Raw genomic sequence first — 44,599 nt, forward strand, 5'->3', positions numbered from 1 at the left:
CCGAGGTCAAGAAAGGTGAAGTGGTGGTGGTCTGCGGCCCGTCCGGCTCGGGCAAGTCCACCCTGATCAAGTGCGTCAACGCGCTGGAGCCGTTCCAGAAGGGCGACATCGTGGTCGATGGCACCTCGATCGCCGACCCCAAGACCAACCTGCCGAAGCTGCGCTCGCGAGTGGGCATGGTGTTCCAGCATTTCGAGCTGTTCCCGCACCTGACCATCACCGAGAACCTGACCATTGCCCAGCGCAAGGTACTGGGCCGCAGCGAGGCGGAAGCCAGCAAGAAGGGCCTGGCCCTGCTCGATCGTGTCGGCTTGAGCGCCCACGCCAAGAAGCACCCAGGCCAACTCTCCGGCGGCCAGCAGCAGCGCGTGGCGATCGCCCGCGCGCTGGCGATGGACCCGATCGTCATGCTGTTCGACGAACCGACCTCGGCGCTGGACCCGGAAATGGTCAGCGAGGTGCTCGACGTGATGGTGCAACTGGCCCACGAAGGCATGACCATGATGTGCGTGACCCACGAGATGGGCTTTGCCCGCAAGGTTGCCAACCGGGTCATCTTCATGGACAAGGGCAGCATCATCGAAGACTGCACCAAGGAAGAGTTCTTCGGCGACCAGAGCGCCCGCGACCAACGCACCCAGCACTTCCTCAGCAAGATCCTGCAACACTAAGTCGGCCACAGTTTCCGCTGCCCCTGGCTACCAGGGGCAGCGGATGCTGGCCGTGACAAGGCCACTGTGATGAAATGCGACCCCTCGCTTCTTCGCCCTGCCAAGCCCGCCGTGAAATCCCGCCTGATCCGTCAATTGCTGCTGCCGCCCCTGGTCATCCTGCTGATGGTCGGCCTGGGCCTGGCCGGTTTCCTGATCAGCGAAAGCAACGGCATCCGCACCCTCAGCGAAAACGGTGAACGCCAGCTGGAGCTGCACGCGCGCACGGTGGAAAGCGAAATCAGCAAGTACACCTACCTGCCAAGCCTGCTGGAGCTCGAAGACAGCGTCTCGCTGCTGCTCACCGACCCCGACGGCGCCAACCGGCAAACCGTCAACGAATACCTCGAAGGCCTCAACCGCCGCAGCCGCAGCCGGGCGATCTTCGTGCTCGACACCAACGGCCGGGTTCAGGCCAGCAGCAACTGGCGCGATGCCGACTCGTTCCTCGGCGAAGACTTGTCGTTCCGCGCCTACTTCCAGAACGCCGTGCGCGGCGAGCCGGGGCGTTTCTACGGCATCGGCAGCACCACCGGCGAAGCGGGCTACTACCTGGCCCACGGCCTGGAAGAACACGGCAAGATCATCGGCGTGGCGGTGATCAAGGTGCGCCTGGACACCCTGGAAGAGCGCTGGCAGCGGGCGCGCCTGGAAGCCTTCGTCAGCGACGAGAATGGCATCATCATCCTCTCCAGTGACCCCGCCCGGCGGCTCAAGTCGGTGCGCCCGCTGACGCCGCAGATCAAGGAGCGCCTGGCGCGCAGCCTGCAATACTACTGGTGGCCGCTCAACGAGCTGCAACCGCTGGCCCGCGAAACCCTGGCCGATGGCGTAGAAAAACTCACCTTCCCCGCCAACAGCGAAACCGCCCAGGGCAAGCCCCACGAAGTGGCCTACCTGGCACAGACCCGGCGCCTGGTCGACACCCCCTGGCACTTCACCCTGCTCACCCCGCTGCAGGACCTGCGCCGCGAATCGATGGTGCAGGGCATCCTGGTGGCCGTGGCATTCGCCTTGCTGGCGATCCTCGGCATCGCCTGGAACGAGCGGCGCAAGGTGATCGCCACGCGCCTGGCCGCCCGTGAAGCGCTGGAGGAAGCCAACAGCCAGCTGGAGCGGCGCATCGCCGACCGCACCGCCGACCTGCGCGCCAGCAACGAACGGCTCAAGGGCCAGATCCGCGAACGCCGGCATGCCGAACAGACCCTGCGCCACGCCCAGGACGAGCTGGTGCAGGCCGGCAAGCTGGCGGCCATCGGCCAGATGTCCACCAGCATCGCCCACGAACTCAACCAGCCGCTGGCGGCGCTGCGCACCTTGTCCGGCAACACCGTGCGCTTCCTCGAACGCGGCGCGCTGGAAACCGCCAGCACCAACCTGCGCACCATGAACGACCTGATCGACCGCATGGGCCGCATCACCGCCAGCCTGCGCTCCTTCGCCCGGCGCGGCGACGACCGCGGCCAGGCTTCGCTGGCCAAGGCGGTGGAAGCCACGCTGCAGGTGCTGGGCAACCGCATCAGCGCCTGCCACTTGCAGTTGCACAGCCAGTTCGACGACCATCAACTGGCCATCGACCAGACGCGCCTGGAGCAGATCCTGGTCAACCTGATCGGCAACGCCCTCGACGCCATGGCCACGCAGCCGCTGCCTGAGCTGTGGCTCGAAGGCGAGCTGCAAGGCGACAAGTACCGCCTGCGGGTACGCGACAATGGCCACGGCATCGACGCCGAAGCGCGCAAGCACCTGTTCGAACCTTTCTTCACCACCAAACCCGGCGAACACGGCCTGGGCCTGGGCCTGACCTTGTCGGCGAGCCTCGCCGCCGCCGCCAAGGGCAGCCTGAACGTCGAGCACCCCGCCAGTGGCGGTACCGCCTTCGTCCTTGCCCTGCCCCTGGTCACGCCCCCTAGCGAATCGGCAGAGCAACCATGAACCCAGCGCCTCTTACCGTCCTGATTGTCGAAGACGACCCGCATGTGCTGCTCGGCTGCCAGCAAGCCCTGGCCCTGGAAGACATCGCCTGTGAAGGCGTGGGCAGCGCCGAGCAGGCCCTGGAACGCATCGGTGATGACTTCGCCGGCATCGTCGTCAGCGACATCCGCCTGCCAGGCATCGATGGCCTGGAACTGCTCAACCGCCTCAAGGCGCGTGACCGCAGCCTGCCCGTGGTACTGATTACCGGCCACGGCGATATCGACATGGCCGTGGGCGCCATGCGCAACGGCGCCTACGACTTCATGGAAAAACCGTTCTCGCCCGAGCGCCTGGTCGAGGTGGTCAGGCGCGCCCTGGAGCAGCGCGGGCTGTCACGCGAGGTGTTCGCCCTGCGCCGCCAGCTGGCCGAGCAGAACAGCCTGGAAGGGCGCATCATCGGCCACTCGCCGGCCATGCAGCACCTGCGCGAGCTGATCGCCAACGTGGCCGACACCTCCGCCAACGTTCTGATCGAAGGCGAAACCGGCACCGGCAAGGAGCTGGTTGCCCGTTGCCTGCACGACTTCAGCCGGCGCCAGGGCCAACCCTTCGTGGCGCTGAACTGCGGCGGCCTGCCAGAGAACCTGTTCGAGAGCGAAATCTTCGGCCACGAGGCCAACGCCTTCACCGGCGCCGGCAAGCGGCGCATCGGCAAGATCGAGCATGCCAATGGCGGCACGCTGTTTCTCGATGAGGTCGAGAGCATGCCGATCAACCTGCAGATCAAGCTGCTGCGCGTGTTGCAGGAACGTACCTTGGAGCGCCTGGGCTCGAACCAGAGCATCCCGGTGGATTGCCGGGTGATCGCTGCAACCAAGGCCGACCTGGCCACCCTCGGCCAGAGCGGCCAGTTCCGCAGCGACCTGTACTACCGGCTGAACGTGGTCACCCTGGAATTGCCGCCGCTGCGCGAGCGCCGCGAAGACATCCGCCAATTGTTCGAGCACTTCCTCCAGCAGTCGGCGCTGCGTTTCGATCGGGAATTGCCGCCGCTCGACAGCCAGACCCTGTCACGGCTGATGTCCCACGACTGGCCGGGTAACGTGCGCGAGCTGCGCAACGTTGCCGAGCGTTTCGCCCTGGGCTTGCCGGCCTTCAAGAAGGGGCCCAGTGGCGGCGCCAGCCAGGGGCTGGGTTTTGCCGAGGCGGTGGAGGCGTTCGAACGCAACCTGCTCAGCGACGCGCTGCAGCGCACCGGCGGCAACCTCAGCCAGGCCAGCCAGGAGCTGGGCATGGCCAAGACCACGCTGTTCGACAAGGTGAAGAAGTACGGGCTCGGCTGAGATCGGCAAGGAACCTGTGGGAGCCGGCAAGCCGGCTCCCCACATGCACTTTGCTACAGGCCGGCGATATGGGTCACGTCTTGGCGGTGTGACTGCAGGTAGGGCAATACCGCCCCGAGCAACGGCGCCTTGAACGGCTCCTGGAAGCGATGCGCCAGCCCCGGGATCAACTTCAGCTGGCTCCCCTGGATATGCGCCGCCAGGTGCACCCCATGCATCACCGGCAACAGCGGGTCGGCCGTGCCGTGCACCACCAGGGTCGGCACGCGCAGCTTGTTGAGCAGCTCGACCCGGCTGGGCTCGGCCAGGATCGCCATGATCTGGCGCTTGGCGCCGTCGGGGTTGAACGCCCGGTCATAGGCCACCGCCGCCTGCTGCAACAACACCGCCCGATCGTCACGCACCTGCGGGCTGCCCAATGCCGCCAGCAAGTCGGCCTGCTGCTCGATGGCCACCTCGCGATTCGGCGCGCTGCGCCGGGCCAGCAACTGCACCAGGGCAGGGGCCGGCGCCGGCAGGCCTGCCGCGCCCGAGCTGGACATCACCAGCGTCAGGCTGCGCACCCGCTGCGGCGCCATCGCCGCCAGGTGCTGGGCGATCATCCCGCCCATGCTCACACCCAGCACATGAAATTGGCGGATGCCCAGCGAGTCCATCAGGTGCAGGCCATCGCCGGCCATGTCGGTCAGCGTGTAGGGCGCGGCAACCGGCAGGCCCAGCTTGTAGCGCAGCAGCTCGACCGTCAGGTTGGCACTGGGCGGCAGCTGGTTCCAGCGCGACAGGCCGACGTCGCGGTTGTCATAGCGAATGACCCGAAAACCCTGCAGGCACAGCGCCTCGACCACGTCGTCGGGCCAGTGGATGAGCTGCCCACCAAGGCCCATGACCAACAGCAACGCAGGGTCGCGCGGCGCGCCCACGCTCTGGTACACCAGGCTCAGCTCGCCCAGCTCGGCCCGTTGCACCGGCACATGTGGGTCACAGCGCTGCTCGGCGAAGCTCGCCGGCACGCTGACAAGGAAGAAGAAAAACAGCAGAAAAGCCCGCATGAAAGAAACACCAGAATGCAGATCCCCAGTAGAGCGCGAGTCTGATGACTTTCATTCAAGCGCGCCGCCACAGTTCGGTGACAGTTTGATGAACGCTGCCGAGCGGTTGGGCGAAGGTCCAGTCGACAGTCGGGGGCAACATGAGAGAAACTCAACTAATTCCCTGTTTCCTCAAATTTTTCTCTCGGAGTCAGCTGTGCTGGAGATCCGCCACCTGAAAACCCTTCATGCCCTGCGCGAGGCTGACAGCCTGGTGGAGGCCGCCGAACGCCTGCACCTGACGCAATCGGCGCTGTCGCACCAGTTCAAGGAGCTCGAAGAGCGCCTGGGGTTGCCGTTGTTCGTGCGCAAGACCAAGCCCATCCGCTTCACCAGCGCCGGCCTGCGCCTGCTGCAACTGGCCGATGCCACCCTGCCGCTGCTGCGCGGCGCCGAGCGCGACATCGCGCGCCTGGCCGGTGGCACGGCCGGGCGCCTGCACATGGCCATCGAATGCCACAGCTGCTTCCAGTGGCTGATGCCGACCATCGACCAGTTCCGCGACGCCTGGCCGGAAGTGGAGCTGGACCTGGCCTCGGGCTTCGCCTTCGCCCCACTGCCGGCCCTGGCCCGGGGCGACCTCGACCTGGTGGTGACGTCCGATCCGCTCGACCTTGCCGGCATCACCTACGTGCCGCTGTTCACCTACGAAGCCATGCTGGCGGTGGCCAACCAGCACCCGCTGGCGAGCAAACCCTACATGGTGCCCCAGGACCTGATCGACCAGACGCTGATCACCTACCCGGTGGAGCGCGACCGCCTGGACATCTTCACCCGCTTCCTGGAGCCGGCCGACATCGAACCTGCGGCCGTGCGCACCTCGGAGCTGACGGTGATGATGATGCAGCTGGTGGCCAGCGGCCGCGGCGTCTGCGGCATGCCCCACTGGGCCCTGCACGAATACAGCTCGCGCGGTTACGTGAAGGGCAAGCGCCTGGGCGAGAAAGGCCTGTTCGCCACGCTCTATGCGGCCGTGCGCACCGACATGCTCGATGCGCCGTACATGCGCGACTTCCTGCTGACCGCCAAGGACACCTCGTTCGCCACCCTCGATGGGGTCAGCGCGGTACGCTGAGCGCCTGGCGATACAGCGGCAGGATCAGGTCGCGGGTCAGCGGCGCCAGTTGCAGCGCGGGCAGTTGATCAGCGGCCAGCCACACCACTTCTTCGATTTCCGCCGCCGGGACCACCTGCTCGGCGCAATCGACCCTGAACAACTGCGCCTGCACTTCGAAGCCCGGCTCGTTGGCCGCAGGGGCACTGAACTGGCCCAGGGGGATGGCCTGCGCCGGCTCGATGCGCAGGCCCAGCTCTTCGTGCAGTTCGCGCACCAGGGCTTGCACCGGCGTTTCCCCCGCATCGATCTTGCCGCCTGGCTGCATGAAGGCCTGGGTGCCGCGCTTGCGCACCAGCAGGGTGCGGCCCTGGGGGTCGATGAGCAGGGCGGCGGCGATGCGGATGATGTTGGGCATGGGCTAGGCTCCCGGGCAAAGGCACGGAGGATCCCATGGGCCCCTTTGGCTGACAAGGACAGTGCGGCCTGCTCCGGCCCTTTCGCGGGGCGAGCCCGCTCCCACAGAAACATCACATCACTCAAGGCAGAGGCGACTCTGTGGGAGCGGGCTTGCCCCGCGAAAGGGCCAGAACAGACGAACGGCCCCTTGCCAAGCCACCGCGCACCCTCCATAACCAACACATGAACCTGCCCGCCCATCAGCACCCGGTGCTGGAGCTCTTCCACCCCGCCGTCGGCACCTGGTTCCGTCGCCATTTCGCCACGGTCACCGACGCCCAGGCGCGTGCCTGGCCGTTGATCCATGCCGGTCAATCGATGCTGCTGGCCGCCCCCACCGGCTCGGGCAAGACCCTCAGCGCCTTCCTTGCCGTACTCGATGAACTGTTCCGCCAGGGCCTGGAGCACGGCGGCGAGCTGCCAGCGCAAACCCAGGTCATCTACGTATCGCCACTCAAAGCGCTGTCCAACGACATCCGCCTGAACCTGCAGGCCCCGCTCGAAGGCATCAGCCAGGGCCTCGCGGAGCAGGGCCTGAAGGCGCCGCACATCACCACCGCCGTGCGCACCGGCGATACGCCGCAGAAGGAGCGCGCGGCCATGCGCAAACTGGCGCCGCATATCCTGGTGACCACCCCCGAATCGCTGTACGTGCTGATGGGCTCGGCCTCCGGGCGCGCGGGGCTGGCCGGCGTACACACGGTAATCGTCGACGAGATCCACGCCCTGGCCGGCAACAAGCGCGGCGCCCACCTGGCGCTGACGCTGGAACGCCTGCAAGCCCTGTGCGGGCGGCCGCTGCGGCGTATCGGCCTGTCTGCCACCCAGCGCCCGGTAGAACGTGTGGCGCAGTTTCTGGTCGGCCACCAGCGCCCTTGCGCGATCGTCGACATCGGCCACGCCCGCCAGCGCGACCTGGCCATCGAGGTGCCGCCGGTGCCACTGGGCGCGGTGATGGCCACCGATGTCTGGGGCCTGGTCTACGACCGCCTGGCCGCCCTGGCCCGGCAACATCGCACCACGCTGGTGTTCGTCAACACCCGGCGCCTGGCCGAGCGCCTGACCCGCCACCTCAGCGACCGCCTGGGCAAGCAAGCGGTGGCGGCGCACCACGGCAGCCTGGCCAAGGAGCTGCGCCTGGACGCCGAGCAACGCCTGAAGAGCGGGCAATTGCAGGTGCTGGTCGCCACCGCTTCGCTGGAGCTTGGCATCGACATCGGCGATGTCGACCTGGTCTGCCAAATTGCCTCGCCGGGCTCGATCGCCGCCTTCCTCCAGCGTGTCGGGCGCTCCGGGCACCAGGTCGATGGCGTGCCGAAGGGGCGCTTGTTCGCCACTTCGCGCGACGACTTGATCGAATGCGTGGCCCTGCTCGACTGCGTTCGCCAGGGCGAGCTCGATGAACTGCACATCCCCAAGGCGCCGCTGGACGTGCTGGCGCAACAGATCGTCGCCGAAGCCAGCAACCAGCCCTGGCAGGAGCAGGCGCTTTTCGACTGCCTGCGCCAGGCAACGCCCTATGCCGAACTCGACGTGAACCATTACCAGGCGCTGCTGCGCATGCTCGCCGAGGGCTACAACGGCCGCCTCGGCGTGCGCAGCGCCTACCTGCACCGCGACGCGGTTAGCGGCACCTTGCGCGGGCGCCGGGGCAGCCAGCTGACCGCGCTGACCAGCGGCGGCACCATCCCCGAGACCGCCGACTACAGCGTGCTGCTCGAACCCCAGGCATTGAACATCGGCAGCGTCAACGAAGACTTCGCGGTGGAGAGCATTGCCGGCGACATCTTCCAGCTGGGCAATGCCTCCTACCGTATTTTGCGGGTCGAGCCCGGCCGGGTGCGGGTCGAAGATGCCCAGGGCCTGCCGCCGACCATACCGTTCTGGCTCGGCGAGGCGCCGGGGCGCAGTGACGAATTGTCGGCCGCGGTGGCCCGCCTGCAGGCGCGCATCGACGAGCAGCTGGGGCGCTGCAACGGTGATCTCGCTGAGGTATTGCAGTGGCTGCAAAGTACCTTCGCGCTCGACGAAGCCTGTGCCAGCCAGTTGCTCGACTACCTGGGCCGCACCCGGGAAGCCTTGGGCGCCCTGCCCTCGCAGCAAACCCTGGTGATGGAGCGTTTTTTCGACGAGAGCGGCGGCACCCAGCTGATCATCCATTCGCCCTATGGCAGCCGCATCAACCGGGCCTGGGGCCTGGCGTTGCGCAAGCGCTTCTGCCGCACGTTCAATTTCGAGCTGCAGGCGGCGGCCAGCGAAGACGCCATCGTGCTGTCGCTGTCCACCAGCCACAGCTTCGCGCTCGACGAAGTCTGGCGTTACTTGCCCAGCCGCAATGCCGAGCAGGTACTCATCCAGGCGCTGCTCGACGCCCCGCTGTTCGGCGTGCGCTGGCGCTGGAACGCCGCCGTGGCCATGGCCCTGCCGCGTTATGTCGGCGGGCGCAAGGTGGCCCCGCAAATCCAGCGCATGAAGAGCGAAGACCTGATTGGCGCCGTGTTTCCCGACCAGATCGCCTGCCTGGAGAACATCGCCGGCAAACGGCAGATTCCCGACCACCCGCTGGTCGAGCAGACCCTCGACGACTGCCTGCACGAGGCCATGGACAGCGAAGGCTGGCTGGCCCTGCTCAGGCGCATGGAGCGCGGCGAGATACAGCTGCTGTGCCGCGACATGCCCGCGCCCTCGCCGTTGGCCTCGGCCATCCTCAATGCCCGGCCCTATGCCTTCCTCGACGATGCCCCGCTGGAGGAACGCCGCACCCAGGCGGTGCTCAACCGGCGCTGGAACCCGGTACAGAGCAGCGACGACCTGGGCGCGCTGGACGCCGACGCCATCGCTGCGGTCGAGGCCGAGGCATGGCCACAACCGCGCAACGCCGACGAGATGCACGAAACCTTGATGAGCCTGGGCGCCATCAGCCAGCAAGAGGTGCACGCCAACCCCAGCTGGGACTTGCTGCTGCGCCAGCTGGCCAAGGCCGGGCGCGCCTTGCAGATGCCGGCCCAACAACTCTGGCTGGCCCGCGAGCGCCTCAACCTGCTGCAGGCGCTGTACCCGCAAGCAACCCTGACCCCTGCGCTTGGCGTGTTGCCGGGGTTCGACCAGGCCATCGACCCGGACAGCGCCCTCAGCGAGCTGCTGCGCGCCCGCCTGAGCGGCCACGGGCCCTTGACCCTGGCGCAGATCGCCAGCCCGCTGGGCAAGCCGGATGCAGCTGTCGAGCAGGCCCTGGCGCGGCTGGAGGCAGAAGGCTATGTCCTGCGCGGCCACTTCAGCCCCGGCCAGCAGGCGCTGCAGTGGTGCGAACGCCACCTGCTGGCGCGCATCCACCGCTACACGGTCAAGCGCCTGCGCCGGGAGATCGAACCGGTCAGCCTGCAGGACTTCATGCGCTTTCTGTTCGACTGGCAGCACCTGGCGCCGGGCGAGCGCTTGCGTGGCCCGCTGGCCGTGGCCGAGGTGCTGGGCCAGCTGCAGGGCTTCCCCAGCGCTGCCGGGGCATGGGAGGCGGAGCTGCTGCCAGCGCGGATCGAGGACTACAGCCCGCACTGGCTCGACGATGCCTGCCGCAGCGGTCAGTTCGCCTGGAGCCGCCTGGCGGCGACCGCGGCCAGCAGTACCTTGGCCAGCACGCCGCTGGTGCTGCTGCCGCGCGAGCACCTGGGCACCTGGCGCAGCCTGGCCCCGGCGGTTGCCGTGGATGCTCTGGGCCTGCGCGCGCAACGGGTGCACGAGGTGCTGCAAACCCAAGGGGCGTTGTTTTTCGATGAACTGGCCCACGATGCCCACTTGCTGCCCAGCGAGCTGGAGACCGCGCTGCAGGCGCTGGTGGGCGCCGGGCTGGTGGGTGCCGACAGCTTCATCGGCCTGCGCAGCCTGATCACCCCGGCGGCCAAGCGCACCGCACGCCACAGCCGGCGTGGCCACCCGCCGCTATCCAGCAGCATGGCCCATGCAGGGCGCTGGGCCTTGCTGCGCCAGGGCAACGCCGATGACAGCGAACGCCTGGAGCAGATCGCCCGCGCCCTGCTGCGCCGGTATGGGGTGATGTGCTGGCGGCTGCTGGAGCGCGAGAGCGATGTCTTGCCGCCCTGGCGCGAGCTGTTGCGCTGCTATCACCGCCTGGAGGCACGGGGCGAGATCCGTGGCGGGCGTTTCATTGCCGGGCTGGCGGGCGAACAGTTCGCCTTGCCCGAAGCGGTCGGTTTGCTAAGGCAGGTACGCCGGCAGGCGCTGGACGGGGCGCTGGTCGTGGTCAGCGCCAGCGACCCGTTGAACCTGGTGGGCTCGCTGCTGCCTGGGGCGAAAGTGCCGGCCGTGAGCGGCAACCGCCTGCTGTACCGCGATGGCGTGCCAGTGGCGGTGCGCATTGCCGGGCGCTACGGCTACCTGGTCGAAACATCGGTGGCTGAACAGCAAGCCTGGCGGCAGAAACTCTTGCGCGAATGATTTTCGATACCCCAATTTTCATTTCCAGCACCGCGCAACCGGGCTATGGTCGGGGTTTGTTCCAGGCCCTGAGCCTGACCGAGCCATCGTAAGGACCCCGTATGAGCCTGTCACTTCTCAGTCGCTACGCCTTTTTCGCCGCTTGTGTACTGTTCACCCTGGCGAGCCTGCCGTTGCTCCACCACGAATGGCTGTGGCCATTCACCCTGGCCACCGCGCTGCTCAGCCTGATCGGCCTGTTCGACCTGCTGCAGCAACGCCACGCGGTGCGCCGCAACTACCCGATCCTGGGCAACATCCGCTACCTGGTCGAAGCCATCCGCCCGGAAATCCGCCAGTACCTGCTGGAATCCGACAGCGATGCCCTGCCCTTCTCCCGCGCCCAGCGCTCGCTGGTGTATTCCCGGGCCAAGAACGAGGCGTCGGACAAGCCCTTCGGTACCCTGATCGACGTGTACGAATCGGGCTTCGAGTTCATCGGCCACTCCATGCGCCCGGCGCCGCTGGCCGACCCTGCAAGCTTTCGCATCGTCATCGGCGGCCCGCAGTGCAGCCAGCCGTACTCGGCTTCGATCTTCAACATTTCCGCCATGAGCTTCGGCTCGCTCAGCGCCAACGCCATCCGCGCGCTGAACCAGGGCGCCAAACTGGGCAACTTCCACCACGACACCGGCGAAGGCAGCATCAGCCCCTACCACCGTGAACACGGTGGCGACCTGGTCTGGGAGCTGGGTAGCGGCTACTTCGGTTGCCGCACCGCAGACGGGCGCTTCGACCCCGAACGCTTCGCCGCCCAGGCGCGCACCCCGCAGGTGCGGATGATCGAAATCAAGATGAGCCAGGGCGCCAAGCCCGGCCATGGCGGCATCCTGCCCAAGCACAAGGTGACCCAGGAAATTGCCGACACCCGCGGCGTGCTGATGGGCGAGGACTGCATCTCGCCGTCGCGCCACAGCGCCTTCTCCACGCCCATCGAGATGATGCAGTTCATCGCCCAGTTGCGTGAGCTGTCCGGCGGCAAGCCGGTGGGCTTCAAGTTCTGCCTCGGCCACCCGTGGGAGTTCATGGGCATCGCCAAGGCCATGCTGGAAACCGGCATCCTGCCCGACTTCATCGTCGTCGACGGCAAGGAAGGCGGTACCGGCGCCGCGCCGGTGGAATTCACCGACCACATTGGCGTGCCGCTGCGCGAGGGCCTGCTGTTCGTGCACAACACCCTGGTGGGCCTGAACCTGCGCGACAAGATCAAGCTCGGCGCCAGCGGCAAGATCGTCAGCGCCTTCGATATCGCCAGCGTGCTGGCCATCGGCGCCGACTGGGCCAACTCGGCCCGTGGCTTCATGTTCGCCATCGGCTGCATCCAGTCGCAAAGCTGCCACACCAACAAGTGCCCGACCGGCGTCGCCACCCAGGACCCGCTGCGCCAGCGGGCGCTGGTGGTGCCGGACAAGGCCCAGCGGGTGCTGAACTTCCACCACAACACCCTGCGCGCGCTGGCCGAGATGCTGGCCGCGGCGGGCCTGGAACACCCGGCACAACTGGAGGCCAAGCACCTGGTGCGGCGTGTGTCGGCCACCGAGATCAAGCTGTTCTCGCAGATGCATGTGTTCCTCAAACCGGGTGAGTTGCTCACCGGCGAAGTGGATGGGCAGTTCTATTCGCGCATGTGGCAAATGGCCCGGGCGGACAGCTTCGAGCCGCAAGCGGCCTGACGTTCGATCAGGGCTGGCGAGCGGCTTGCTCAGGCACTGTGAACAGCAGCGCCTTGATCGGGCCCTCGGCCAGCTCGCCGGTTTTTATCCAGCCGCCGACGGGCACGATCGGCGTGTACACCGACGAGGGGTCGGTGATCAGCCAGAGCCGCTTGTAGTGTTTGGCAAGATCCTCGGGGTTTGCCACGTACAGCACATCCGACCGCTCATAGAACAAGGTCAAGGTCCCGTAGGTGGTGGGCGACGTGCCGCTGGTATCGGGCCGGATGTAGGTGAAGAGAAAGGCCGGCTGCCCGGTAGCGTTGTAGTACTGGATCGACAGGTAAGTTCTTTTGCGATCGCCCAGCAGTGCATCCCCAGGCCGCCACTGCGCATTGACCTGCGCCATGATCGTGGCCAGGTCGCCGCCTGGCTTGGCCTTGTAATCGTAGAAACCCGCCAGCCCCGCCACTTCCATGAGCAGACAGCCAATCACCGCCAACAGCAGGGTTCGCCTTGGCGATACATCTGCAGCGATGGCGACCACCAGCGGCAACGCCAGAAGCGCAAACAGCAGGTACCGGTTGATGTACATCGGCATGGCATAAGACACCAGCCACACCACCAGCACCGGGATGAAGCAGTAGCCAAGCAGCAGCACGCTGGGCTGGCCTGGCTTGGAAACCCGCAGCAGCACCCGCAGTGACGCCAATAGCAGGAACATCGTGAACAGCACGGCAAGCACGCCTGGGGCGCTGCCGTTGAGGGTGAAGGCCTTCCAGAATGTCGACGGCATGCTCATGGCAGAGGGCGGAAAGCGCTCGATCCAGCCAACCAGTTCGCGATGGTCGAGCTGGCGATACAACACCGGCAACCAGGGCAGATAGGCAATCGCGATGGCCGCATTCCCCAGCCACCAGGGGCGAGAGAGCGCCAGCACCTTGCCTTGCGCATCCCTCGTCAGTAACAGATAGACCCAGTTGGCCAATGCCCCCAGCACGGCAAAGTAGTGGGTGTAGAGGGCCGCGACCATCAACAGGCAGTAGGCGGCCAGATAGGCTTTTTTCTGCCGGCTGACCCACAGCCACAGCATGTACACGGCGGTCAGCAGCAGCAGGCCCAGCAACGCATACATCCGCGCTTCCTGGCTGAAACGTATGCCCATCGGAAAGAACGCCATCAATACCCCCGCCATGACTGCGGCGCGCCAGGATGCCAGTTGGCGTGCCAGCAGCATGCCCACGCCTACGGTTGCGATGCCCGCGCAAACGCTCAGGCTGCGAACAGCCAGGGCGTCACTGCCGAACCCTTGCATCCAGTAATGCAGGGTCAGGTAATAGAGCGGTGGGTGAACGTCCCGGGCGGTATGAAAGAGGATCTGCGCAGGCTCCAAGCGGCTGAGCAACACACTGAATGCTTCATCCAGCCAGATGCCCGGTATCGACACCTGATGCAAGCGCAACGCAGCACTGGCGAGCAGGATGGCCAGTACCACACCGGCCTTGGCCCAGCGCCGCTGCCATCGCCGCGAGCCGCTCACCGTTGCTCCTTGAACACGCCCCGGCCAGGCCGCGCGGCCTTGCGCCCTGCCAGGCCCTTCACGACGTAACGCGGGCGGTGCTTGGACTCCAGGTAAATACGGCCGATGTATTCGCCCAGCACACCGATCCCGATCAGTTGCACCCCACCGAGAAACAACATGGCCGTCATCAGCGAGGGGTACCCCGGCACGGGGTTGCCGAAGATGAACTTGTCTGCAACCAGCACTGCCGCATAGGCAAACGCTGCGAAGGCAATGCTGCCGCCCAGGTAAGTCCACAGCCGCAGCGGCACCGTGCTGAACGAGGTAATGCCATCGAGTGCCAGGTTCCACAGTTTCCAGGCATTGAAGCGGCTGCCACCCTGCGCCCGCGAAGCGCGCTGGTACTCCACCACCGTGGTGCTGAACCCTGCCCAGGACAGCATGCCTTTCATGAACAACTGCTGCTCCGGCATCGACTTGATCACCTCCACGACCTTGCGGTCGAGCAGGCGAAAGTCGCCGACGTTTTTCTCGATGCGTATCTGCGAGATGCGGTTGAGCAGGAAGTAGAACGCGGCGGCGCTCAGGCGCTTCGGGTAACCCTCGCTGGAACGGTCTCGGCGCTTGGCCAGCACCACATCGAAACCGGCGCGCCACTGTTCGATGAGCAAGGGGATGACATCCACCGGGTCCTGCAGGTCGACATCGATCGGAATGACCGCGTCGCCACCCGCCATTTCCAGGCCGGCGAACAGCGCCGCTTCCTTGCCGAAGTTGCGCGACAGATCGACCAGCATGACGTCCGGGTCGCCCGCGATCAGTTGGCGGATCTGCAGTTCGGTGCCGTCCTCGCTGCCATCGTTGACGAAAATCAGCTCGATGCGCGCCGTACTGCCACGCATCGCCCGGCGAACCGCGTCATAGAACGGCCGGATCGCCAGCGCCTCATTGAACACCGGCACGATCAGCGAAATATCCATTTGCGCCGTACCGTGAAGATCCACCGCCAAAGCAAAAAGCCAATCAGCAGACTGATGGCCGAGTACAGCAGGACGGTGGCCGCCGGATGCCACCCCTGCTCATCTGCAAGCGCCCCCAGGGCCACGCTGAAGCTGCCCATGCACACCACCAACGACAGGTAGCGCGGGAGCGACAGGGGCACCCGGAACGTGTACCGGGAGTTGGCCACAAAGGAGAACGACAGCGCCACGAAGAAGGCCGTCAGGTTGCTGGTCGCCTGGTCGGTGCCGGCGATCAGCTGCATTGCAGTGAACGCTGCAACGTGGATGGCGCTATTGAAGACGCCAACGATCAGGTATTTGAGAAACGCGGGTGCACTGCGCTGCATGGTCGGTCACGCCTTCCTTGCCTGCCCTGAACGCCACGTTAGGCGATAGGTGCAAGGTGTTCTACTGACAAAAATGCCAGTAGACGGCTACAGCGACCGAGGATATCTGCCTGCAAAAGGGCCGCCCGAAGGCGGCCCCCAAGCCTGTCAGGCAGCTGGGCTGACCACGCCCTGCGCCTGCTTGGGCGCCAGGCGGAAGGTGTAGTACAACGCCGTCAGCAGCACCAGGAACGCCGGGCCGATGTACAGCGCCACGCGGGTGTCCTCGAAGTAGGCCATCAGGCCCACCACCAGCACCAGGAACGCCAGGGCCAGGTAGGAGCTCAGCGGCCACAGCCACATGCGGTACTTCAGGGCCTTGCGCTCGGCGCTCGACAGCCCGGCGCGGAATTTCAGCTGGGCCAGCAGGATCATCACCCAGGTCCAGATCGCGCCGAAGGTGGCGATCGACGTCACCCAGACGAACACCTTCTCAGGCACCAGGTAATTGGCCAGCACGCCCAGCAGCAAGGCTGCGATCGACAGCAGCAGCGCATTGCGCGGCACGCCGCTTTTCGAGGTGCGGGCGAACGCCGCCGGGGCCTGGCCGTTCTGCGCCAGGCTGTAGAGCATGCGCCCGGTGCTGAAGATGCCGCCGTTGCACGACGACAGCGCCGCGGTGATGACCACGAAGTTGATGATGCCGGCGGCGGTCTTGATGCCCAGGCGCTCGAAGGTCATGACGAACGGGCTGCCCTGGCTGCCGATTTCGTTCCACGGGTAGATCGACAGGATCACGAACAAGGCGCCCACATAGAACAGCAGGATGCGCCAGAACACCGAGCCGATGGCCTGCGGGATGGTTTTTTGCGGGTTGCGTGCTTCGCCGGCGGTCAGGCCGATCATTTCCACGCCCAGGTAGGCGAACATCACCATCTGCAGCGACATCAGCACGCCGGTCACGCCATTGGGCATGAAGCCACCGTTGCTCCACAGGTTGGAAATACCCACTGCCACGCCGTCATTGCCGAAGCCGAAGGCAATGATGCCGATGCCGCCCAGCACCATGGCGATGATGGTGACGATCTTGATCAGGGCGAACCAGAACTCGAACTCACCGAACGCCTTGACCGCGATCAGGTTGACCGCGCCCATGCTGCCCAGCGCCATCAAGGCCCAGATCCAGCGGGGCACGTCAGGGAACCAGATGCCCATGTAGATGGCCACCGCGGTGATTTCCGCAACACAGGTCACCAGCCACAGGAACCAGTAGTTCCAGCCGGTGAGAAAGCCCGCGAGTGGGCCAAGGTAGTCCTGCGCATAGCTGCTGAACGAACCGGCGACCGGGTTGTGCACGGCCATTTCGCCGAGCGCACGCATGATCACCAGGATCGCCAGGCCGCCAATGATGTAGGAAAGCATGATGGCAGGCCCGGCCATTTCAATGGCTTTGGCCGAACCGAGGAAGAGACCGACACCGATACAGGCGCCCAGCGCCATCAGACGGATGTGCCGTTCGCCCAGTTCACGCTTGAGAGGGCCGCCCTGGGCGGTCTCTGCATGGGCAGGGTGGTTGCCGACTGGCATAGCAATACAACCTCATTTTGTTATTGGATTTGACCTTCGTGCAGCCGCAACCTGCCGATAGGCATGGTGTTGGCTCGCCAGGCTGGCCTTGTGGGCCGGCCCGTGTGCCGGAATAGAGCGCCCGGCAGGGCGAAGGGGCCGAGCAGTATAGGAAGCCCGACGTAGGGCTTTTCACTGTAAATATCCAGAAATTTGGCGAGAAGTCGGGGGACCAAGGCATATCCCCCCACGCCGTGCAGCCACCCTAGCAATATCGCCGTCGGAAGAAACCAACACCAAAGCCGCATATCCCACATCAGTTTTCTACTCTTCCTACAATTTTTTCACCGCCTGCTGTCACCGTCTAAGCTTCAGGCAAGTAACGAGAAATTACCTGGCCGGATTGAAGACTATGGGCGCACTGTGGCAATCGGAACCAACCAGAACGGAAGCACCCGAACCACCTCTGGCCGAGACGCCACCGCCGAAGCCCACTCGCAAGCGTCGGCTGTGGTGGCGGCTGATTGTGTTGATCCTGCTGGTGGCGATCGTGGCCATCGGCTTTGCCGCCTATGATGAATTTCGCACCTCCGAGCTGCAGTCGCGCGAATTCAGCAAGCTGGCCACCACCCTCACCTACTCGCTGCAGCCTGGCCCCAGCGACGCCATCGTCTACCCCGGTGACGGGCCGTTCGACAAGCGCCTGGGCTACAGCGCGCTGGGCGAATTCCTGCCACGCCTGCTCAAGCGCGACTACCTGATCAGCGAACAGGTGAAGTTCTCGCCGGCCCTGATGAACTACGTCGACCACGGCCTGTTCGCCCCCTACATCGAGAAAATCCAGGCGGGCCTGGCGATCACCGACTGCCGTGGCGACACCCTCTACCAGTACAACTACCCCCAGCACCTGTACCCCAGTTTCGCGGCCATCCCGCCGGTGATGGTCAACAGCCTGCTGTTCATCGAAAACCGCGACCTGCTCGACCCGCAAGACCCGAAAAACAACCCGGCCGTGGACTGGCCGCGCTTTGCCAAGGCCGCCTACAGCCAGATCGCCAAGTACCTGGCCCTGCCAGGCCAGTCGGCCGGTGGCAGCACCCTGGCGACCCAGCTGGAAAAATACCGCCACTCGCCCGACGGCCTGACCGTGTCTGGCGCAGAGAAGATCCGCCAGATGATTTCCGCCAGCGTGCGCGCCTACCAGGGCGGTACCGACACCACCGAAGCCCGCCAGCGCATCGTGCGTGACTACCTCAACAGCGTGCCGCTGTCAGCGGTACCCGGGCATGGCGAGGTGCATGGCATGGCCGAAGGCCTGCGGGTGTGGTACGGCGCCGATTTCGACCAGGTCAACCAGGCCCTCACCTCCACCGCCACCGACCCCGACAGCATGGCCGCGCGCGGCCTGGCCCTGCGCCAGGTGCTGTCGCTGATGATCGCCCAGCGGCGCCCCTCGCATTACCTGTCCAAAGGCCGGGTGGAGCTGGCCGACCTTACCGATTCGCACATCCGCGTGCTGGCCGCCAGCAGTGTCATCGACCGCCCCCTGGCCGACGCGGCGCTGGCCAGCAAGGCGGTGTACCGCGACTGGGTGGCGCAACCGACCATCGTGCCGATCATCACCAACAAGGGCATCAGCCTGGCGCGCAACCGCCTGGCCGCCATGCTCAACCGCCCGCTGTACGACCTCGACCGCCTCGACGTGTCGGCCACCAGCACCTTGCAGGCCGACCTGCAGATGCAGGCCAGCCAGTACCTGAAAAACCTCTCCGACCCGGTGTTCGCCGCGCAGATGGGCCTGATCGGCGAGCGCCTGCTGACCTCCAAGACCACCGACCAGGTGCGCTACAGCTTCACCCTGTTCGAACGCACCGCCGATGGCTCGCGGGTGCGGGTGCAGACCGACAGCACCGACCAGCCCTTCGACATCAACGAAGGCAGCAAGCTGGAGCTGGGCTCCACCGCCAAGCTGCGGGTGCTCACCACCTACCTGGAAATCATCGCCGAGCTGCACGACAAGTACGCCGGCAAACCCGCCGCCGAGCTCAAGAAGGTGGAAGTCGCCGAGCTTGACCGCATCACCCAGTGGTCGCTGGAGTGGCTGGCGCAGAACAGCAAGAACCAGAGCCTGGACGCCATGCTCGACGCCGCCCTTGAGCGCAAGTATTCGGCCAACACCGGCGAGGCGTTCTTCACCGGCGGCGGCATGCACGTGTTCAACAACTTCCGCAAGGAAGACAACAACCGCAACCCGACCCTCAAGGAAGCCCTGCGCGAGTCGATCAACCTGCCGTTCATTCGCCTGATGCGCGACCTGGTGCGCTACGTGACCTACCAGCAGCCGTTCAACCGGGTGCCGCTGCTCAAGGACGATTCCGACCCACGCCGCCAGGAATACCTGGCGCGTTTCGCCGACAAGGAAGGCACCAACTACCTGATGCGCTTCTGGAAGAAGTACCAGCGCAAGACCTCGCAGCAACGCCTGGACACCTTCATCGACAGCATGCGCGTGACCCCGCAGCGCCTGGCGGCGGTGCACCGCTACCTGTTCCCCGAAGCCGGCCAGGAAACCTTCAACGCCTTCGTCCGCGCCCACAGCAAGGACGACAAGATTGCCCTGGGCAAGCTCACCGACGGCCGCCTGGCGGAGATGTACGAAGCCTACGGCCCCGGCAAGTACGACCTGCCCGACCAGGGCTACATCGCCAAGGTGCACCCGCTGGACCTGTGGCTGCTCGGCTACCTGCTGAAGAACCCGAGCGCGACCTTGACCGAAATGGTCAATGCCAGCCGTTTCGAGCGCCAGGAGGTGTATGGCTGGCTGTTCAAGAGCCGCTACCCGGGCGCCCGTGACAGCCGCATCCGCACCATGGTCGAGATCGAGGCCTTCACCGACATCCACCAGCGCTGGAAGCGCGTGGGCTACCCCTTCGACCACCTGGTGCCGTCGCTGGCGACCGCCATCGGCAGCTCGGGCGACCGCCCGGCGGCCTTGTCGGAACTGGTCGGGATCATCCAGAACGACGGCATCCGCCTGCCGACCCTGCGCATCGACACCCTGCACTTCGCCGCCAACACGCCCTACGAAACCAAGCTGGTCAGCGACCCCGACCGCGGCCAGCGGATCCTGCCGGTGGAAGTGGCCCGCGCGCTCAAGGGCGCGATGTCGCAAGTGGTCGATGCCGGTACCGCGCGGCGCATCTCCGGCAGCTTCAAGCTGCATGACGGCACACCGCTGGTGATGGGCGGCAAGACCGGCACCGGCGACAACCGCATCGAGAGCTTCGGCGCGGGCGGGCGGCTGATCGGCTCGCGCTCGCTGAACCGCACCGCCACCTTCGTGTTCTTCCTCGGCGACAACCACTTCGGCACCCTGACCGCGTTCGTCCCCGGGCGCTCGGCGGAGGCGTTCAAGTTCACCTCGGCGCTGCCCGTGCAAGTGCTCAAGGGCATGGCACCAATCCTCATGCCGTACCTGGAGCCGGGCAACCCCAACGAATGCAAGGCGCCGCAAGTGGCCATGCACGAAAAGGACTCATCGAATATTTAGATGATAATCATCCGCATTTAGAGGCTTGTCTTTAGATATATCTTGAGTAATATCTTGCGATATATCTAAACGACGGAGCCTCACCCTCATGCGCGACCCTTACGCCCATGACCCCTTCGAACGCCGCCCCGGCCGCGGTGAGCGCGGCCCTCGGGTATTCGCCCCCGGCGACCTGAAACTGCTGATGCTGTCGCTGCTGGCCGAACAGCCCGGGCACGGCTACGACCTGATCCGCCAGATCGAAAACCTCTTCGACGGCAGCTACACGCCCAGCCCCGGGGTCATCTACCCCACCCTCAACTTCCTCGAGGAAGCCGAACTGATCAGCGGCCAGGTGCAGGGCAGCAAACGCCTGTACGCCATCACCGACGCCGGCCGCAGCGCCCTCGGTGAACAGGCCGTGGCCCTAGACGGCGTGCGCATGCGCATCGAAGTCAGCAAGCGCGCCCTGCGTGGTCACGACCGCCCGCCACAGATCCACGAAGCGGTCGGCAACCTGCGCCATGCCCTGCACATGCACAGCGGCCACTGGAGCCCCGATGAAATCCAGCGGGTGTGCAACCTACTCAACGAAACCGCCAAGGCCATCGCCGCCGGGCCGGCCGACACCGCTACGGAGATTCCCCATGAGTGACAGCATCCACCGCGTCAACCACGAAATCCGCCAGCGCAGCCTGCAGGTACTGCGGGTCACCGAACTGACCCCGCGCATGCGCCGCATCACCTTGGGTGGCGCGCAGCTGCAAGGCTTCACCAGCCTGGGCAGCGACGACCACATCAAGCTGCTGTTTGCCGAAACGCCCGAGCAGCAGCAGGCCATCGACGCCGGCAACCTGGGGCGCGACGGTGCCGTGCGGCCGACCATGCGCGAATACACGCCGCGGCGCATCGACCTGGCCAACCTCGAACTGGACATCGACTTCGTGCTGCATGGCGATGGCCCGGCCTCGACCTGGGCAGCCCAGGCGGCGCCCGGGCAGACGCTGAACATTGCCGGGCCGCGCGCCTCGATGGTGGTGCCGGATATCTTCGACAGCTACCTGCTGATTGGCGACGAGACGGCCATCCCCGCTATCGGCCGACGCCTGGAGGAACTGCCGGCAGGGCGCCGGGTGCTGGCGGTGGTGCAGATCGAGGATGAGCAGGAGCGCCAGCCGTTGCCGAGCCGGGCGCAGGTAGAAGTGGTCTGGGTGAGGCGCGATGAGGATTTGCTGGCGTTGCTGAAGGGGCTGAGCTTGCCCGAAGGCAAGCTGTACAGCTGGGTAGCCCTGGAGAAGTCGCTGACTCGGCAGGCCAAGGCCTTGTTGCTGGAGAAGGGCGTTGCCGAAGATGCGCTCAAGGCGGCGGCCTACTGGCGAGCGGAAGGTTCTGCTGACGACGAGTGATCGGCTTGGTCTTCACCGGCCCCATCGCCGGCAAGCCGGCTCCCACAGGTACCCCCACAATTTCAATCATGTGGGGAACCCGTGGGAGCCGGCTTGCCGGCGATAGGGCCGCTACAGGCTAAGCAAATGTACGCACCCGCCGCCCTTTCCAGCGATCAAGCCCCAACAGCACCAGCCCGATCCCCCAGAACCCCGCCAGCACCCCCAGCGCATTGAGCATCACCTGCCCAAAACCCAGGCTCGCCACATCGATGAACGGATACGCATACAGCCCGATCTCGCTGCCCCGCCACAGCGCATAGGCAAAATACACCGCCGGGTACAACGCCCACACCGCCAGGTGCCAGAGCCGCAAGTGGCCCTTGGGCACGGCAAACCACCAGTACACCGCATACAGCACCGGCATCACATCGTGCAGCAGCTCGTCCGCCAGCCACTGCCACCCCTGCGGGTGCCACAGATGGCGCAGCAACAGGCTGTAGGCCAGCGCCACCAGGATGATACTGGCGGCCACGGCCGAGCTCACCGCTGGCGACAGGAACAAGCGCTTGGCGCCGCCTTCGCGGCCGAATGCCGCGTAGCTCACCACCGTCGCCACCAAGGTATTGGTCAGCACCGTGAAATAGCCGAACAGGTTGATCAGCCCACCGATGAGGCTGGCCTGCTCCTGCCAGCGGGCCAGCAGCACCAGGTACACCTGCACCGCGAGCCCCAGCCAGCCCAGCACGGCCATCGCGGTCAGCCAGGGATGGCGCGGCATGTCAGGCCTTGCGCTGCAGTTTCACGTAGAGCTGCTCGACCTTCTCCCGCGCCCAGGGCGTCTTGCGCAGGAAGGTCAGGCTCGACTTGATGCTCGGGTTGCTCTTGAAACAGCGCACGTCCACGCGCTCGGCCAGCCCCTCCCATTGGTAGTGCGCCACCAGCTCGGTGAGGATCTGTTCGAGGGTCTTGCCGTGCAGCGCGTTGTGTTGGGCCGTGCTCATGCCAGTGCTCCAGCGGGGAAAAGATGCGCACCTTACACGAGTGTAGTGACGGGTGGGACCTGCAGTGGCCGGTGAAAAAGCGCTGGCCAGGGGTAAATCCTCTGTGCTGAAATAGTGATGTTATATTGTAACAACACAAAAGCATCTGCCAAGGAACGTCACAGCCCCATGCTGCACATCCCGCTCCGCCTCTCCCCCCTCACCCTCGCCCTATGGTTCGCCGCCTCGCCCAGCCAGGCCGTGGAACTCGAACCCCAGGTCATCACCGCCAACCCGCTGGGCAACCACCAACTCGCGGCGCCGAGCACGGTGCTCGCCGGTGACGACCTGCTGCAACAGCAACACGGCAGCCTCGGCGAGACCCTCAACAAACAGCCTGGCGTGGCCTCGACCTGGTTCGGCCCGGGCGCCAGCCGCCCGGTCATCCGTGGCCTGGACGGCGACCGCATCCGCATCCTGCGTAACGGCGTCGGCGCCCTGGACGCCTCGTCGCTGTCCTACGACCACGCCGTGCCACTCGACCCCGTCACCGTCGAGCGCGTGGAAATCGTCCGCGGCCCCGCCGCCCTGCTGTATGGCGGCAACGCCATCGGCGGCGTGGTCAACACCTTCGACAACCGCATCCCGGACGCGCCGATCGAAGGCATCCACGGCGCCGGTGAGCTGCGCTACGGCGGCGCCGACACCACCCGCAGCAGCGCCGGCAAGCTCGAGGCCGGCGACGGCGCCTTCGCTCTGCACCTGGACGCCAACAGCCGCCAGTTCAACGACCTGCGCATCCCCGGCTACGCGCGCAGCTCGAACGTGCGCAGCGCCGACGACACCGGCAGCAAGCACCGCCTGGACAACAGCGACGGCCGCCAGGATGGCGGGGCGATCGGCGGCGCCTACCACTGGGACCACGGCTACACCGGCCTGTCCTACAGCCGCTACGACAGCAACTACGGCTCGGTTGCCGAGCCCGGCGTGCGCCTGGACATGCAGCAGGACCACTACGGTTTCGCCTCCGAGCTGCGCGACCTGGACGGCCCGTTCAGTTCGGTCAAGGTCGATGCCGGCTATACCGACTACCAGCACCGTGAAATCGAAAGCGGCGAGGTGCACACCACCTTCAAGAACAAGGGTTACGAGGCGCGCGTCGAGGCTCGCCACCAACCCCTGGGCCCAATCGAAGGCGTGGTCGGCGCCCAGGTCAGCCGCAACGAGTTCTCGGCACTGGGCGAAGAAGCTTTCGTGCCACACACCGACACCGACAGCCTGGCGCTGTTCATGCTCGAGCAATGGCAAGCCACCGAACGCTTGAACCTGAGCCTGGGCGCGCGCCTGGAACATACCCGCGTGGACCCGGACGCCAAGGGCAACGAAACCTTCGCCGACGCCGACAGCGCCAGCAGCTTCAACGCCTACAGCCTGTCTTCCGGGGCGCTGTACCAGCTCGACCCGGTCTGGTCGTTGGCCGCCAACCTCGGCTACACCGAACGGGCCCCGACGTTCTACGAGCTGTACGCCAACGGCGCCCACGTCGCCACCGGGGCCTACGAGGTCGGCGATGCGAGCCTGAACAAGGAAAAGGCCATTTCCGCCGACCTGGCCCTGCGCTTCGACAACGGCACCCACAAGGGCAGCGTCGGGGTCTTCTATAGCCACTTTCGCAACTACATCGGGCTGATCGGCACCGGCAACCTGCGCGAAGGCCACGACCATGACCATGGCGAGGAGGACCATGACCACGACCACGATCACGACCATGGCGACTTCCCCGAGTACCAGTACCAGGGCGTGCGGGCGCGGTTCTATGGCATCGAGGCCCAGGACCGCTGGCAACTGCTGCAAAACCAATATGGCAACTTTGCCCTGGAGCTGTCGGGCGACTACACCCGGGCGAAGAATCTCGACAGCGGCGAGCCGTTGCCGCGCATTGCACCGCTGCGCCTGAACAGCGGCCTGGTGTGGGAGCTGGAGCGCTGGCAGGCGCGGGTGGATGTGCAACATGCCGCCTCGCAGCACCGCACGCCGGCCAACGAAACCAGCACCGACGGCTATACCACGCTGGGGGCGAGCGTGGGTTACCGCTTCGACATCGGCCAGAGCCAGTGGCTGGCCTTCGTGCGCGGCGAGAACCTGACGGACCAGACCGTGCGCTATGCCAGCTCGATCCTGCGCGATATTGCACCGGCACCTGGGCGTAGCGTGGAGGTGGGTTTGCGCACGACCTTCTGATCGCAAGCGCCATCTGTGGGAGCGGGCTCGCCCCGCGAAGAGGCCGGCTCAGGCAGCAGAGCAGGCTGGCACGGGCTTCGCCCGTGTTCGCGGGGCAAGCCCGCTCCCACAAGGTGATGTCCCTCAACTGTTACCCGATTGGCAACAATCCACTGCGACAATTTGTCTTTTTTTCTTACAAATTCCCCTATATCCTCCCCACCGCAAGCTGAATCGCTTCATCTAACCCCTTTGTCGCCCTATTCGTTGAAGGTCCACACCTTCGATGCGCTTGCGGTTTTCTCAATAATCAGAAGATAGCGCTATCTCATGCTCCAACTGCCCAAACCCTGCTACATCGGCCTGGCCCTCGGCGCCCTGGCCACCCCTGCCAGCGCCAGCGAGCCCTTCGCCAGCGATTCCCCCTGGATGCTCGGTGACTGGGGCGGCACCCGCAGCGAGCTGCTGGAAAAAGGCTACGCATTCACCCTCGGCTACACCGGCGAAATGGGCAGCAACCTGCACGGCGGCTACGACCATGACCGCACCGCGCGCTACAGCGACCAGTTCACCTTTGGCAGCCACCTGGACCTGGAGAAGGTCCTTGGCTGGCAAGCCACCGAACTGCAGCTGACGGTGACCGAACGCCACGGCGACAACATCAGCAACGACCGCATCAACGACCCGCGTGTCGGCGGCTTCACTTCCGCCCAGGAGGTCTGGGGCCGGGGTGAAACCTGGCGGCTGACGCAGATGTGGATCAAGCAGAAGTACTTCGACGGCGCCCTGGACGTGAAATTCGGCCGCTTCGGCCAAGGCGAGGACTTCAACAGCTTCCCCTGCGACTTCCAGAACCTGGCCTTCTGCGGCTCGCAGGTGGGCAACTGGGCCGGCAGCATCTGGTACAACTGGCCGGTCAGCCAGTGGGCCCTGCGCGTGCGCTACAACCTCAGCGACGCCCTCTACGCCCAGGTTGGCGTGTTCGAGCAGAACCCCTCCAACCTCGAGTCGGGCAATGGCTTCAAGCTCAGCGGCAGCGGCACCCAAGGCGCCGTGATGCCGGTCGAACTGGTGTGGAGCCCGGCGGTCAATGGCCTGAAAGGGGAATATCGCGCCGGCTACTACTACAGTAATGCCAAGGCACAGGATGTTCTCAAGGACAGCAACGGCCAGCCGGCCGCCATCAGTGGCGCCGCTTACCGCAGCAGTTCGAGCAAGCACGGCCTGTGGATCGGCGCCCAGCAGCAGATCACTGCGCAGGCTTCCGACCAGTCGCGCGGCCTGAGCCTGTTCGCCAACGCCACGGTGCACGACAAGAAGACCAATGCCATCGACAACTATGTTCAGGCAGGACTGCTATTCAAGGGCCCCTTCGACGCCCGCAGCCAGGACGACATCGGTTTCGCCCTGGCCCGCGTGCACGTCAATCCCGCCTACCGCAAGAACGCCCGCCTGGCCAACCAGGCCGCCGGGCTCGACGACTACGACAATCCCGGCTACCTGCCCGTGCAGGACACCGAGTACAGCGCCGAACTCTACTACGGCATTCACCTGGCCGACTGGCTCACCGTGCGCCCGAACCTGCAGTACATCCGCCATCCGGGCGGGGTGTCGCAGGTCGACGACGCGGTGATCGCCGGCCTGAAGATCCAGAGCACGTTCTGACAACTTTCAACCTAACGGAGAACATACGATGAGCACTGACGGTGCCAAGAATGGAAGCCGCTGGCTACCGCGCCTCGTGGGCGTACTGCTGTTGCTGATGGGCCTGGCCCTGTTGGCCGGCGGGATCAAGCTGAGCCAGCTCGGCGGGTCGCTTTACTACGTGATTGCCGGTATCGGCTTTGCCCTCTCGGGCGCCCTGCTGCTGGCTCGCCGGCGCATCGCCCTGGGCCTGTATGGCCTGGTGCTGCTGGGCAGTACAGTGTGGGCCTTGCTCGAAGTGGGCCTGGACTGGTGGCAGCTGGTGCCGCGCCTTTCCCTGTGGTTCGCCATCGGCGTGGTGCTGCTGCTGCCGTGGGCACGCCGCCCGCTGATCGGCCCGGCGGCCAAGGCCAACACCGCGCTGCTCGGTGTTGCCGTGCTGGCCTCGGGCGCTTGTGCCCTGGGCAGCCAGTTCACCCACCCAGGTGAGGTGTTTGGCGAACTCGGCCGCGACAACAGCGAAATGGGCAGCGCCGCCCCGGCCATGCCCGACGGCGACTGGCAGGCCTATGGCCGCACCGAGCATGGCGACCGTTATTCGCCGCTGCGCCAGATCACCCCGCAGAACGCCTATCGCCTGGAAGAGGCCTGGCGCATCCGCACCGGCGACCTGCCGACCGACAAGGACCCGGTCGAGCTGACCAACGAGAACACCCCGCTCAAGGCCAACGGCATGCTCTATGCCTGCACGCCGCACAGCAAGGTGCTGGCCCTGGACCCGGACACCGGTGCCGAGATCTGGCGCTTCGACCCGCAGATCAAGACCCCGGTCGGCACCTTCAAGGGCTTTGCCCACATGACCTGCCGCGGCGTCTCGTACTATGACGAAAATGCCTACGTCAGCCGTGACGGCAGCCCCGCGCCGAAAGTCTCCGACGCCGGCCAAGCCGTGGCCCAGGCCTGCCCGCGCCGCCTCTACCTGCCCACCGCCGATGCCCGCCTGATCGCCATCAATGCCGACAACGGCAAGGTCTGCGAAGGCTTCGCCAACCAGGGCGCGATCGACCTGACCACCGGCATCGGCCCGTTCACCGCCGGCGGCTACTACTCCACCTCGCCGGTGGCGATCACCCGCAGCCTGGTGATCATCGGCGGCCACGTCACCGACAACGAGTCGACCAACGAGCCGTCCGGCGTCATTCGCGCCTACGACGTGCACGACGGGCGCCTGGTGTGGAACTGGGACAGCAACAACCCCGACGACACCAAGCCCCTGGCCCCCGGCAAGCAGTACAGCCGCAACTCGGCCAACATGTGGTCGCTGGCCAGCGTCGATGAAGAACTGGGCATGGTCTACCTGCCCCTGGGCAACCAGACCCCTGACCAGTGGGGCGCCGACCGCACCCCAGGCGCCGAGAAGTACAGCGCCGGCGTGGTCGCCCTGGACCTGGCCACCGGCAAGGCCCGCTGGAACTACCAGTTCACCCACCACGACCTGTGGGACATGGACGTTGGCAGCCAGCCGACCCTGGTGCACCTGAAGACCAAGGACGACGTGAAGCCGGCGATCATCGTGCCGACCAAGCAGGGCAGCCTGTACGTGCTGGACCGCCGCGACGGCACGCCGATCGTGCCGATCCGCGAGATCCCGGTGCCGCAGGGCGCCGTCAAGGGTGACCACACCGCACCGACCCAGGCCCGCTCCGACCTCAACCTGCTCGGCCCCGAGCTGACCGAACAGGCCATGTGGGGCGCCACGCCGTTCGACCAGATGCTATGCCGCATCCAGTTCCGCGAACTGCGCTACGAAGGCCAGTACACCCCGCCGTCCGAACAGGGCAGCCTGGTGTACCCGGGCAACGTCGGCGTGTTCAACTGGGGCAGCGTGTCGGTCGACCCGGTGCGCCAGCTGCTGTTCACCTCGCCCAACTACATGGCCTTCGTGTCGAAGATGGTGCCGCGTGAACAAGTGGCCGCCGGCAGCAAGCGCGAAAGCGAGACCAGCGGCGTGCAGCCCAACACCGGCGCACCCTATGCTGTGACCATGCACCCGTTCATGTCGCCGCTGGGCGTGCCGTGCCAGGCGCCGGCCTGGGGCTACGTGGCCGCCATCGACCTGTTCACCAACAAGGTGGTGTGGAAGCGCAAGAACGGCACCACCCGTGACAGCACCCCGGTGCCGATCGGCCTGCCGGTGGGCGTGCCGAGCATGGGCGGCTCGATCGTCACTGCAGGTGGCGTGGGCTTCCTCAGCGGTACCCTGGACCAGTACCTGCGCGCCTATGACGTGAACAACGGCAAGGAGCTGTGGAAATCGCGCCTGCCAGCGGGTGGCCAGGCCACGCCGATGACCTACACCGGCAAGGACGGCAAGCAGTACGTGCTGATCGTCGCCGGCGGCCACGGTTCGCTGGGTACCAAGATGGGCGATTACATCATCGCTTACAAATTGGCTGAGTAAGCCACCGCCACATCGCCGGCAAGCCGGCTCCCACAGGGGCTCTGCCTGTGGGAGCCGGCTTGCCGGCGATGTGGCCGGTACGGGCGCGAAGATGAAAGCGCTCCCCTGCTGCCTTCGTCTACCATTGAAACCCTTCCCCCCGCGCCCCATCTAAGCACCATAGTCATTCACGCAGGTGCCCCATGAGCGACCAGCAGGATTTCCCGGAACAACCCGACGAACACCGCGAAGCCGAACACCTCGATACCCAGGCCGAAGCCGGCCACGCCCTCGCCCTGCCCGGCCAGCAACTGCCGGACAAGGTCTACGTGATCCCGATCCACAACCGCCCGTTCTTCCCGGCCCAGGTGCTGCCGGTGATCGTCAACGAAGAACCGTGGGCCGAAACCCTCGACCTGGTGGCCAAGACCCCGCACCACTCCCTGGCGCTGTTCTTCATGGACACCCCGCCTGAAGACCACCGCCACTTCGACACCTCGGCGCTGCCGGAGTACGGCACCCTGGTCAAGGTGCATCACGCCAGCCGCGAGAACGGCAAGCTGCAGTTCGTTGCCCAGGGCCTGACCCGGGTACGCATCCGCACCTGGCTCAAGCACCATCGCCCGCCCTACCTGGTCGAGGTCGAATACCCGCGCCAGCTGGCCGAGCCGACCGACGAGGTCAAGGCCTATGGCATGGCCCTGATCAATGCGATCAAGGAACTGCTGCCGCTCAACCCGCTGTACAGCGAAGAGCTGAAGAACTACCTAAACCGCTTCAGCCCCAACGACCCGTCGCCGCTCACCGACTTCGCCGCGGCGCTGACCTCGGCCACCGGCAACCAGCTGCAGGAAGTGCTCGACTGCGTGCCCATGCTCAAGCGCATGGAAAAGGTCCTGCCGATGCTGCGCAAGGAAGTCGAGGTGGCGCGCCTGCAAAACGAGATTTCCGCCGAGGTCAACCGGCAGATCGGCGAGCACCAGCGCGAGTTCTTCCTCAAGGAGCAGCTCAAGGTCATCCAGCAGGAGCTGGGCCTGACCAAGGACGACCGCAGCGCCGACCTCGAGCAGTTCGAGCAGCGCCTGCAAGGCAAGACCCTGCCCGAGCAGGCCAAGAAGCGTATCGACGAAGAGATGGGCAAGCTGGCCATCCTCGAAACCGGCTCGCCCGAATACGCCGTCACCCGCAACTACCTGGAATGGGCCACCGCCCTGCCCTGGGGCGTGTACGGCAAGGACAAGCTCGACCTCAAGCATGCGCGCAAGGTGCTCGACCAGCACCATGCCGGCCTTGACGACATCAAGGAACGCATCCTCGAATTCCTCGCCGTGGGCGCCTGGAAGGGCGAGATCAGCGGCTCCATCGTGCTCTTGGTCGGCCCGCCTGGGGTGGGCAAGACCAGCATCGGCAAGTCCATCGCCGAATCCCTTGGCCGGCCGTTCTACCGCTTCAGTGTCGGCGGCATGCGCGACGAGGCGGAGATCAAGGGCCACCGCCGCACCTACATCGGCGCCCAGCCGGGCAAGCTGGTGCAGGCGTTGAAGGATGTCGAGGTGATGAACCCGGTGATCATGCTCGACGAAATCGACAAGATGGGCCAGAGCTACCAGGGCGACCCCGCCTCGGCGCTGCTTGAAACCCTCGACCCCGAGCAGAACGTCGATTTCCTCGACCACTACCTGGACCTGCGCCTGGACCTGTCCAAGGTGCTGTTCGTGTGCACCGCCAACACCCTGGACTCGATCCCCGGGCCGCTGCTCGACCGCATGGAAGTCATCCGCCTCTCGGGCTACATCACCGAAGAGAAGCTGGCCATCGCCAAGCGCCACCTGTGGCCCAAGCAACTGGACAAGGCCGGCGTCGCCAAGGCCAGCCTGAGCATCAGCGACAGCGCCCTGCGCATGGTGATCGAGGGCTATGCCCGCGAAGCCGGCGTGCGGCAGCTGGAAAAACAGCTGGGCAAGCTGGTGCGCAAGGCCGTGCTCAAGCTGCTGGAAGACCCGGATGCCAAGCTCAAGATCGGCACCAAGGACCTTGAAGCCGCACTGGGCATGCCGGTGTTTCGCAGCGAACAGGTGCTGGCCGGCAAGGGCGTCATCACGGGCCTGGCCTGGACCAGCATGGGCGGCGCCACGCTGCCGATCGAGGCGACCCGGATCCACACCCTCAACCGTGGCTTCAAGCTCACCGGCAAGCTGGGTGACGTGATGAAGGAGTCCGCTGAAATCGCCTACAGCTACGTCAGCTCCAACCTCAAGCAGTTCGGCGGGGATCCGGCCTTCTTCAATGAGGCCTTCATCCACCTGCACGTCCCCGAGGGCGCCACGCCCAAGGACGGCCCGAGTGCTGGCATCACCATGGCCAGCGCCCTGCTGTCGCTGGCCCGCGACCAGGCGCCGAAAAAAGGCGTGGCGATGACCGGCGAGCTGACGCTCACCGGCCAGGTGCTGCCGATTGGCGGCGTGCGCGAGAAGGTGATTGCGGCGCGGCGGCAGAAGATTTTCGAGCTGATTCTGCCCGAGCCCAACCGTGGCGACTTCGAGGAACTGCCGGAGTACCTGCGTGAAGGGCTGACGGTGCATTTCGCCAAACGCTTTGCCGACGTGGCGAAAGTGCTGTTCTGACCTGCACTGGCCTGATCGCCGGCAAGCCGGCTCCCACGGGATTTCGCCAAACCTGTGGGAGCCGGCTTGCCGGCGATGAGGCCTCAAGCACCAGCACAAATTCTCATCGGCTTCGGTTATCCTCAGGCCATCGCCAGCCTTCGGAGCCACCATGACCGCCCCTCGTCTGCTCGTTCCCCTGAGCCTCGCCCTGCTCACCGCCTGCGCCCAGCAGCCCAAACAAGCTGTGGAACTGGACGCCGAAAGCGAATGCCCCAAGCGCCTGCAAGTTGGCCAGGCGCTGACCCTGACCCTCCCCAGCAACCCCACCACCGGCTACCGCTGGCTGGTGCAGAACCCCGCCTCGAACGTGCTGCGCAGCCTCGGCCCCGAGGTCTACAGCGCCCCCGAGGACGCCGGTATCGTTGGCAGCTCGGGTATTTCCAGCTGGCGCTTCGAAGCCCGCGCAGCCGGTGAGGGGCATCTGGTGCTGGTCTATCAGCAGCCGTGGGCGCCGGAAGTACGCCCTGTGCAGACGTTCGACTGTGCCATCAAGGTGAATTGAACGCCGTTCAGGCCGCTTCGACAGCCGCTTTCGGGCTGCAACGACCTCGGCAAACATTCGCCCTTTCTCCTGCAGGCTCTTCTGTCGCTTCGGTCTGATAAATAGGCAGCCACGGCCGCTTTTGGCTAGAATATTGCCCCCTCATCACCCACGCTTGAGCCTGCCGTGAGCCAATCCCCCGACCGCCTCTTCTCTCAACCTCTGGAACAGGTGCCCGACTTCGCCTTCAACGAAGACGTGGTGCGCGTGTTCCCGGACATGATCAAGCGCTCGGTGCCCGGCTACCCGACCATCGTCGAGAACCTCGGCGTGCTCGCGGCGCGTTTCGCCCAGCCGCACACCAGGCTGTACGACCTCGGCGCCTCGTTGGGTGCCGTCACCCAGTCGCTGCGCCGCCATGTGCGCAGCGAGGGCTGCCAGGTGATCGCCGTGGACAACTCGGCGGCCATGGTCGACCGCTGCCGGCAGTACCTCACCGCGCAAGACTCGATGTTCCAGGAACTGCTGCCGGTGCAGGTGCTGGAGGCCGACATCCTGGCCCTGCCCTTCGAGCCTGCCTCGGTGGTGGCGATGAACTTCACCCTGCAGTTCATCGCCCCCGATCAGCGCCTGGCGCTGCTCGGGCGCATCCGCCAAGCCCTGCTCCCCGGCGGCGCACTGATCCTCTCGGAGAAACTGCGTTTCGCCGACGACGAGGAACAGGCCCTGCTCAATGAACTGCACCTGGACTTCAAACGCGCCAATGGCTACAGCGAGCTGGAAATCGCCCAGAAACGCAGTGCCATCGAGAACGTGATGAAGCCCGACACCCTGCAGGCCCACACCGAGCGCTTGCGTGCGGCAGGCTTCAGCAAGGTGGTGCCGTGGTTCCAATGCCTTAACTTTGCCTCGTTGATAGCCCTGCCATGATCGATCTGTCTCCCCTCGTCCGCCGCCTGGCGGGCACGCCCCTGGCTTCCTGGTCGCAAGGCCTGCAAGCGCAACTGGATGCCAAGCTGGAAAAAGGCCACGGCGACCTCGACCGCTGGCGCGGCGCGCTGGACGCCTTGCCAGCCCTGCAACCGAGCGTGGTCGACCTGGCCGAGGGCCTGCGCCTGGATTGCGACTGCGACGACGCCACCCGCGCCCAAGTGCGCGATGCGCTGATGGGGCTGTCGCCCTGGCGCAAAGGGCCGTTCGACCTGTTCGGCGTGCACGTGGACACCGAATGGCGCTCGGACTGGAAGTGGTCGCGGGTCGGCCCGCACCTGGACCTCAAGGGCAAGCGCGTGCTCGACGTGGGCTGTGGCAATGGCTACTACCAGTGGCGGATGCTCGGCGCCGGTGCCGACATGGTCATCGGCGTCGACCCCAACTGGCTGTTCTTCTGCCAGTTCCAGGCCGTGCAGCAGTACCTGCCCGAGCTGCCCGCCTGGCACCTGCCCTTCGCCCTGGAAGACCTGCCGGCCAACCTCGAAGGGTTCGACACGGTGTTCTCCATGGGCGTGTTCTACCACCGCCGCGCGCCCATCGAGCACTTGCTGGCGCTCAAGGACTGCCTGGTCAAGGGCGGCGAGCTGGTGCTGGAGACGCTGGTGATCGAAGGTGACGAGCAGCAAGTGCTGGTGCCCGAGGACCGCTACGCGCAGATGCGCAACGTCTGGTACCTGCCCTCGGTGCCGGCGCTGGAGCGCTGGCTGCGGCGTGCCGGTTTCAGCGACGTGCGCTGCGTGGATGTGAGCGTGACCAGCGTCGAGGAACAGCGCAGCACCGAGTGGATGCGCTACCAGTCGCTGGGCGACTTCCTCGACCCGAACGACCACAGCAAGACCGTCGAAGGCCTGCCGGCCCCGCGCCGCGCCACGTTGCTGGCGCGCAAATAAAAAAAGCGCCCCTTGGGGGCGCCCAAATCACACCTGTGCCGAGGAGCTGTTTCGGCGCAGGTGCCGTTGCCTCAGTCCTGCGCCACCTTGCGCGCGTTTTCCTGGGCCTTGCGCTCACGCTCGGCGAGCGCCTGCTGCTTGTCGTCGCCGTGCAGGCGCTGCTGGTCCTGGCGGAAGGCTTCCCAGAATTGCCGGGAGCGCTCCGCGCCCCCTTCGGCATAGACGCTGGCGCTGCCCAGGGCGAGGGTCGCCAGCAACAGGTATTTGCTCAGGTTCATCGTGCTTGCCTCGTGATAACCGATCAGACAGGGCCATCCTAGCCACGCGCAGCTAACGCCAAGGTGAGGGGGGGATTACAGTCTTGCAATGTGGCGTCAACGCTGACCCTATCGCCTGCAAGCCGGCTCCCACAGGGGTCTTTGCTAGTTTCATCGATCTTTGTGGGAGCCGGCTTGCCGGCGATTGGGCCCTGGCAGACAGCCAGATAACACCAGGATTACAAATCCGTTATCTGCCCCGTTTTCGCTTTCGCATGCCGTAACATCCTGCCGCTTGACCCTGATGCAGCTACAGGGTCGAGAATCGCCCCCCTTCCATTGCCCCGAGCCCCCCATGCGCCTACTCATCATCGAGGACGAACTGCGAACCGCCGATTACCTGCAGCAGGGCCTGCGCGAGAACGGCTACGTGGTCGATTGCGCCCACACCGGCACCGACGGCCTGCACATGGCCCGCCAGCAGCCTTATGACCTGGTCATCCTCGACGTCAACCTGCCCGAACTCGATGGCTGGACCGTGCTGCAGCGCCTGCGCGCCGAGTCGCCCACGCGCATCATGATGCTCACTGCCCACGGCCGCCTGGCCGACCGGGTCAAGGGCCTGGACCTGGGCGCCGATGACTACTTGCTCAAGCCGTTCGAGTTTCCCGAGCTGCTGGCGCGCATCCGCAGCCTGCTGCGCCGCAACGACCAGCAGATGCAGCCCAGCACCCTGCGCGTCGCCGACCTGGAACTGGACCCCGGCCGCCACCGCGCCTACCGGGGCGGGCAGCGCATCGACCTGACCGCCAAGGAGTTCGCCCTTTTGCACCTGCTGATGCGCCAGAGCGGCGAAGTGCTGTCGCGCACGCAGATCATCTCCTTGGTGTGGGACATGAACTTCGACTGCGACACCAACGTGGTCGAGGTGTCGATCCGCCGCTTGCGGGCCAAGATCGACGACCCGTTCGAAGACAAGCTGATCCACACCCTGCGCGGCGTGGGCTACGTGCTGGAGGCGCGCTGATGCGCCAGGCCAGCCTGTCGCTGCGCCTGGGCCTGGGCGTGACCCTGATGGGCGCTGCGCTGGTGCTGTTGCTGGCCTGCCTGGCGGTGTTCGCCCTCGAGCATGAGCTCGACAGCCGCGCCCGCAAAGACTTGGCGCGCAAGATGCTGCAAGTCGAGCACAACCTGCGGGTCGACCTGCGCAGCGAAGACCTGGGCAGCCGCGCCCACCCGCTGCTCGACCTGGTGATGGGGCACGACAACCTGAGCCTCAGCGTGCTGGCCCTCGATGGCCGCCACCCGCACCTGCTGAGCCTCGGCCCGGCGCTAGAGTCGCGGGTGGGCGAGCTGTACACCGACAACCAGCTGCGCTTTCACCAATGGCGCGACAGCAGCGGCCAGCAGATGCTCACCGCCAGCCGGCAGATGCGCCTGCGCGATGACACGCCGGTGCGGGTGATGATGTCGCTCAACCGCGCTGACGACAACGACCTGCTGCAGGCCTACCTGCACTCGACCTTGCTGGCCCTGCCGCTGCTGTTGCTGCTGATCGGCGCCGGCGCCTGGTGGCTGGTGCAACGCGGCTTGAAACCGCTGCGCCACTTCCGCCGCATCGCCGGCAGGGTATCGGCCCAGGACCTGCAGCACCGGCTGCCCGACCATGGCTTGCCGCCAGAGCTGGCCGAACTGGCCACCAGCATCAATGTCATGCTCGACCGCCTGGACCAGGGCGTGCGCCAGCTGTCGCAGTTTTCCGACGACCTGGCCCATGAGCTGCGCACACCCTTGAGCAACCTGATGGGCAAGGCCCAGGTGACCCTGGCCCGCGAGCGCGACAGCGAGCAGTACCGGGAAGTGCTGGCCGACAGCATCGATGAGCTGACCCGCCTGAGCCGCATCATCAACGACATGCTGTTTCTCGCCCAGGTCAGCCAGCCCCAGATGCAAGTGGCGCTCAAGCCCTTGGCCCTGGCTGACGAGGCGCAGCAGGTGCTGGAACTGTTTGCCTACAGCGCCGAGCACAAGGGGCTGACGCTGCGGTTGCAGGGCTGGGGCACGGCCCTGGGCGACCGGCTGATGTTCCAGCGCGCGCTGTCGAACCTGCTGAGCAATGCGATTCGCCATAGCCCGCAAGGCTGTGAAGTCAGCCTGGGCATCGAACGGCACGGCAACGAGGTGTGGCTGTGGGTGGCGAACGAGGGGCCGGGGATTGCCGATGAACATCTGCCGCGGTTGTTCGAGCGGTTCTACCGGGCGGGGTCGGGGCGTTCGCGGCTGGAGGGTGGCACGGGGCTGGGGCTGGCGATCGTGGAATCGATCATGCAGTTGCATGGGGGGCGGGTCGAGGTACACAGCAGGCTGGAAGGGCCGACGCGCTTTACCCTGGTGTTCCAAGCTGAATGAAAGGCTGGACATACCGGCCTCTTCGCGGGGCAAGCCCGCTCCCACAGGCTAGCCACTGACTTTCAGGAAAGTGGGGTACCTGTGGGAGCGGGCTTGCCCCGCGAAGAGGCCGGTATGGGCACCCTGGATCAGCGCGAAGCCTGAACGATCAGCGCCTTCATCTCCGCCACCGCCGCCTTGAAGCCGACGAACAGCGCATGCGCCACCAGCGCATGGCCGATGTTCAGTTCATTGATGCCCTTGATCGCCGCTACCGCCTCCACGTTGTGGTAGTGCAGCCCATGGCCGGCGTTGACGATCAAGCCTTGGCCAACACCGAACGCGACGCCATCGACGATGCGTTTGAGCTCTTCAGCCACTTCGCTGGGTGTATGCGCATCAGCATAGCGGCCAGTGTGCAGTTCGATGGCCGGCGCGCCGACCCGGCGCGAGGCCTCGATCTGCCGCTCGTCGGCATCGATGAACAGCGACACCTCGGCGCCCGTGCGCGACAGGCGCTCGACCGCAGCCTTGATCCGTGCCTCCTGGCCGGCCACGTCCAGGCCGCCCTCGGTGGTCAGCTCCTGGCGCGTCTCCGGCACCAGGCAGATGTGCGCCGGGCGGATCTTCTCGGCGAACAGCATCATCTCTTCGGTCACGCCCATCTCGAAGTTCATGCGCGTCTGCAGCACGTCCTTGAGCACCAGCACGTCGCGCTCCTGGATGTGCCGGCGGTCTTCGCGCAGGTGCACGGTGATGCCGTCGGCGCCGGCCTCTTCGGCGTCCAGCGCGGCTTTGACCGGGTCCGGGTAGCGGGTGCCGCGGGCCTGGCGCAAGGTCGCCACGTGGTCGATGTTGACGCCCAGAAGCATGCGGTTGCTGTGAGTCACGGAAGGCTCTCCTGAAGATTTAGCCCCACAGCATACGACGTGCTCAGCGCTTGCGAAACAGTTCCCGGCTGACCAGTGGTTTTGCCCCCAGGTGCACCGCCAATGCCTGGCGCATCAAGCGCTTGGCCGCAAGCAAGGCGCCGGGTGCCTGCCAGTCGGCCTGGCCCAGGGCCAGCAGCTCGGTGCCGTGAAAGAGGCCGGGCTGCACCAGGTACACCCGCTCAAGGCCAGCGTCGACCCGCAGACGATAGAGGCCATCGGCCGCGATGGGCTCGTCGTTGATGTCGTGGCTGAGCGAAAAGGCATAGCCCAGGTCATACAGCAGGCGCCATTCGAAGGCGCGCAACAGCGGCTCCAGCGGCCTGCCTGCAGCCAGCGCCTGCAAGGTCAGGGCGTAGTGCTCGAACAGCTCGGGCTGAGGCGCCTCGGCGGGCAGCAGGCGCATCAGCAGCTCATTGAGGTACAGGCCACTGAACAGCGCATCGCCATGCAGCCAGGCGGCGATGCCGACGCTGTCCAGGCGCCCGACATTCTTCAGCTCGCCGCGCCCGCGCAACTCCACTTCCAGCGGCACGAACGGCCGAACCAGGCTGCCGCCCTTGCCGCGCGCGCGGCGCAGCACCGCGCGCATGCGGCCCTGGGGCGTGAAGAAGTCCACCAGCGCGCTGGTTTCCTTGTAGGCACGGCTATGCAGCACGTAGGCCGGCTGGGCGACGGGTTGTTCCATGGAGAATCGCCTGGAAAGGCAGAGGCCCGGAGATATCCGGGCCTCTGGAGGGGTTACAAGTCGCCGTAGCCCAGCGAACGCAAGGCGCGCTCGTCATCGGACCAGCCGCCTTTGACCTTGACCCACAGGTTGAGCATGACCTTGGCGTCGAACAGGGTTTCCATGTCCTTGCGCGCATCGGAGCCGATACGCTTGATGCGCTCGCCCTTGTCGCCAATGATGATCTTCTTCTGGCCGTCTCGCTCGACCAGGATCAGGGCATGGATGTGCAGCACGTGGCCTTGCTGCTTGAACTCTTCGATCTCCACGGTGATCTGGTACGGCAGCTCTGCACCCAGCTGGCGCATGATCTTCTCGCGCACCAGTTCGGCGGCCAGGAAGCGGCTGCTGCGGTCGGTGATCTGGTCTTCCGGGAAGAAGTGCTCGTTTTCCGGCAGGTGCTTGGCGATCAGCGCTTCCAGCGACTCCAGGTTGTGCCCCTGCTGGGCCGAAATCGGCACGATCTCGGCATTGGGCAGTTGCTCCTGCAGCCACTTGAGGTGCGGGATCAGCTCGGCCTTCTCGTCCATGCGGTCGGTCTTGTTCACCGCCAGGATCACCGGGCCGGTCACGTACTGGATGCGCTCGAGCACCAGTTGGTCCTCGTCGGTCCAGCGCGTGCGGTCGACCACGAAGATCACCACATCGACGTCCTTCAGGGCCGCCGAGGCGTTGCGGTTCATGTAGCGGTTCAAGGCCTTGTCGTTGGCCTTGTGCATGCCGGGGGTGTCGACATAGATCGCCTGCACGTCACCCTCGGTCTTGATGCCGAGCATGTTGTGGCGGGTGGTCTGCGGCTTGCGCGAGGTGATCGCCAGCTTCTGCCCGAGGATGTGGTTGAGCAGGGTCGACTTGCCCACGTTGGGGCGGCCAACGATGGCCACATAGCCGCAGCGGGTCGGGTTGTTCTCAGTCATTGCCATTCTCCACGCCCAGGGCGATCAATGCGGCGGCGGCGGCGACTTGCTCGGCAATACGCCGGCTCACGCCCTGGCCACGGCTCTTGTTGTTCAGCAGCACCACTTCGCATTCGACGAAGAAGGTGCGGCAGTGCGGTTCGCCCTGGATGTCCACCACCTCGTAACGTGGCAGCTCGCAGCTACGCGACTGCAGAAACTCCTGCAGGCGGGTTTTCGGGTCCTTGTTGGTATCGACCAGCGTCAGGCTGTCGAATTCGTCGGTCAGCCAGGCCAGGATGCGCTCGCGCGCCGTCTGCATGTCGGCGTCCAGATAGATGGCACCAATCAGCGCTTCCAGGGCATCGGCCAGGATCGACTCGCGGCGAAAGCCACCACTCTTGAGCTCTCCCGAGCCCAGGCGCAGGTATTCACCCAGGTCGAAACCCCGGGCCAGGCGGGCCAGGGTCTCGCCCTTCACCAGGCGGGCACGCAGGCGCGACAGTTGGCCTTCGCGGGCCTGCGGGAAGCGCTCGAACAGCGCCTCGGCAGCGACGAAGTTGAGAATGGAGTCACCGAGAAACTCCAGGCGCTCGTTGTTGCGCCCGGCGTAGCTGCGGTGGGTCAGGGCCAGCAACATCTGGTCCTGGTTCTTGAAGGTGTAGCCGAGCTTGCGCTCGAGACGGGCAAGGGGAGCAGTCATGCAGCCACCCGTGGGTTATTCAACGCGTTGTTCAAATCAACATCCTGGAAGACTGTTGGGCTGTGGTCCGTCGCGGCGAGCGGCGAAACTCTCGATCCTTGAGAACACAGCCTATGTCAGAAATGCATTCGGCGCTGTCTTCAGGACAGCGCCGATGGGGTATCAATGGATCAGGCCAACCCGCGACAGGTTGGGCAGGTGGCTGAGTTTCGGCTCTGGCCAGCTCATCCACACCGCGAAGGCCTTGCCGACGATGTTCCGGTCCGGAACCATGCCGTGCAGCTCCTTGGGAATGTTCGGGTCATCCCAGTAGCGGCTGTCGTTGGAGTTGTCACGGTTGTCGCCCATCATGAAGTAATGGCCAGCCGGCACGGTCCATTGCTGGTCCGGCGGCATGCGATAACGGGTCATCTCCTTGCGGATCAGGTGCTCGGCGGCGCCGAGTTTTTCCTTGTACAGCTCGGCGCTGCCCAGGGTGCCTGGCTCGGCGCCAACCAGTTGCTCGGCAATCGGCTGGCCATTGACGAACAGCCGCTTGTCGCTGGTGTAGCGCACCTGGTCGCCCGGCAGGCCAACCACACGCTTGATGTAGTTGACGTTCGGGTCGCTCGGGTAGCGGAACACCATCACATCGCCGCGCTGTGGGTCACCAACCTCGATGACCTTCTTGTCGATCACCGGCAGGCGAATGCCATAGGAGAACTTGTTCACCAGGATGAAGTCGCCCACTTCCAGGGTCGGTTTCATCGACCCCGACGGAATCTGGAACGGCTCGACCAGGAACGAACGCAACACCAGCACGATGAACAGCACCGGGAAGAACGACTTGCCGTACTCCACCAGCAGCGGTTCCTTGTTCAGGCGCTCGACCACCGCCATTTCTGGCTGGTTGACGCTACCCTGGTAGTTGGCGACCGCTGCCCGCCGGCGCGGGGCCAGGAACAGCAGGTCGATCAAGCCCAACAGGCCGCAGACGGCTACGGCGATGACTAGCAACAGCGGGAAATTTAGCGACATAGGACCTAGCTATCCAACCTGAGCACGGCGAGGAAGGCTTCTTGTGGAATTTCCACGTTGCCGACCTGTTTCATGCGTTTCTTACCGGCCTTCTGCTTCTCCAGCAGCTTCTTCTTACGGCTGACGTCGCCGCCGTAGCACTTGGCCAGTACGTTCTTTCTGAGTGCCTTGACCGTCGTCCGCGCGATGATCTGGCCGCCAATGGCTGCCTGGATCGCCACGTCGAACATCTGCCGAGGGATCAGTTCCTTCATCTTTTCGGTCAACGCACGGCCTTTGTAGGCCGCGTTGTCGCGGTGCACGATCAATGCCAGGGCATCGACCTTGTCGCCGTTGATCAGTACATCCAGCTTGACCAGGTTGGCCGACTGGTAGCGATCGAAATGATAGTCCAGCGAAGCATAGCCGCGGCTGGTCGACTTCAGGCGGTCGAAGAAGTCCAGTACCACTTCGTTCATCGGCATGTCGTAGCGCACCTGCACCTGGCTGCCAAGGAACTGCATGTCGCGCTGTACGCCACGCTTCTCGATGCACAGGGTGATGACGTTGCCCAGGTGCTCTTGAGGCACGAGGATGGTCGCGGTGACGATCGGCTCGCGGAAGTCGGCGACTGCCGACACGTCCGGCAGCTTCGACGGGTTGTCGACGATGATGGTTTCGCCGGTCTTGAGCTCGAGCTCGTAGATCACGCTCGGTGCGGTGGTGATCAGATCCAGGTCGTACTCGCGCTCCAGGCGCTCCTGGATGATCTCCATGTGCAGCATGCCGAGGAAGCCGCAACGGAAGCCGAAGCCCAGGGCGTCGGAGCTCTCTGGCATGTACTGCAGCGACGAGTCGTTGAGGGTCAGCTTCTGCAGCGCATCGCGGAAGTCTTCGAAGTCATCGGAGCTGACCGGGAACAGGCCGGCGTAGACCTGCGGCTGGATCTTCTTGAAGCCTGGCAGCACTTCCACTTCAGGGGTGGTGGACAGGGTCAGGGTGTCACCGACCGGTGCACCGTGGATGTCCTTGATGCTGCCGATGATGAAGCCTACTTCACCGGCCTTGAGGTCGGCGGTCTGGGTGTGCTTGGGGGTGAATACGCCCACGCTGTCGACCAGGTGCGTCTTGCCGGTCGACTTGACCAGGATCTTGTCGCCCTTCTTGACACGGCCCTGGCGCACACGCACCAGCGAGACCACGCCCAGGTAGTTGTCGAACCAGGAGTCGATGATCAGCGCCTGCAACGGCGCGTCGATGTCGCCTTCCGGCGCCGGGATGGTCTGCACCAGGCGCTCGAGCACCTCGTCGACGCCCATGCCGCTCTTGGCGCTGCAGGCCACGGCGTCGGTGGCGTCGATGCCGATGATCTTTTCGATCTCGTCCTTGACGCGGTCCGGGTCGGCTTGCGGCAGGTCCATCTTGTTCAGGACCGGCATCACCTCCAGGCCCTGCTCGATGGCGGTGTAGCAGTTGGCCACGGACTGGGCTTCGACGCCCTGGCCGGCGTCCACCACCAGCAAGGCACCTTCGCAGGCCGCCAGCGAGCGCGAGACTTCATAGGTGAAGTCGACGTGGCCGGGGGTGTCGATGAAGTTGAGCTGGTAGACCTTGCCGTCCTGCGCCTTGTAGTTCAGCGTGACGCTGTGGGCCTTGATGGTGATACCGCGTTCACGCTCAAGGTCCATGGAATCGAGAACCTGGGCTTCCATTTCGCGCGCCGACAGGCCACCGCACATCTGGATGAAACGGTCGGCCAGCGTCGACTTGCCATGGTCGATGTGGGCGATGATGGAGAAATTGCGGATATGACTCAAATCACTCACGGGTCAACACTCGAAAAGGCTGCGAGCCGGAACGCCCGCCGAAAAATAGCCGGGAATTGTACCTGAAGCCGCAGGGATATGGGAGATTCCTCTGTCGCACAGTGTCCGCGCATTTTCGCCAAGAATTGTGAAATCTCATGAAAAAGGGCAGCCGAAGCTGCCCTTTCCTCCTTCAGGCCCGGCTTATTCCGCCAGCTTGAAGGTGATGAAGCTGGCGCGCCCCTGGCGCAGTACGCGCATGGACACCGAACGGTTCTTCGGCAGGTCCTTGGCAATTTCGGTGAACTGCTTGGCCGAAGCGATCGCCTGGTTGTTCAGGTGGCTGATGACATCACCCGGACGCAGGCCGATCATCGCTGCCGGGCCGTCCTGGACTTCCTTGATGACCACGCCGCCCTTGAGCTCCAGCGACTTCTTCTGCTCGGCGGTCAGGTCGGAGACCGAGACGCCCAGGCGGTTGCTGCTGCGCTCGGCACTGCCTTCTGCGCCGCTGCCGGTGCCGATGTCGGCGTCGTCATCGGGCATCGCGCCAATGGTCACATCCAGGGTCTGGCGCTTGCCGTTGCGGATGATCTCCAGCTTGGCCTTCTCGTCGGCCTTGAGGGTACCGACCAGGTGCGGCAGGTCAGCCGACATGACGATCGGCTGGCCGTTCATGCTCAGGATCACGTCGCCCACCTGCAGGCCGCTCTTGGCTGCCGGGCCATCTTCCAGCACCTGGGCCACCAGGGCACCGGCTGGCTTGTCGAGGCCGAAGGACTCGGCGAGGTCCTTGTTGACCTCCTGGATCACCACGCCCAGCCAGCCGCGGCTGACCTTGCCGTCTTTCTTCAGCTGGTTGGACACATCGATCGCCACGTCGATCGGGATGGCGAAGGACAGGCCCATGAAGCCGCCCGAACGGGTGAAGATCTGCGAGTTGATACCCACCACTTCGCCCTTCATGTTGAACAGCGGCCCGCCGGAGTTGCCCGGGTTGATGGCAACGTCGGTCTGGATGAAGGGTACATAGGTGTCGTTGGGCAGGGTACGGCCCTTGGCACTGACGATACCTTTGGTCACCGAGTGGTCGAAACCGAATGGCGAACCGATGGCCAGCACCCACTCACCGACCTTGAGCTTCTCGGAGTCACCCAGCTTGACGGTCGGCAGGTCCTTGCCCTCGACCTTGAGCAACGCCACGTCGGTGCGCGGGTCGGTGCCGACCAGCTTGGCCTGCAGCTCGCTGCGGTCCGACAGGCGCACGATGATTTCGTCGGCATCGGCAACCACGTGATTGTTGGTCAGCACGTAGCCATCGCTGGAAATGATGAAGCCAGAGCCCAACGACTGCGCCTCACGCTGGCGATCACCACGCGGCGAACGCGGCTGCTGCGGCATGTTGCGCTCGAAGAACTCGCGGAACATCGGCGGCAGGCCTTCGAGGTCCGGCATCTGCCCGGAAGCGACGCGGCGGTCTGGCAGCTTCTGCTTGGTACTGATGTTGACCACCGCCGGCGAGGCCTGCTCGACCAGGG

General features: G+C 65.4%; 34 protein-coding genes. 18 read left to right on the top strand and 16 right to left on the bottom strand.

The features are described from left to right. The 3 genes from B3E94_RS04435 to B3E94_RS04445 all read left to right on the top strand — a co-directional run. Positions 1–671, top strand: a 671-nt coding sequence (locus B3E94_RS04435) for an amino acid ABC transporter ATP-binding protein (RefSeq protein WP_286912470.1), incomplete at its 5' end; no start/stop codon positions are given. A 69-nt stretch (positions 672–740) separates the two neighbouring features. Next, positions 741–2,645 carry a sensor histidine kinase gene (locus tag B3E94_RS04440; RefSeq protein ID WP_286912471.1) on the top strand — a complete coding sequence of 635 codons (1,905 nt, stop codon included), beginning with the start codon at positions 741–743 and terminating at the stop codon, positions 2,643–2,645. Then, complete coding sequence (locus B3E94_RS04445; protein ID WP_286912472.1) at positions 2,642–3,970, top strand: sigma-54-dependent transcriptional regulator; 1,329 nt, start codon at positions 2,642–2,644, stop codon at positions 3,968–3,970. Before B3E94_RS04440 ends, B3E94_RS04445 begins: the two co-directional genes overlap by 4 nt. A gap of 53 nt (positions 3,971–4,023) precedes the next feature. Here B3E94_RS04445 and B3E94_RS04450 read toward each other — a convergent pair whose 3' ends face one another. Next, positions 4,024–5,019, bottom strand: coding sequence for an alpha/beta fold hydrolase (locus B3E94_RS04450; RefSeq protein ID WP_236235150.1), 996 nt, complete (start codon positions 5,017–5,019; stop codon positions 4,024–4,026). 196 nt (positions 5,020–5,215) lie between these two features. Here B3E94_RS04450 and metR point away from each other — a divergent pair, with 196 nt between their 5' ends. Then, on the top strand, positions 5,216–6,133 hold the full coding sequence (gene metR / locus B3E94_RS04455; RefSeq protein ID WP_176511046.1) for a transcriptional regulator MetR: 918 nt from the start codon (positions 5,216–5,218) through the stop codon (positions 6,131–6,133). On the opposite strand, the gene B3E94_RS04460 is transcribed toward metR, so the two are convergent. Beyond that, on the bottom strand, positions 6,117–6,530 hold the full coding sequence (locus B3E94_RS04460) for an NUDIX hydrolase (protein WP_286912473.1): 414 nt from the start codon (positions 6,528–6,530) through the stop codon (positions 6,117–6,119). The two genes, metR and B3E94_RS04460, sit on opposite strands and share 17 nt — an antisense overlap. Before the next feature lie 224 nt (positions 6,531–6,754). Here B3E94_RS04460 and B3E94_RS04465 point away from each other — a divergent pair, with 224 nt between their 5' ends. After that, complete coding sequence (locus B3E94_RS04465) at positions 6,755–11,023, top strand: DEAD/DEAH box helicase (protein WP_286912475.1); 4,269 nt, start codon at positions 6,755–6,757, stop codon at positions 11,021–11,023. 101 nt (positions 11,024–11,124) lie between these two features. Beyond that, on the top strand, positions 11,125–12,735 hold the full coding sequence (locus tag B3E94_RS04470; RefSeq protein WP_286912476.1) for an FMN-binding glutamate synthase family protein: 1,611 nt from the start codon (positions 11,125–11,127) through the stop codon (positions 12,733–12,735). A 7-nt stretch (positions 12,736–12,742) separates the two neighbouring features. Here the strand turns inward: B3E94_RS04470 and B3E94_RS04475 are convergent, their stop codons facing one another. The 4 genes from B3E94_RS04475 to B3E94_RS04490 all read right to left on the bottom strand — a co-directional run bounded on the left by B3E94_RS04475 (position 12,743) and on the right by B3E94_RS04490 (position 17,150). Next, positions 12,743–14,254, bottom strand: coding sequence for a glycosyltransferase family 39 protein (locus B3E94_RS04475; protein WP_286912477.1), 1,512 nt, complete (start codon positions 14,252–14,254; stop codon positions 12,743–12,745). Next, positions 14,251–15,216 carry a glycosyltransferase family 2 protein gene (locus B3E94_RS04480; protein WP_286912478.1) on the bottom strand — a complete coding sequence of 322 codons (966 nt, stop codon included), beginning with the start codon at positions 15,214–15,216 and terminating at the stop codon, positions 14,251–14,253. The genes B3E94_RS04475 and B3E94_RS04480 overlap by 4 nt, the downstream gene beginning before the upstream one ends. Then, positions 15,201–15,584: a GtrA family protein gene (locus tag B3E94_RS04485; protein WP_286912479.1), complete on the bottom strand. Its 384-nt coding sequence runs from the start codon at positions 15,582–15,584 to the stop codon at positions 15,201–15,203. The genes B3E94_RS04480 and B3E94_RS04485 overlap by 16 nt, the downstream gene beginning before the upstream one ends. A gap of 147 nt (positions 15,585–15,731) precedes the next feature. Then, a complete protein-coding gene (locus tag B3E94_RS04490; protein WP_176511039.1) occupies positions 15,732–17,150 on the bottom strand; it encodes an amino acid permease in 1,419 nt (472 codons plus the stop codon). 391 nt (positions 17,151–17,541) lie between these two features. Here B3E94_RS04490 and B3E94_RS04495 point away from each other — a divergent pair, with 391 nt between their 5' ends. From B3E94_RS04495 to B3E94_RS04505, 3 genes are all read left to right on the top strand, one after another. Then, entirely contained in the window at positions 17,542–20,679 is a 3,138-nt protein-coding gene (locus B3E94_RS04495) for a transglycosylase domain-containing protein (RefSeq protein ID WP_286912481.1), read from the top strand. An 88-nt stretch (positions 20,680–20,767) separates the two neighbouring features. Beyond that, positions 20,768–21,313: a PadR family transcriptional regulator gene (locus tag B3E94_RS04500; RefSeq protein WP_236235158.1), complete on the top strand. Its 546-nt coding sequence runs from the start codon at positions 20,768–20,770 to the stop codon at positions 21,311–21,313. Continuing rightward, positions 21,306–22,064, top strand: coding sequence for a siderophore-interacting protein (locus B3E94_RS04505; protein ID WP_286912482.1), 759 nt, complete (start codon positions 21,306–21,308; stop codon positions 22,062–22,064). The genes B3E94_RS04500 and B3E94_RS04505 overlap by 8 nt, the downstream gene beginning before the upstream one ends. A 118-nt stretch (positions 22,065–22,182) precedes the next feature. Here B3E94_RS04505 and B3E94_RS04510 read toward each other — a convergent pair whose 3' ends face one another. Together B3E94_RS04510 and B3E94_RS04515 are read right to left on the bottom strand one after the other, a co-directional pair. Continuing rightward, complete coding sequence (locus tag B3E94_RS04510) at positions 22,183–22,824, bottom strand: Pr6Pr family membrane protein (protein WP_286912484.1); 642 nt, start codon at positions 22,822–22,824, stop codon at positions 22,183–22,185. Between the two features lies 1 nt (position 22,825). Then, entirely contained in the window at positions 22,826–23,047 is a 222-nt protein-coding gene (locus tag B3E94_RS04515; protein ID WP_176511034.1) for a VF530 family DNA-binding protein, read from the bottom strand. 168 nt (positions 23,048–23,215) lie between these two features. Between B3E94_RS04515 and B3E94_RS04520 the strand changes: the two genes are divergently transcribed. From B3E94_RS04520 to cmoB, 7 genes are all read left to right on the top strand, one after another. Then, positions 23,216–25,267 (top strand): TonB-dependent receptor, encoded by a 2,052-nt coding sequence (locus B3E94_RS04520; protein WP_286912485.1) that lies wholly within the window; start codon positions 23,216–23,218, stop codon positions 25,265–25,267. 309 nt (positions 25,268–25,576) lie between these two features. Next, entirely contained in the window at positions 25,577–26,911 is a 1,335-nt protein-coding gene (locus tag B3E94_RS04525) for a carbohydrate porin (protein ID WP_286912487.1), read from the top strand. 28 nt (positions 26,912–26,939) lie between these two features. Next, on the top strand, positions 26,940–29,351 hold the full coding sequence (locus B3E94_RS04530; protein ID WP_176511031.1) for a glucose/quinate/shikimate family membrane-bound PQQ-dependent dehydrogenase: 2,412 nt from the start codon (positions 26,940–26,942) through the stop codon (positions 29,349–29,351). 182 nt (positions 29,352–29,533) lie between these two features. Beyond that, positions 29,534–31,954, top strand: coding sequence for an endopeptidase La (lon, locus tag B3E94_RS04535; protein ID WP_176511030.1), 2,421 nt, complete (start codon positions 29,534–29,536; stop codon positions 31,952–31,954). A gap of 151 nt (positions 31,955–32,105) precedes the next feature. Then, positions 32,106–32,498 carry a protease inhibitor I42 family protein gene (locus B3E94_RS04540; RefSeq protein ID WP_176511029.1) on the top strand — a complete coding sequence of 131 codons (393 nt, stop codon included), beginning with the start codon at positions 32,106–32,108 and terminating at the stop codon, positions 32,496–32,498. 165 nt (positions 32,499–32,663) lie between these two features. Next, on the top strand, positions 32,664–33,407 hold the full coding sequence (cmoA, locus tag B3E94_RS04545; RefSeq protein WP_286912488.1) for a carboxy-S-adenosyl-L-methionine synthase CmoA: 744 nt from the start codon (positions 32,664–32,666) through the stop codon (positions 33,405–33,407). Continuing rightward, on the top strand, positions 33,404–34,360 hold the full coding sequence (gene cmoB, locus B3E94_RS04550; RefSeq protein WP_286912489.1) for a tRNA 5-methoxyuridine(34)/uridine 5-oxyacetic acid(34) synthase CmoB: 957 nt from the start codon (positions 33,404–33,406) through the stop codon (positions 34,358–34,360). The genes cmoA and cmoB overlap by 4 nt, the downstream gene beginning before the upstream one ends. Before the next feature lie 71 nt (positions 34,361–34,431). Here the strand turns inward: cmoB and B3E94_RS04555 are convergent, their stop codons facing one another. Then, on the bottom strand, positions 34,432–34,638 hold the full coding sequence (locus tag B3E94_RS04555; protein ID WP_236235165.1) for a hypothetical protein: 207 nt from the start codon (positions 34,636–34,638) through the stop codon (positions 34,432–34,434). Between the two features lie 334 nt (positions 34,639–34,972). On the opposite strand from B3E94_RS04555, the gene B3E94_RS04560 reads away from it, so the two are divergent. Together B3E94_RS04560 and B3E94_RS04565 are read left to right on the top strand one after the other, a co-directional pair. Further along, positions 34,973–35,644 carry a heavy metal response regulator transcription factor gene (locus B3E94_RS04560; RefSeq protein ID WP_176511023.1) on the top strand — a complete coding sequence of 224 codons (672 nt, stop codon included), beginning with the start codon at positions 34,973–34,975 and terminating at the stop codon, positions 35,642–35,644. Continuing rightward, on the top strand, positions 35,644–37,026 hold the full coding sequence (locus B3E94_RS04565) for a heavy metal sensor histidine kinase (protein WP_286912491.1): 1,383 nt from the start codon (positions 35,644–35,646) through the stop codon (positions 37,024–37,026). Before B3E94_RS04560 ends, B3E94_RS04565 begins: the two co-directional genes overlap by 1 nt. A 128-nt stretch (positions 37,027–37,154) precedes the next feature. On the opposite strand, the gene pdxJ is transcribed toward B3E94_RS04565, so the two are convergent. The 7 genes from pdxJ to B3E94_RS04600 all read right to left on the bottom strand — a co-directional run. Beyond that, entirely contained in the window at positions 37,155–37,877 is a 723-nt protein-coding gene (gene pdxJ / locus B3E94_RS04570; protein ID WP_371871918.1) for a pyridoxine 5'-phosphate synthase, read from the bottom strand. A gap of 61 nt (positions 37,878–37,938) precedes the next feature. Further along, complete coding sequence (gene recO, locus B3E94_RS04575; protein ID WP_286912493.1) at positions 37,939–38,622, bottom strand: DNA repair protein RecO; 684 nt, start codon at positions 38,620–38,622, stop codon at positions 37,939–37,941. Between the two features lie 53 nt (positions 38,623–38,675). Next, positions 38,676–39,578: a GTPase Era gene (gene era, locus B3E94_RS04580; protein WP_176511019.1), complete on the bottom strand. Its 903-nt coding sequence runs from the start codon at positions 39,576–39,578 to the stop codon at positions 38,676–38,678. Next, a complete protein-coding gene (gene rnc / locus B3E94_RS04585) occupies positions 39,571–40,260 on the bottom strand; it encodes a ribonuclease III (RefSeq protein WP_016395642.1) in 690 nt (229 codons plus the stop codon). Before rnc ends, era begins: the two co-directional genes overlap by 8 nt. 162 nt (positions 40,261–40,422) lie before the next feature. Then, positions 40,423–41,277 (bottom strand): signal peptidase I, encoded by an 855-nt coding sequence (gene lepB / locus B3E94_RS04590; protein WP_176511018.1) that lies wholly within the window; start codon positions 41,275–41,277, stop codon positions 40,423–40,425. A gap of 5 nt (positions 41,278–41,282) precedes the next feature. Further along, complete coding sequence (gene lepA / locus B3E94_RS04595; RefSeq protein ID WP_176511017.1) at positions 41,283–43,082, bottom strand: translation elongation factor 4; 1,800 nt, start codon at positions 43,080–43,082, stop codon at positions 41,283–41,285. Positions 43,083–43,265: 183 nt separating this feature from the next. Then, on the bottom strand, positions 43,266–44,599 hold a 1,334-nt coding region (locus tag B3E94_RS04600; protein WP_286912496.1), incomplete at its 5' end, for a DegQ family serine endoprotease.

The sequence above is a fragment of the Pseudomonas sp. UBA6315 genome, from assembly GCF_002438125.1.
GTDB classification, from domain to species: domain Bacteria; phylum Pseudomonadota; class Gammaproteobacteria; order Pseudomonadales; family Pseudomonadaceae; genus Aquipseudomonas; species Aquipseudomonas faucium.

Coding starts and splice junctions, on each gene's coding strand:
- B3E94_RS04515 (WP_176511034.1), bottom strand. CDS start 23,047: ATGAGCACGGCCCAACACAACGCGCTGCACGGCAAGACCCTCGAACAG.
- lepB (WP_176511018.1), bottom strand. CDS start 41,277: ATGTCGCTAAATTTCCCGCTGTTGCTAGTCATCGCCGTAGCCGTCTGC.
- B3E94_RS04440 (WP_286912471.1), top strand. CDS start 741: ATGAAATGCGACCCCTCGCTTCTTCGCCCTGCCAAGCCCGCCGTGAAA.
- B3E94_RS04505 (WP_286912482.1), top strand. CDS start 21,306: ATGAGTGACAGCATCCACCGCGTCAACCACGAAATCCGCCAGCGCAGC.
- B3E94_RS04495 (WP_286912481.1), top strand. CDS start 17,542: ATGGGCGCACTGTGGCAATCGGAACCAACCAGAACGGAAGCACCCGAA.
- B3E94_RS04485 (WP_286912479.1), bottom strand. CDS start 15,584: ATGCAGCGCAGTGCACCCGCGTTTCTCAAATACCTGATCGTTGGCGTC.
- lon (WP_176511030.1), top strand. CDS start 29,534: ATGAGCGACCAGCAGGATTTCCCGGAACAACCCGACGAACACCGCGAA.
- cmoB (WP_286912489.1), top strand. CDS start 33,404: ATGATCGATCTGTCTCCCCTCGTCCGCCGCCTGGCGGGCACGCCCCTG.
- era (WP_176511019.1), bottom strand. CDS start 39,578: ATGACTGAGAACAACCCGACCCGCTGCGGCTATGTGGCCATCGTTGGC.
- B3E94_RS04490 (WP_176511039.1), bottom strand. CDS start 17,150: ATGCCAGTCGGCAACCACCCTGCCCATGCAGAGACCGCCCAGGGCGGC.
- B3E94_RS04555 (WP_236235165.1), bottom strand. CDS start 34,638: ATGAACCTGAGCAAATACCTGTTGCTGGCGACCCTCGCCCTGGGCAGC.
- pdxJ (WP_371871918.1), bottom strand. CDS start 37,877: ATGCTTCTGGGCGTCAACATCGACCACGTGGCGACCTTGCGCCAGGCC.
- B3E94_RS04520 (WP_286912485.1), top strand. CDS start 23,216: ATGCTGCACATCCCGCTCCGCCTCTCCCCCCTCACCCTCGCCCTATGG.
- B3E94_RS04530 (WP_176511031.1), top strand. CDS start 26,940: ATGAGCACTGACGGTGCCAAGAATGGAAGCCGCTGGCTACCGCGCCTC.
- B3E94_RS04510 (WP_286912484.1), bottom strand. CDS start 22,824: ATGCCGCGCCATCCCTGGCTGACCGCGATGGCCGTGCTGGGCTGGCTG.
- B3E94_RS04565 (WP_286912491.1), top strand. CDS start 35,644: ATGCGCCAGGCCAGCCTGTCGCTGCGCCTGGGCCTGGGCGTGACCCTG.
- B3E94_RS04445 (WP_286912472.1), top strand. CDS start 2,642: ATGAACCCAGCGCCTCTTACCGTCCTGATTGTCGAAGACGACCCGCAT.
- recO (WP_286912493.1), bottom strand. CDS start 38,622: ATGGAACAACCCGTCGCCCAGCCGGCCTACGTGCTGCATAGCCGTGCC.
- B3E94_RS04560 (WP_176511023.1), top strand. CDS start 34,973: ATGCGCCTACTCATCATCGAGGACGAACTGCGAACCGCCGATTACCTG.
- B3E94_RS04540 (WP_176511029.1), top strand. CDS start 32,106: ATGACCGCCCCTCGTCTGCTCGTTCCCCTGAGCCTCGCCCTGCTCACC.
- B3E94_RS04465 (WP_286912475.1), top strand. CDS start 6,755: ATGAACCTGCCCGCCCATCAGCACCCGGTGCTGGAGCTCTTCCACCCC.
- B3E94_RS04450 (WP_236235150.1), bottom strand. CDS start 5,019: ATGCGGGCTTTTCTGCTGTTTTTCTTCTTCCTTGTCAGCGTGCCGGCG.
- B3E94_RS04480 (WP_286912478.1), bottom strand. CDS start 15,216: ATGGATATTTCGCTGATCGTGCCGGTGTTCAATGAGGCGCTGGCGATC.
- B3E94_RS04470 (WP_286912476.1), top strand. CDS start 11,125: ATGAGCCTGTCACTTCTCAGTCGCTACGCCTTTTTCGCCGCTTGTGTA.
- B3E94_RS04525 (WP_286912487.1), top strand. CDS start 25,577: ATGCTCCAACTGCCCAAACCCTGCTACATCGGCCTGGCCCTCGGCGCC.
- B3E94_RS04460 (WP_286912473.1), bottom strand. CDS start 6,530: ATGCCCAACATCATCCGCATCGCCGCCGCCCTGCTCATCGACCCCCAG.
- rnc (WP_016395642.1), bottom strand. CDS start 40,260: ATGACTGCTCCCCTTGCCCGTCTCGAGCGCAAGCTCGGCTACACCTTC.
- B3E94_RS04500 (WP_236235158.1), top strand. CDS start 20,768: ATGCGCGACCCTTACGCCCATGACCCCTTCGAACGCCGCCCCGGCCGC.